The sequence below is a fragment of the Azotobacter chroococcum genome, assembly GCF_004339665.1.
In the GTDB taxonomy this organism is placed as follows: Bacteria; Pseudomonadota; Gammaproteobacteria; order Pseudomonadales; family Pseudomonadaceae; genus Azotobacter; species Azotobacter chroococcum.
The window spans coordinates 229556-272093 of sequence record NZ_SMMU01000001.1 but is presented as its reverse complement, the minus strand read 5'-3'; the positions used below and the strand labels follow the sequence as shown (position 1 = coordinate 272093).

The 42538-nt window shown below is 64.1% G+C and carries 43 protein-coding genes and 2 pseudogenes (1 of these 45 only partly in view); 22 read left to right on the top strand and 23 right to left on the bottom strand.

The genetic code is table 11. The features are described from left to right. A partial coding sequence (locus EV691_RS01235) for a hypothetical protein (RefSeq protein WP_165901247.1) occupies positions 1-1246 on the bottom strand: 1246 nt, incomplete at its 3' end. 298 nt (positions 1247-1544) lie between these two features. Between EV691_RS01235 and EV691_RS01230 the strand changes: the two genes are divergently transcribed. The 5 genes from EV691_RS01230 to EV691_RS01210 all read left to right on the top strand — a co-directional run bounded on the left by EV691_RS01230 (position 1545) and on the right by EV691_RS01210 (position 4324). Then, the gene (locus EV691_RS01230) at positions 1545-1781 is read left to right on the top strand and encodes a hypothetical protein (RefSeq protein ID WP_039803513.1); all 237 of its coding nucleotides are present in this window, start codon (positions 1545-1547) and stop codon (positions 1779-1781) included. 60 nt (positions 1782-1841) lie between these two features. Then, positions 1842-2333 (top strand): hypothetical protein, encoded by a 492-nt coding sequence (locus EV691_RS23690; RefSeq protein WP_131297872.1) that lies wholly within the window; start codon positions 1842-1844, stop codon positions 2331-2333. Continuing rightward, complete coding sequence (locus tag EV691_RS01220) at positions 2330-2770, top strand: holin family protein (RefSeq protein WP_131297873.1); 441 nt, start codon at positions 2330-2332, stop codon at positions 2768-2770. The genes EV691_RS23690 and EV691_RS01220 overlap by 4 nt, the downstream gene beginning before the upstream one ends. 152 nt (positions 2771-2922) lie before the next feature. Beyond that, positions 2923-3690 (top strand): hypothetical protein, encoded by a 768-nt coding sequence (locus EV691_RS01215; RefSeq protein WP_131297874.1) that lies wholly within the window; start codon positions 2923-2925, stop codon positions 3688-3690. Beyond that, positions 3683-4324 carry a hypothetical protein gene (locus EV691_RS01210; RefSeq protein WP_131297875.1) on the top strand — a complete coding sequence of 214 codons (642 nt, stop codon included), beginning with the start codon at positions 3683-3685 and terminating at the stop codon, positions 4322-4324. Before EV691_RS01215 ends, EV691_RS01210 begins: the two co-directional genes overlap by 8 nt. A 98-nt stretch (positions 4325-4422) precedes the next feature. On the opposite strand, the gene EV691_RS23535 is transcribed toward EV691_RS01210, so the two are convergent. Then, the gene (locus EV691_RS23535; protein WP_131297876.1) at positions 4423-5406 is read right to left on the bottom strand and encodes a phage antirepressor N-terminal domain-containing protein; all 984 of its coding nucleotides are present in this window, start codon (positions 5404-5406) and stop codon (positions 4423-4425) included. Positions 5407-5428: 22 nt separating this feature from the next. Between EV691_RS23535 and EV691_RS23530 the strand changes: the two genes are divergently transcribed. After that, positions 5429-5683: a hypothetical protein gene (locus EV691_RS23530; protein WP_207390168.1), complete on the top strand. Its 255-nt coding sequence runs from the start codon at positions 5429-5431 to the stop codon at positions 5681-5683. Positions 5684-6249: 566 nt separating this feature from the next. Here the strand turns inward: EV691_RS23530 and EV691_RS01190 are convergent. Together EV691_RS01190 and EV691_RS01185 are read right to left on the bottom strand one after the other, a co-directional pair. Further along, positions 6250-7521: a cation:proton antiporter gene (locus tag EV691_RS01190; RefSeq protein WP_131297877.1), complete on the bottom strand. Its 1272-nt coding sequence runs from the start codon at positions 7519-7521 to the stop codon at positions 6250-6252. Between the two features lie 37 nt (positions 7522-7558). Further along, the gene (locus tag EV691_RS01185; protein WP_243649656.1) at positions 7559-7957 is read right to left on the bottom strand and encodes a hypothetical protein; all 399 of its coding nucleotides are present in this window, start codon (positions 7955-7957) and stop codon (positions 7559-7561) included. Between the two features lie 363 nt (positions 7958-8320). Here EV691_RS01185 and EV691_RS01180 point away from each other — a divergent pair, with 363 nt between their 5' ends. From EV691_RS01180 to EV691_RS01170, 3 genes are all read left to right on the top strand, one after another. Further along, positions 8321-9097: a polysaccharide lyase family 7 protein gene (locus EV691_RS01180; protein ID WP_131297879.1), complete on the top strand. Its 777-nt coding sequence runs from the start codon at positions 8321-8323 to the stop codon at positions 9095-9097. Positions 9098-9429: 332 nt separating this feature from the next. Continuing rightward, complete coding sequence (locus tag EV691_RS01175; RefSeq protein ID WP_131297880.1) at positions 9430-10044, top strand: alpha/beta fold hydrolase; 615 nt, start codon at positions 9430-9432, stop codon at positions 10042-10044. A gap of 509 nt (positions 10045-10553) precedes the next feature. After that, a complete protein-coding gene (locus EV691_RS01170) occupies positions 10554-10940 on the top strand; it encodes a hypothetical protein (protein ID WP_131297881.1) in 387 nt (128 codons plus the stop codon). Positions 10941-11479: 539 nt separating this feature from the next. On the opposite strand, the gene EV691_RS01165 is transcribed toward EV691_RS01170, so the two are convergent. Together EV691_RS01165 and EV691_RS23525 are read right to left on the bottom strand one after the other, a co-directional pair. After that, on the bottom strand, positions 11480-11668 hold the full coding sequence (locus EV691_RS01165; protein ID WP_131298185.1) for a YgaP family membrane protein: 189 nt from the start codon (positions 11666-11668) through the stop codon (positions 11480-11482). A 322-nt stretch (positions 11669-11990) separates the two neighbouring features. Beyond that, a complete protein-coding gene (locus EV691_RS23525) occupies positions 11991-12623 on the bottom strand; it encodes a hypothetical protein (protein ID WP_207390169.1) in 633 nt (210 codons plus the stop codon). A 349-nt stretch (positions 12624-12972) separates the two neighbouring features. Between EV691_RS23525 and EV691_RS23210 the strand changes: the two genes are divergently transcribed. Beyond that, positions 12973-13149: a hypothetical protein gene (locus EV691_RS23210; protein ID WP_165496529.1), complete on the top strand. Its 177-nt coding sequence runs from the start codon at positions 12973-12975 to the stop codon at positions 13147-13149. Between the two features lie 429 nt (positions 13150-13578). After that, positions 13579-14499 (top strand): bestrophin family protein, encoded by a 921-nt coding sequence (locus EV691_RS01155; protein WP_131297882.1) that lies wholly within the window; start codon positions 13579-13581, stop codon positions 14497-14499. Between the two features lie 125 nt (positions 14500-14624). Here the strand turns inward: EV691_RS01155 and EV691_RS01150 are convergent, their stop codons facing one another. The 5 genes from EV691_RS01150 to oscA form a co-directional block, all read right to left on the bottom strand. Continuing rightward, on the bottom strand, positions 14625-15596 hold the full coding sequence (locus EV691_RS01150) for a sulfate/molybdate ABC transporter ATP-binding protein (RefSeq protein ID WP_039803532.1): 972 nt from the start codon (positions 15594-15596) through the stop codon (positions 14625-14627). 3 nt (positions 15597-15599) lie between these two features. Next, entirely contained in the window at positions 15600-16472 is an 873-nt protein-coding gene (gene cysW, locus EV691_RS01145; RefSeq protein WP_131297883.1) for a sulfate ABC transporter permease subunit CysW, read from the bottom strand. Positions 16473-16482: 10 nt separating this feature from the next. Then, the gene (cysT, locus tag EV691_RS01140; protein ID WP_131297884.1) at positions 16483-17301 is read right to left on the bottom strand and encodes a sulfate ABC transporter permease subunit CysT; all 819 of its coding nucleotides are present in this window, start codon (positions 17299-17301) and stop codon (positions 16483-16485) included. Between the two features lie 91 nt (positions 17302-17392). Then, positions 17393-18391 carry a sulfate ABC transporter substrate-binding protein gene (locus EV691_RS01135; RefSeq protein WP_131297885.1) on the bottom strand — a complete coding sequence of 333 codons (999 nt, stop codon included), beginning with the start codon at positions 18389-18391 and terminating at the stop codon, positions 17393-17395. Between the two features lie 175 nt (positions 18392-18566). Beyond that, positions 18567-18752, bottom strand: a complete 186-nt coding sequence (gene oscA, locus EV691_RS01130; protein ID WP_131297886.1) for a sulfur starvation response protein OscA — start codon at positions 18750-18752, stop codon at positions 18567-18569. Positions 18753-18995: 243 nt separating this feature from the next. Here oscA and EV691_RS01120 point away from each other — a divergent pair, with 243 nt between their 5' ends. Both EV691_RS01120 and EV691_RS01115 read left to right on the top strand, forming a co-directional pair. Next, positions 18996-19577, top strand: a complete 582-nt coding sequence (locus EV691_RS01120) for an RBBP9/YdeN family alpha/beta hydrolase (protein WP_131297888.1) — start codon at positions 18996-18998, stop codon at positions 19575-19577. 114 nt (positions 19578-19691) lie between these two features. Continuing rightward, on the top strand, positions 19692-20621 hold the full coding sequence (locus EV691_RS01115; protein ID WP_131297889.1) for a sigma 54-interacting transcriptional regulator: 930 nt from the start codon (positions 19692-19694) through the stop codon (positions 20619-20621). A gap of 55 nt (positions 20622-20676) precedes the next feature. On the opposite strand, the gene EV691_RS01110 is transcribed toward EV691_RS01115, so the two are convergent. Then, positions 20677-21651 (bottom strand): aliphatic sulfonate ABC transporter substrate-binding protein, encoded by a 975-nt coding sequence (locus tag EV691_RS01110; protein WP_131297890.1) that lies wholly within the window; start codon positions 21649-21651, stop codon positions 20677-20679. A 368-nt stretch (positions 21652-22019) separates the two neighbouring features. On the opposite strand from EV691_RS01110, the gene EV691_RS01105 reads away from it, so the two are divergent. Continuing rightward, entirely contained in the window at positions 22020-23357 is a 1338-nt protein-coding gene (locus EV691_RS01105) for an OprD family porin (protein WP_131297891.1), read from the top strand. A gap of 289 nt (positions 23358-23646) precedes the next feature. Here the strand turns inward: EV691_RS01105 and EV691_RS01100 are convergent, their stop codons facing one another. Continuing rightward, positions 23647-24594 carry a LysR substrate-binding domain-containing protein gene (locus EV691_RS01100; protein ID WP_131297892.1) on the bottom strand — a complete coding sequence of 316 codons (948 nt, stop codon included), beginning with the start codon at positions 24592-24594 and terminating at the stop codon, positions 23647-23649. A 193-nt stretch (positions 24595-24787) separates the two neighbouring features. Here EV691_RS01100 and EV691_RS01095 point away from each other — a divergent pair, with 193 nt between their 5' ends. After that, on the top strand, positions 24788-25336 hold the full coding sequence (locus EV691_RS01095; RefSeq protein ID WP_131297893.1) for an antibiotic biosynthesis monooxygenase: 549 nt from the start codon (positions 24788-24790) through the stop codon (positions 25334-25336). 238 nt (positions 25337-25574) lie between these two features. Here EV691_RS01095 and EV691_RS01090 read toward each other — a convergent pair whose 3' ends face one another. From EV691_RS01090 to EV691_RS01080, 3 genes are all read right to left on the bottom strand, one after another. Next, complete coding sequence (locus EV691_RS01090) at positions 25575-26159, bottom strand: isochorismatase family protein (RefSeq protein WP_131297894.1); 585 nt, start codon at positions 26157-26159, stop codon at positions 25575-25577. A gap of 63 nt (positions 26160-26222) precedes the next feature. After that, positions 26223-27059: a pirin family protein gene (locus EV691_RS01085; RefSeq protein WP_131297895.1), complete on the bottom strand. Its 837-nt coding sequence runs from the start codon at positions 27057-27059 to the stop codon at positions 26223-26225. An 11-nt stretch (positions 27060-27070) separates the two neighbouring features. Then, entirely contained in the window at positions 27071-28141 is a 1071-nt protein-coding gene (locus EV691_RS01080; RefSeq protein ID WP_131297896.1) for an alkene reductase, read from the bottom strand. 102 nt (positions 28142-28243) lie between these two features. On the opposite strand from EV691_RS01080, the pseudogene EV691_RS01075 reads away from it, so the two are divergent. Continuing rightward, positions 28244-29125, top strand: a pseudogene (locus EV691_RS01075) (LysR family transcriptional regulator). Positions 29126-29279: 154 nt separating this feature from the next. Here the strand turns inward: EV691_RS01075 and EV691_RS01070 are convergent. From EV691_RS01070 to EV691_RS01045, 6 genes are read right to left on the bottom strand one after another with little or no spacing between them, the layout of a single operon-like run. After that, positions 29280-29930, bottom strand: coding sequence for a methionine ABC transporter permease (locus EV691_RS01070; protein WP_131297897.1), 651 nt, complete (start codon positions 29928-29930; stop codon positions 29280-29282). Next, the gene (locus tag EV691_RS01065; protein ID WP_207390170.1) at positions 29914-31059 is read right to left on the bottom strand and encodes a methionine ABC transporter ATP-binding protein; all 1146 of its coding nucleotides are present in this window, start codon (positions 31057-31059) and stop codon (positions 29914-29916) included. The genes EV691_RS01070 and EV691_RS01065 overlap by 17 nt, the downstream gene beginning before the upstream one ends. 2 nt (positions 31060-31061) lie before the next feature. After that, positions 31062-31880, bottom strand: a complete 819-nt coding sequence (locus tag EV691_RS01060; RefSeq protein ID WP_131297899.1) for a MetQ/NlpA family ABC transporter substrate-binding protein — start codon at positions 31878-31880, stop codon at positions 31062-31064. Positions 31881-31913: 33 nt separating this feature from the next. Then, positions 31914-33305, bottom strand: a complete 1392-nt coding sequence (locus EV691_RS01055) for an LLM class flavin-dependent oxidoreductase (RefSeq protein WP_131297900.1) — start codon at positions 33303-33305, stop codon at positions 31914-31916. Continuing rightward, positions 33305-34513: an SfnB family sulfur acquisition oxidoreductase gene (locus EV691_RS01050; protein WP_131297901.1), complete on the bottom strand. Its 1209-nt coding sequence runs from the start codon at positions 34511-34513 to the stop codon at positions 33305-33307. Before EV691_RS01050 ends, EV691_RS01055 begins: the two co-directional genes overlap by 1 nt. Positions 34514-34520: 7 nt before the next feature. Beyond that, positions 34521-35795, bottom strand: coding sequence for an SfnB family sulfur acquisition oxidoreductase (locus tag EV691_RS01045; RefSeq protein ID WP_131297902.1), 1275 nt, complete (start codon positions 35793-35795; stop codon positions 34521-34523). A gap of 344 nt (positions 35796-36139) precedes the next feature. On the opposite strand from EV691_RS01045, the gene EV691_RS01040 reads away from it, so the two are divergent. From EV691_RS01040 to EV691_RS01020, 5 genes and pseudogenes are all read left to right on the top strand, one after another. Then, positions 36140-37576 (top strand): purple acid phosphatase family protein, encoded by a 1437-nt coding sequence (locus EV691_RS01040; protein ID WP_242672509.1) that lies wholly within the window; start codon positions 36140-36142, stop codon positions 37574-37576. A 162-nt stretch (positions 37577-37738) separates the two neighbouring features. Further along, a pseudogene (locus EV691_RS01035) lies at positions 37739-38026 on the top strand (hypothetical protein); the annotation flags it as partial. A 320-nt stretch (positions 38027-38346) separates the two neighbouring features. Continuing rightward, positions 38347-38967 carry an isochorismate family cysteine hydrolase YcaC gene (ycaC, locus tag EV691_RS01030; RefSeq protein WP_039803561.1) on the top strand — a complete coding sequence of 207 codons (621 nt, stop codon included), beginning with the start codon at positions 38347-38349 and terminating at the stop codon, positions 38965-38967. 299 nt (positions 38968-39266) lie between these two features. Further along, positions 39267-40160, top strand: a complete 894-nt coding sequence (locus EV691_RS01025; protein WP_131297903.1) for a LysR family transcriptional regulator — start codon at positions 39267-39269, stop codon at positions 40158-40160. Positions 40161-40389: 229 nt separating this feature from the next. Next, the gene (locus EV691_RS01020) at positions 40390-41616 is read left to right on the top strand and encodes an MFS transporter (protein ID WP_242672510.1); all 1227 of its coding nucleotides are present in this window, start codon (positions 40390-40392) and stop codon (positions 41614-41616) included. A gap of 66 nt (positions 41617-41682) precedes the next feature. Here the strand turns inward: EV691_RS01020 and EV691_RS01015 are convergent, their stop codons facing one another. Then, entirely contained in the window at positions 41683-41985 is a 303-nt protein-coding gene (locus EV691_RS01015) for an ArsR/SmtB family transcription factor (RefSeq protein ID WP_090624203.1), read from the bottom strand. A gap of 88 nt (positions 41986-42073) precedes the next feature. On the opposite strand from EV691_RS01015, the gene EV691_RS01010 reads away from it, so the two are divergent. Next, positions 42074-42538, top strand: the 5' end (the start) of a protein-coding gene (locus tag EV691_RS01010; protein WP_131297904.1) for an NADH:flavin oxidoreductase/NADH oxidase. The gene runs 630 nt beyond the window's last position; 465 of the gene's 1095 nt are visible here — the first part of the coding sequence; its start codon is at positions 42074-42076; its stop codon lies beyond the right edge, outside the window.

Sequence of the window (42538 nt, the reverse complement as noted above, 5' to 3'; positions counted from 1 at the left end):
TAGCCGTTTCCTGTTCGGTGGTGTCCGCGCCGTCGGTAACGGATTCCGAGTGATCTGCGTCAGCCGCTTCCTGTCCGGCGGTGTCCGTACCGTCGCCACTGTCAGCGAAGTAGACATCGTCAGCGGCTTTGAATGATTCATCCGAGCGTTCTTCAACAACGCTGGATGGGGGGGATTTTTCGGATGCGGTTACAGTAGGTTGCTCGTAGGAGTTTTTGTGGTGGGCCGCCAGTCTATTTTTTATTTCCTCATGATCGTCGTAGACAAATCCTTTGTAACCAATCGCCATTGGAGTATCGAAAACCTGCCTTACGCCTATGTCTCCCGTTGAAGCGTGGCTTAGGGTTGTTGTTACGCCAAAGCTGTTCTCTTCGATAAGTGCTGCGCTTGATGTGTTCGTACTGTCGTTGGTGTCTGTTGGTGGTGTATATAATACCCTGGGCTCGTTGGGGTTTCTTGTTTGGCTGTATTTTCTATTGGTAAAGAACTCTCCCTTGTAGGTGATGTCAAGCTCTCTTGTGTAATATATTTGATATGGGATGAATATTTTTGTCTTGCACTGGCTGCAGACCATTTCCTTGTAGTCTTTTACTTGTTGCAGTTTTTGACTTTGCTCGGGTGGAAGGTTTTGTAGTGCATCAAGTATTTCAAATGGGTTGACCGAATAGTACCGTGCGGTGGGGATCGCTACGCTATATTCTTTTATGTTGTTTATGCCTATGCCTGCCTTGGGGAGAATTTTGGTCAGGATTGCAGTTGAGGCTTGTGACGAGTTCCCCGTGTGCTTATAGAAGTTAGGGAAGGCTATTTGCTTTAAGTGTTGATATGAGTCTGATGGATCGATAGTGTCTCTTGTGAAGCACTCTTTTGATGGTGAATATTTTTTTGTGTTGTCTTTCTGGTCTGTTTCTTTTATCTCCTTGAGCTGGCATCCATTTTCTTCTGGGGCAAGTGGCTGGGTATTGTCGTGCTGGTTGGGGATCATTTTACTGATGTTGTCGATAGGTATCCTGGCGATTCTTATTGACGTAAAGGTGCATTCATTGTTATCCAGAGTTGCATTGCAGTTTGGAGTGTAAATGTTTGCGTATATATCGCCTATGAAAAGATCCTCGCGTGGCGGGTAGATGGTGTTTATGTCGTAATCACTCATCGCTCTGGCTGGGGGAGGTGATGGCTTTACTTCATTCCCCGAGCAGCCGTGCAGCAATAGTAAGGTGCTGAGTATTATTGCTTGTTTTTTCATTGTGGTTCTCTGTGTGAGGTGGCATGTTCCTTGTTTACTGCATGATTTTCGATTGTTTTACTGCCCAACCTTCCAAGAGAATCATAGTTAATTTTCTATTTTGGGGAGCTTTGAACGGTGCTTTCCTGTTCTGGTAAGCACCGTTGGCGAGAGTCCGCACCGGACGTCTACGACGACCTGTTCAGTAGCACCGATGTGGTCCGCATCACCCAGACCGTGCGCCTCGAGCTCCACCATTGACCGGCGGGTTGCACCCGCCCTGTAGGGCAGGTGCAACCCGCCAATCGCAGGAACTGAAATGGCCACCGTCAACCCTTGGAAGAAATTCATCGGCCTGCTGCCCGGCGGCGTGCGCGCCGTCGGCACCGTGACCGCCGTCGACACCGCCAGCGGCCTCAGCACCGTCGAGCTGCGCACCGGCGTGTCGATCGCCGCCCGCGGCACCGGCGTGGCGGTGGGCAGCAAGGCCTTCGTCGTCGACGGCCAGCTCGCCGGCCCGGCGCCGGAGCTGCCGCAGTACGACATCGAAGTCTGATCGCAACCCCATCCCACCCCGAGCCCGCCGCGTGCGGGCTCTTTCGTTTCTGGAGATTCCATGACGCTATCCGAAATCCGCGCCGCGGCCATCGCCCCGGCGCTCGCGCTGCTGCCTGCGCGCATGAGCAGCCCCCAGGCTGAGGCCATGCTGCTGGCGATCGGGCTGCAGGAGTCCGGCCTTACCCATCGCCGGCAAGTCGGCGGGCCTGCCCGTGGCCTCTGGCAGTTCGAGCAGGGCGGCGGCGTGCGCGGCGTGCTGCTGCACCCGCTGAGTCGGCAGCATGCGTTGGCGGCTTGCGAGGCCCACAACGTCAAGCCATCGGCTGCCGCCGTGTATGCCGCGCTCGAGCACGACGACATCCTCGCCGCCGCCTTCGCCCGCCTGCTGCTGTGGGCCGATCCGGCGCCGCTGCCGGCGGTGGGCGAGGTGGCCAAAAGCTGGGACCTGTATGTCAGGACATGGCGGCCCGGCAAACCACACAGGAACCGCTGGGATGTCTGCTACGCGCAGGCCATGGATGCGCTGGCGGGCGAGGAGGTGCCGGCATGAGCCTGCTCGCTGCTGCCACGGCGCTGCTGCCGACCGTCGCCGGCTTGCTCGACCGGCTGATCCCCGATCCCGAGCAGAAGGCCGCGGCCCAGCTCGAACTGCTCAGGCTCCAGCAGGAGGGCGCTTTCAAGGAGCTGGACGCAGCCCTGCAGATCAACCTGGCTCAGGCGAAGATCAATGAAGTCGAGGCGGCGAGCCAGTCTGGCTTCCAGGCCGGCTGGCGGCCGCTGGCGGGTTACGTCTGCGTGGCGGGCCTGGCCTACGAGTTTCTGGTCAGGCCGCTATTGCCGTGGGTGCTGACCGTGGCCGGCGTCGCCGATGTGCCGCCGCTGCCCTCGCTCGATGCAGTGCTGTTCGAGCTGGTGTTCGGGATGCTCGGCCTCGGCACGCTGCGGACGGCGGATCGGTGGAAGCGGGTGAGTGCTATGACGAAGTGATGGGGAATTAAAGAGACTTGACGTCTGGCACCATAACATCACTATGTGCAGCGCACCGTCTGCGCCGCCTGTTTGGGCTGATAGCGGGCGTTCGTAGAGGAGGGCTGCCTGGCAGTTGCGCCCGGCTTAGTTCAAGGATCAAGGAGCGGGATGTGCTGCACGCGATCACGCACGGAAAGACGCGCCTGTATCGGCGCTACCTGGGGCATCGGGACGGCATCGAAAAGAGAGTCTCGGAAGAGGACGAAATCACTGCCCTGATCATGGGACCACTGGCTTTTCTGCCGGCAAGCGCGATTGGCGCGTTCTGGACGGCTCTTGCAAGGTGGAACAGTCCGGAGATTGAGTTCCCCGGAGGGGCAGTGACTCACGCCGAAATGCGCTTCTGGCCCAGAGCGAACAGAATCGAGCCGGATCTGCGAGTCGAACTCTTCTGGGGGCAGGAGAAGCGGTTACTGTTGGTCGAGTTCAAATGGCAAGCTCCCTTGAGTGGTGAAAACCAGCTTCACAAGCAATGGCAGGATTATCTGTCGCATGAGGAGCGGGAGCATGCGTTGCACCTCTTCATCGCCCCCGACACCAGCGAAGGCAGCAATGCATTGAGCCGGAACGATGTGTGGAAAGGGCGGTTGTTGCTGCGCTCCTGGTTCGACGTGCTCAATGTCCTTCGTCATCTCGCTGGCCCAGAGGTACCTTCCCTGAGGTGCTGGTCTTCGGAAGTGATCCGTTGCCTCGAAAAGCTGGGGATTCGCCCATTCCGAGGTTTCAAACACCTTTCTGCGCCGGAGGTTGTGCCGCAGAAAGCCGAGGTTTTCTGGAGAGGTTTCGACGGCTTTGCTCATCTGGTAGCGCCCGAGCTACCTCCGTTGAACGTCTCGCAACAAGCTTTCTTTTCCATGGCAGGAGGCCATTGTGGCTGATATCGGCAAGTCGATTTCCGAGAGCGTATCCTTCATTTCCACAGTCTGGGCAGAGTGTGACCTTCTCGCGACGTTGGTGAAGCAGGAGCTGGGCAGCTTGTTCGGTGGTGCACCGGTCAGCAAGCATTTCCAGGCTGAGGGTGACTGGATAGAGCGTTTCAAGACAGACGATCACGGCTGGGTCTATGTTGCCAGTGCGCACTCTTTACCACTCATCATCAAACCCAAGCGGAGTGTCGGTGCCTACCTGATGTTCCAGATAAGTCTCGCAGGTGATGGCATAGCTCTAGTAGGCAACGACCAGCCGCTTCTGCATGTTGGCTTCTGGAATGAGGCAGTGGATTTTGAAGAGTTCTGGATGGGCTTCCCCTTGGAGGAGGAGCCCGCCGCGTACCTGGATGAAGGAACTCTGTTCAGGTGGCCAGTTTCCGGCAAGGATTTTACTTGGTGGACTTACAGCCTCCGCCTCGCAGAGATCAACAACGTGCAGGATGTTCGGAAGATGATCGTGGAGCCTGTGAAAGCACTGCTGCTGGGTGAAAGCGTTTCGGATGCTCTCCCGCAGACGCTGCGCGGAGTTGTTCGCTACTGCCCGGTCGAGGACGAGCCCGGCCAGTATCGGGTCGTGCAGTGAGCATGAGAGCGGTGCCCGGCCTCGCTATCCTGTCCACTTGAACTCAAAACCAAGAGCCCCTGCCATCCCGGCGGGGGCTCTTTTTTTGTGCCTGCGATTCAGCGGTGGGAGCTGGAGAGGCGTTCGCCGATGGCCTGCAGCATGGTCGGCAGGAAATCGCGGTGAGCGCCGAAGGGGTTGCGGATCCAGTTCAGCAGCGATTCGGGGGTGAAGACGTCGGCTCCGCTGGGGATGGCCCGGAGCTGCGGCTCGCCCCTGTCGTCGAAGGTCAGCACCCAGCGTTTGTCGCGGATGAGCAGGGCGGCCATGTTGTCGGAGATGCGCTGGTCGGTCTCGCGGTCCCATTCCGGCAGGGTGCCGCCGGCATCGAGCACGGCCTGACGACAGCGGTCCAGGTAGTCGAAGGTGAAGTTGCGCACTTCCTGGCTCAGGCTGGCCACGGGCGGGCGCTCGGGTTCGGGCGCGGCGGTGGTGGTGGGCAGCAGGTTCAGCGCCTCGGCCAGCCAGGCGCGAAAGGGCGCCACCCGCTCGGGGTTGGCGTGCAGCAGGGCGAGTTCCAGCCCGGCCCGGCTGATGACGTTGAGCGTCTGCCGACCGACCGGGAGGGCGGCCTTGTGCTCGGGCCGCAGGTGGCGGGTGGCGACGTGGGAGTCGCGCAGGCCGACGGCGCTGGCCACGTCGGCGGCGACGAACCAGACCTCGGTGCCGACCGGCAGAATGCGGAAGTGGCGGTCGTTGTAGGTCAGGCGCAGGGGCGCGGCAGTGCCGCCGGCCGGCAGGACCGCGCGCGGCCGGACGGCCTCGCCCTGCTGCCAGTAGGCGGCGAGGGCGGCGAAGCATTCGCGCTGGTACTGCACCAGGCGCTCGCGAATCTCGGGTTTGACGCGGGAGGCATCCACGCCGAACAGCCAGCCGTTGAGGTAGTCGAGGGGGAGGCAGACGAGTTCGCGGTGTTGATCGTCGCCGGGCATCTGAATATCCATGACGGACATGCAGATCGACAGAACGGGGTGGCGCTTGATGCGCTTGAGCTGCGCTTCCCACTGGAGACCGATGGCTTCGCAGATAGGCTTCATAGCCACGAGGTGTTCGCCGGTGGTAGAGGTGAGTACGGTCAGGGAGTGGCCGTGGAAATCGACAGCGGCAAATACAGGGCTGGTATTCGGGATACTGCTCGACCAATTTGATGAGAACGGCGGCCTGGGCGTTCGGCTTGGCCTTGGCCTGTTCCCATTTGCGCAGGGCGGCGATCTCGCTCGCCGTTACTTTCGCGCTGACTTAGAAAAGCTTGGTGGTAAAAAAGTGGTAAGCAGTTTGTGCAAACACTCTGAAGCCCTTGAGTATATGGGCTTTCAATAAAAGTACGTCCAGTCCATCATCGGCGCCACGCAGAAGCGGCGGGACGGCTCAGGGCGCTTGGTTGCTGGGTTTGAGATTGATTTCAGTAGCATTTTCGGACGCCTGAGTTGATGCCGTTCTCGCCTGTTTTTGCTTATTTTGGGGATGTCGTTGCTGCAATGTGGCAACCCAAAAACATCATGTGGCCAATTGAAAATGGGCACGGTTACATCGCGGCGCTACAAGGATGGCACCACCGGTTATACGGCGCAGATCAGGATCATGCGCGATGGCGCACGAGTCTACCAAGAAAGCCAGACCTTCGGCCGGAAGCAAGCGGCCCCTGTGGTTCAACCGGCCTTCCGAATCGCTCGGTCGTGTGGCTTGTCGTTCTCCGCTGTTGCCTTCTGGTGCTGCGCATCCAGATAGCGCGCCATATCCGATGCTGGGGCTCGGAGCGCTGCGATCAGCGGATCGATGGAAGCGGATGAGTGCGATCGCGCCGAGCCGATGAGCTTGAAGCGCAATGGAGAGTGCTCAGGTGGGAGATAAATGCCCCATCCATGGGGCGTTTTCGGATACAGCGCTCAGTGGGCTTCTTCAGCCTCGACAGGATTGCTGCCGTACAGCGACCTCACCAGCGGTCCGATGGTCAGCCCCTGTACCAGGATCGAGACCAGCACCACGATATAGGTGAGGGCCAATAGCAGATCGCGCTCCGGGCCCAGGGGCAGTGCCAAGGCCAGGGCCACCGAAACCCCGCCACGCAGGCCCCCCCAGGACAGGATGCGAACGGTTCCAGGGGCCACCTGGAGCTGAGCGGACTTCAGCTGGCGGATCAGCACGATCCCAGGACCGACGGTCAGTACCCGGGCTACCAGGACGGCCCCGCCAAGCAGGATCGCTGCAGCCACATGCGGCCAGGTGAAGGGCAGTACCAGCAGTTCGAGACCGATCAGGGCAAACAGCAGGGCATTGAGAATCTCGTCGATCAGGATCCAGAAGTTATCCACGTAGCGGCGGGTTTCTTCGGACATGGCATGGCGACGACCGTGGTTGCCGATGATCAGACCGGCAACCACCATCACGATCGGTGCCGAAACGTGCAGCTTCGCCGCCAGCGACGCACCGCCGAAGACCAAGGCCAGAGTCAGCATGACCGATGGCTGGAACTCGTTGACCTTGGACAGCAGCAGGTAGACGACATAGCCCAGCAGCAGACCGAAGATAATCCCGCCGACGGCTTCCTTGAGGAATAGCAGGCTCACTTCGCCAATTGTCGGGGTATGGCCGATCATGAGGACGCCCAGCAGAATGCTGAACATCACCACGGCGGTTCCGTCGTTGAACAGCGATTCGCCGACGATGGTGGTCTGCAGCGGCTTGGGAGCGCCACTGCTTTTGAGGATGCCCATTACCGCGATGGGGTCGGTCGGCGAGATGAGCGCGCCGAACAGCAGGCAGTAAATGAAACTGACCTGCCAGCCGAACAGGGCAAAGGTGTAATAGGCCAGGCCGGCAACCACGAAAGTGGCGATCAGCACGCCGCCCGTGGCGAGAAAGGTGATCGGCCACTTGTAACTGCGCAAGTCGTCCAGATTGACATGCAGGGCGCCGGCGAACAGCAGTGCGGGCAGGAACCAGGTCATCAGAACGTCGGAGAAATCGATCCGGCGGATCATCTCCTGGATTTCCAGCTCGAGTACCGGATAGCCCAGCGCCGACAGGCCATAAGCGAGCAGCGAGAGAAGGAGGGCCCCGATCATGACTCCGATGGCCGGAGGAAGGCGGATCAGGCGGTAGTTGAGGTAGGTGAAAAGCGTCGTCAGCGCGATGAACGCCGCGGCAAGATCCAGCATCGAAAAAAACCCCTTCTGTTTGATAGCTTGCTACAGATTACTCCATATGTTCATGGGGTTTTCGACGGCAGATCAGATAAAGAAACGGCCCGGAACGGGCAGGCAGGATGGCCGGGCGCTGGACGCGGGTGACCGCAATTACGCCGAGAGCGTAGTCGGAGAGGGGGAATAGCCAGGCGGACATGGGGATTGGATCTGGAGGTCCGGAAACTGGAGGGGGACGAGGACCGTCGTCCTGTTGCGTGCCGGGTGCGAGCGCGGAAGGGATTTCCTGTATCTGTTCATCTTGTGACGGGACAGGGTGGTGGCTGTTCAAGTCTTCTTTGGGATCGGAAGTGGTCCGGCTTTGCAGAAGCTGGGCTATCAGCTCCATGAGAAGGTCCATCACCATGGCGGCAAGGATCAGATAGACCAGAGCGGCGAGCGTGAGCGTCAAAGCTCCATTCATCAGATGTGTGTCTCCAACCTGGCTTGATGGGGTGGCATGGCGAGCAAGGGAGGCGGCTCACGCTTGGTTTTGTTGCGCTACCACGGACCAGAAAAGGTCAGACACATTCAGGACAAGGCCGCTCAGCCGGCACCTTATGGCACTGGAGCAGCGGAGTTCTTGACGTGCGCCAACATTGATCGATGTCCTCGATGCAATGCGACGGAAGACGGCGTGCGGGAGTCGCCATGTCGGACGATGGTTCCGCATGGACGGCCAGGCGGTTGAAGAATGCGTGCGATAGCACACAGGTAATATCGGAATGGCGGCAAAATGATGCCATCAAAAACCTGTCGTGCTAGGAGCCGTGAAGTGGTTGATCTTTCGCACTGGAATCTGACCATTCCTGTTGGGGCCGCGATCATTCAGACCAGGCAGCTTCAGACGTATGAGTCGAAGTGGTTTGCCCGCAACACCGATGGCTCCATCACCTTCTATGCGCCTTCCTCCGGGGCAGGCATCAGAAGCACGCCGAACAGCATTTACCCGCGCTCCGAACTCCGGGAGACGCTGCCCGACGGTGCCGACAAGGAGGCCAACTGGCGCCTTGGCAGCGCCAGGGTCCACCGTCTGAGCGCAACGCTTACAGTCGACGCCTTGGCTGCCAGCAAAAAAGCGATCATCGGCCAGTTCCACGGTGCAAGCACGAAACCGCCGTTCAAATTGCAGATCACCGGCAGCACCATCTATGTGCAATACCGGCCGCAATACAACGGCGAGGAAAAGAAAGACCCCATCCTCACGGGCTACAAGCTTGGCAACAGACTGGCTTATTCGGCGGCGGTCACCAGCGACGGGGAACTGACCGTCACGGTCAACGGCGAAGTCAGGAAATACCAGTTCGACGTGGCTTCGTACCGGAGCGACAGGTGGTACGCCAAAGCCGGCATGTACAGCCAGCAGGAGATCGGCGGAGCGGGGGCCGGGAAGGCCACCTTCCATTCGCTGAGCATGACGCACAGCGACAGGACGGAAGCGTCCGAAGTAGTGCAGCAAGCGGAAAGCCAGGAGCGTCATCGGCAAAATCCGGGAGCACTTGTCCCTGTTCGAGGATCTGCTGGACGGGCCTCCGGGGAGCTTCAGCTGTGATGTATTCGATAGGCTCCAGGGGTTCTTCGTGAGCCGAATCCTTCTTATGCGAAGGCAAGGAAAGTCATAACCGCGGTCAGCCAGTTTCGCGTCTCTCTCATGCCTGGGAGAGGGGAGAAGTCCGGGCATTCCTTGAGCCCGGGTACAGTGAAACGGCTCTAGCGGCGACTGAAACAGAAAAGCCCGGAGCCCTTGTATTTATTGGGGTTCCGGGCTTTTCTCCGTCTGCATTTTTTGTGCTGCTTGACGGCAAATAGGGTGGACAACGCTTCGCCTGTCCAGCATTACTATGGCGTCGCTCCACTCAAACAACACCTGCAAGGGCTGACCCCGTGTATTCCTCCCCCTCCAAACTCCTGTTCCTTCCCGGTGCCTCCGGCAGCACGCGATTCTGGCGGCCGGCTGCCGATCTGCTCGTTCACCCGGCGCAGAAAGTCCATGTCGGTTGGCCCGGCCTGGGTTCGACACCGGCCGATCCGGACGTGACCCGCTTTGCCGATCTGGTGGCGCGTGTCGTGACCGAGATCGACCAGCCCGCGGCTCTGGTGGCGCAGTCGATGGGTGGGGTTATTGCCATGCTGGCGGCGCTTGAGCGGCCCGAGCTGGTCACCCATCTGGTGCTGACCGCGACCTCGGGCGGGGTGGATATGGAGAGCCTGGGCGCGCACGACTGGCGCCCCATGTTCGCGGAGGCCAACCTGTTCGTGCCGCAGTGGTTCATCGACTATCGCGAAGACCTGACGCCCCGGCTGGCGGAACTGCGGACGCCGACGTTGCTGCTGTGGGGCGACGACGATCCGGTCAGTCCCGTCAGTGTCGGCCAGCGCCTCGCCGCGCTGCTGCCTCGCGCCGAGCTGCACGTCTTCCCCGGCGGCGACCACCGCCTGGCCAAAATCCTCGCCGCCGAGGTGGCGCCGCTGATCGACAGGCATCTGGCCAAGGGCTGATGACCTGATTTACCTCTCCTGGTCGGCGGCGAGCGCGATCTCCACAGCCTCGCCGCCCAGCTACCGGCGCCGAATCGCTCGACCTCAAGCAGGCTCCGGCAGGACGCGTAGCTGACGGCATTTCTTCCCTGAAGTCGGTCGCTGGCGATGCTGCTCACGGCCAGAGGGCGCCGGCATGCCTGCCGCATTCACCATCTCCGGCTCGCTCGGATAAGGGCGACGAACGGTCTACCTTCAGGCTTGGGGGGTGGCTACAACTCCCGCCATGATCATCTTTTCCTTGTAAATCAGTTACTTGGAATTCATCTGTGAAGGGGGCGGCTGGAGTCGCGGCTTGGTCGGCCATCAGGAGCACCCCCTCCTTAAGCATGAGATGGCAATTATTTTATTGATCCATGTCATCCAAATGGTTAGTTTCCTCAGCAAGGGAAGCGAAACGGCGCAGACAGCGCCTCAGTAACAGGAATCGACTGGCCACGACCGCTTATCTCGTCCTCGGGGGAACCGCCATGAAAAAGTTCGGCATTCTGGCTCTGACCATCGGCATGCTCACCGTCAGCAATGTGTACGCCGCTGAAATCGTCAGCGAAGTGGGCGACGAAACTTCCGGTCAGGCCACGGGCGGTATGACTGGCATGATGGCCGGTTCCGTGGGCGGTCCGATCGGTGCCGTGGTCGGTGCAGGACTTGGCGCGGTGTTCGGCGGTTCCGGTCAGAAGGCACTGGGCGGCAGCGACCGCGCCTACATCGTGCGCACCGACAGCGGCGACCTGAAGACGTACCGCTCGCCGAACTATGTCTTCGCCCCCGGCGACAAGGTGGTGATCCACGGCAACCGTCCGCGCCCGCTTGGCTGGACGCCCGAAACTGCCGAATCCTTTCCTTATAACGGCTAACGGCTAACGGCTAACGGCTAACGGCTAACGGCTAACGGCTAACGGCTAATGGCTAATGGCTAATGGCTAATGGCTAATGGCTCAGCTGGCGGGTAGGGGGCGACGCCAGGGTTGCCCACCGTCACTGATCCCCGCGACGGGCTGACAGGTCCCGAGTTGCACATCTTCCCCCGGCGGCAACCGCGTACTCGCTGTGCCGCCACGCCTTCTCCCCCTGACGCCATCCGCTTCACTCCCGGCGGCCAGCTTTTGCCGCTGAGCTGGGGCACCATGCGCCTCGCCAGCGTCCCGATCTCGCCCGACCGGGGCATGCCGGCGGGAGCTGCTGAGCAGTGCTACACGATGCGGGTGGAGCGCTTGTGGCGGATGGGGGAGTTGAGATGGAGGCGGTATGAAGGGGAGAAACAGGAGCCTTTGTTCAACGAGGGTTCCTGCATTGGTCTGTCCATCGAGTATGGACAGACCAAACAGCCGAGACGGCGCGTTGCCGGTGATCAGTGTCTGTCGAGAGGGGCCGAACCGGGCATGAAAAGGTGGCGTTATTTTTCCACTGAACAGCTGCGGCCGCCGAAGAGCATGCGAGCAGGGCACCAACTGAGCAGCCCGGTAGCCAGGAGCATTACTCCAGCCCAAGCCCAGAGCGGACCTCCTGCGATGGCCCAGATGACCAGTGCAATGCCGATCACGATGCGAGCGATTTTTTCGATGCTGCCAATGTTTTTTTGCACGATGGGTTGTCTCTTTACGGGGTAGTAATGTTTTGTAGCAGTGTTATAGCGGTACGTCTTTTTCGGGTTCACCTCCGGGCTAAATAGGCAGCCCGAAGTTCTGCCAGAGTTTGTCTGAAAAATACTTTCCGAGGCAAATCTTGGCGCAGGCCAATGCTTAATAGCTTCGTAAATGGCGGGATGGCTCAGGGCACGTGGTTGCTGGGTTTTGAGCTTGAAGCGCGAGGACGAATCAGCCTATCAGCAAAGCCAGGCCTTCGATCGCAGGCGAGTGCCTTCGGTGCGGACCAGGCGGCGGGAGTCGGATCTGGCGGCTCCGGGGTCAGTTCACTTGCGCGGTTTGGCAGACCAGATCCAGCAGCTTGATGGCGCTGTGCCTTGTTACGGTGCGCTTGCCACGAAACGTTAGTTGGTGCAGGATTTTTCTGCTGTAAGTGCCGAGCAGCCTGTTTCGACAGGCCAACATCACAATCACGGAGACAATATGAATAATAATAGTGCCGATGTTGCTGTATACGTGCAGAAGTACAAGGGGTTCGATATGGCGGTTGAGCCGTACCGCTCCGAGCTGGGAAGGAAGTGGATTATCCGAGCCAGCGTACGTCGCGATAAAGAAGTGTTTACCTCCCGAAAGACCGATGTCGATTATTGCTGCTGTGGCCTCGATGCGGCGCGTGAGGCAGGGTTCCAGCATTGCCGCGCTCTGATCGACAGGCTGGCCAAGCATTAGTAGCAGGCATCCTCTGCTGTCACCTCCCTCTGCTTCGAGCATGAGGCTCTTGAATTTGGTCATGGTCGCGTAGCGGATGACCGGCGAGGCGAGGGCAGCAGTATCCTCCTGCCGTCCGCGGCCTGGCTCGATAGCGGTCGAGGCGAAGCCGCCTGCGAAGTCATCGATGACCAGGTCGCCGATGTTGAGTGCTGTATGTGAATGAGCGTGAAGGAGGCTGGTCATTGACCAGCCTCCTGATGAATGCGTTCCATCCGATCCAGATGCGATGACCTGCCGTGTGCTGGTGCACTGTCATTGCATGGTCGGCAGTTGCGATTGCGAGAGAGGGTTTCCGGCTATTTGCATTTGCAGATCCACCGCTATTCGAACATCCATGTTCAGAGCAGTCATCAACTTTTTAAGGGGAATGGGTCAAGTAATGCAGACTGCTCATCGAGGGCGTCATTTGCATGGCTTGCGTCAGTGCAGATCGACTTGAGCGGAATGGCGCTCCTGTTCTTTGGAGCGGGCGCTGGGTAAAACCTGGAATGGCTGGCTTTGCTCCAGCAGAGGAATGCCGAGGGTTCGCTGAATGGATAAGGAGCAGCAGGCATGGCTGTTCAAGGCGGGGTCAAAAGATTTTCAAAATATGTCTTCCTTATTGGGTGATGTCGAATTGGCATTACTGAGTGCGGGCGCCTGTTACAGTGCGCTGCATGCTGATGGACAGCATGTGGTTTGTCTTTCGTGCCCTGGCCCGCTGCCCTGATTGGGATGTTGCCGGGGTGGGTTTCGCAGATGCGAGATTGTTTGCAGATGTGTCCACCGGAAGTCTGTATCGCCAACTTCTTCGTCGTAGTGTCCGCTATGGACATGCCATGTCAGGTTTCGTCTGCGGGGCATCGATATTCGCTAAGGAAAGCCGGGATACCCTTGGATTTGGCTGGTTGTAGATGGGTTTTTGGAAGATGTTGCTTCAAAGATCGAACCGATCTGGATGAGGTATTCGCTTGCCGATGGGCACGGGTTCGAGCGCGCGAGTCGATGCATAAGTCGCAGATGGCATCCTTGACGCGCTCAGGTGGTTAATCATTAATAGCTCCATCCATCGGATAACCCGAGATTCATGGGGTTGCAGTGATATCGAACTACCGTTCGATGGTCGAATCCCCGTTACTCCCCTAGTCGAGATGCGCCCGTGTCGAACGCCTTTATCCGAAAAAGCCAATACCTGATCAAAACTCTCACCTATGTTGGCTGGTCGCTGTTCTGGCTGTTGCTCTGGGATATCTTCATCACCGTGGATTACATGCTTCTTGTGAGTCCACGCTGGAACCTCCCCTCGATGCCCCTGACGCTGCTCGGTTCGGCGCTGGTGGTGCTGACCAGCTTCCGCAATTCCAGTGCCTACAACCGCTGGTGGGAAGCGCGGACCCTGTGGGGCACCATGACCAACAACTCGCGCAGCTACGCGCGCCAGGTACTCACCCTGATCGATGACGCCTATGGCATGAATCCGGTCAAGGCCATTCTCCTGCGCCGCCATGTGGCCTATGTGAAGGCTCTGTCGGCGCACCTGAAGGGCGCGCCTTGCGGCGATGAGGTCCAGGCGCTGATCCCGGCCGAAGAGTTCGACCGCCGTCATCACACCAACAATTTCCCCAACGACATCCTCAACGGCTCGGCCGCCCTGCTGGCCAAGGAATACAAGGCCGGTCGGCTGGACAGCATGCGCCTGTCGCGACTGGAGTCCACCATGGTGGTGCTGTCCGACTGCCAGGGCGGCATGGAGCGGATCGCCAACACGCCACTGCCGTATCCCTACGTGTACTTCCCGCGCCTGTTCATCACCCTGTTCTGCCTGATCATGCCGATCGGCCTGGTGGAAACCCTGGGCTGGTACACGCCGCTGGTGTCGACGGTGGCGGGCTTCATGCTGCTGGCCATCGAACGGGTCGGCACGGATCTGCAAAGCCCTTTCCGCAACAGCGAGCACCGCATCCAGACCGAAGCCCTGTGCCAGAACATCGAGCGCAATCTGGAGTCGATGCTGCGCGATGCCACCGCGGAGCGCTCGCCCGAGCTGGTTCCGGTGGGCGGCGAGATAAAGCGCCTCTGAGGTCCGCCCGAGAAGGGCGGCTCGCTGCGACATGAAAAGAACGGGCGGGGTTTACCCCGCCCGTCGTGCTTCCAGGAGTTCGAAGAGCCCTGCCCGGCCCGCATGTTCGGGCCGGGCAGAGTGTTTCAGGCGCTCGCCTTCGGCTTGATGAACAGCCGTTCGCCGCGCGCCAGGCCGACCAGACTGTCGTGGTCCTTGACCACTTCCGCCTCGATCAGCTCGTTCTGGCCGTCGACCTTGAGGGTCACCCGGGTGATGGCGCCGAGCGGGCGGATGTCGCGCACTTCGGCGCCGTGGTATTCGGCCACCGCCTCGCGGGACAGCAGGACCTCGTGGGGGCGGAACAGGATATGTTCCTCGCCCAGATGCAGGCGGTTGGAGTCGCCGAGGAAGTGGTAGACGAAGTCGCTGGCCGGCTGCTCGTAGACCTCGCCCGGCGCGCCGATCTGCTCGATCACCCCCTTGTTCATCACCACGATGCGGTCGGCCACTTCCATGGCTTCCTCCTGGTCGTGGGTGACGAACACCGAGGTCAGGTTGATTTCCTCGTGCAGGCGTGCCAGCCAGCGGCGCAGCTCCTTGCGCACCTTGGCATCCAGCGCCCCGAAGGGTTCGTCGAGCAGCAGGATCTTCGGCTCCACCGCCAGCGCACGGGCCAGGGCGATGCGCTGGCGCTGGCCGCCGGAGAGCTGTTCGGGATAGCGGTCGGCGAGCCAGTCGAGCTGCACCATGGTCAGCAGTTCGTGGACCTTCGCGGCGATGACCTGCTCGCTCGGCCGCTCGCGCTTGGGTTTCATGCGCAAGCCGAAGGCGACGTTGTCGAACACCGTCATGTGGCGGAACAGCGCGTAGTGCTGGAACACGAAGCCGACGTTGCGGTCGCGCACGTCATGGCCGGAGACGTCCTCGCCGTGGAAGGCGATGCTGCCGCTGTCCGGGGTCTCCAGGCCGGCGATGATCCGCAGCAGGGTGGTCTTGCCGCAGCCGGAAGGGCCGAGCAGGGCGACCAGCTCGCCGCTGTGGATGTCCAGGTTGATGTCGTTGAGGGCCTGGAAGGCGCCGAAGCGCTTGCTGACGTTGCGGATTTCGATGGACATGGCTTACTCCTCGGCAGCATTGGACTTGAGGCGGGACAGACGGGCTTCGCTCCACTGCTTGAGCAGCAGGATGATCAGTGCCAGGACCAGCAGCAGGCTGGCGACGCTGAAGGCGGCGACGTGGTTGTACTCGTTGTAGAGAATCTCGACGTGCAGCGGCAGGGTGTTGGTGAAGCCGCGGATGTGTCCGGAAACCACCGACACCGCACCGAACTCGCCCATGGCGCGGGCGGTGCAGAGCACCACACCGTAGATCAGGCCCCATTTGATGTTGGGCAGGGTGACGTGCCAGAACATCTGCCAGCCGTTGGCGCCGAGCAGGCGCGCGGCTTCCTCCTCCTGGGTGCCCTGTTCCTGCATCAGCGGGATCAGCTCGCGGGCGACGAAGGGCAGGGTGACGAAGATGGTCGCCAGGACGATGCCGGGCAGGGCGAAGACGATCTGGATGTCGTGCTCCGTCAGCCACTCGCCGAAGACCCCCTGGGCGCCGAACAGCAGCACGTAGATCAGGCCGGCGATCACCGGCGAGACCGAGAACGGCAGGTCGATCAGGGTCACCAGCAGGCTCTTGCCGAGGAACTCGTACTTGCTCACGCACCAGGCGGCAGCCAAGCCGAACACCAGGTTGAGCGGCACCGAGATGCCCACGGCGAGCAGGGTCAGCTTCAGGGCGGAGAGGGCGTCGGGCTCCAGCAGAGCCTCGAAGAAGGTTCCGAAGCCGAGCTTGAGCGCCTCGCTCAGCACCACGTAGAGCGGCAGCAGGAGGAATACGGCGAACGCCAGCCAGGCGGCGGCGATCAGCAGGCGGCGGCCGAGGGCGTTGCCGCGGCGGGCGGCGTTGGCGGAGGCGGCTGCGCTCAGGGTTGTGGACGACATGGCGGCCTCCTTACGGCGTGGCGATGCGCCGCTGCAGCAGGTTGAGCGGCAGCAGCAGGGCGAAGGACACCACCAGCATCAGCACGCCGATGCTGGTGGCGCCGGTGTAGTCGTACTGGTCCAGCTTGACCATGATCAACAGCGGCAGGATCTCGGTCTTGCCCGGCATGTTGCCGGCGATGAAGATCACCGAGCCGTACTCGCCGATGCCGCGGGCGAAGGCCAGGGCGAAGCCGGTCAGCCAGGCCGGCAACAGCGCCGGCAGCAGCACGTGACGGAAGGTCTGCCAGGGGCTGGCGCCGAGGCAGGCGGCGGCCTCCTCGACCTCGCGGGGGATGTCCGCCAGCACCGGCTGCAGGGTGCGCACCACGAAGGGCAGGGTGACGAAGGTCAGCGCCAGGGCGATGCCCAGCGGGGTATAGGCGATCTTCAGGCCGAACTCGCCGGCGAGCTGGCCGACCGGCCCGGCCGGCGCGTAGAGCGCGGTCAGGGCGATGCCGGCCACCGCGGTGGGCAGGGCGAACGGCAGGTCGATCATGGCGTCGATGAGCTTGCGTCCGGGGAAGGTATAACGCACCAGCACCCAGGCCAGCAGGATGCCGATCACCCCGTTGAGCAGGGCGGCGGCCAGCGCGGTGCCGAAGCTGAGCTTGAGCGCGGCCAGCACCCGCGGGGCGGAGATCACAGCCCAGAACTCTGCCCAGCTGAGCTGGGAGGCGTGGACGAACATGGCACCCAGGGGAATCAGCACCAACAGACTGAGATACACCAGGGTGTAGCCCAGCGTCAGCCCGAAGCCGGGTATGACGGGGGATATGCGGCGGGACATGGACATCTCTCTATCGGATTGGCAGAAAGCCGAAAGCCACAAGCGGAGTTCGGCATGTCCGGCTTGTGGCTTGGCTTGTTGGGTCAAGTGCTCATTTCACCTTGTAGATCTGGTCGAACACCCCGCCGTCGTTGAAGAACTTCGGCTGGGCGGCTTTCCAGCCACCGAAATCCTTGTCGATGGTCACCAGCTCGAGGCGGGGGAACTGCTTGGCGAACTCGGCGGCGACCTTCTCGTTGCGCGGCCGGTAGAAGTTCTTCGCGGCGATGCGCTGGCCTTCCTCGCTGTACAGGTAGTTCAGGTAGGCGGTGGCCACCTCGCGGGTACCCTTCTTGTCGACGTTCCGGTCCACCACCGCCACCGGCGGTTCGGCGAGGATCGACAGCGAGGGCACGACGATCTCGAAGTTCTCTCCGCCCTGTTCCTTCAGGGCCAGGAAGGCCTCGTTCTCCCAGGCCAGCAGCACGTCGCCGATGTTGTTGTTGACGAAGGTGATGGTCGAGCCGCGCGCCCCGGTATCCAGCACCGGCACCTGCTTGTAGAGCTGTTCGACGAAGGCCTTGGCCTTGTCCTCGCTGCCGTACTTCTGCTGCGCCCAGGCCCAGGCGGCGAGGAGGTTCCAGCGTGCGCCGCCGGAGGTCTTCGGGTTCGGGGTGATCACTTCCACGCCCGGCTTGACCAGGTCGCCCCAGTCCTTGATGCCTTTCGGGTTGCCCTTGCGCACCAGGAAGACGATGGTCGAGGTGTAGGGCGTGCTGGCCTGCGGCAGGCGGCTCTGCCAGTCCTCGGGAATCAGCTTGCCGAGCCGGTACAGCTCGTCGATGTCGCCGGCCAGGGCCAGGGTCACCACGTCGGCCTTGAGCCCGTCGATCACCGCGCGGGCCTGCTTGCCCGAGCCGCCGTGGGACTGCTGGACGGTCACCGGGTCATTGCCCTCGGCCTGCCAGTGCTTGTTGAAGGCGGCGTTGTACTCCTTGTACAGCTCGCGGGTCGGATCGTAGGACACGTTGAGCAGCAGGGTCTGTGCCTGGGCGGTGGCACTCAGGCTCAGGCCGGCCAGCGCGGCGAGGGCGAAACGACGGATGGACATGGATACGACTCCTGGATGTATCGGGGGATGCGTTCTAGTTGTGTGTAGGGTCGGCGTTGGCGTGCGCTGGTGCAGGTGGCTCGTGCCCTGCCTGCCCAGTGGGGCTGGTTGCCCGGCTTCTTCTTCATTCACACCCTCCGGTCGTCCAGTCGGGTCGTTCGTTCGCCCTGGTAAATCAGGGGGTCTTGTTGGTGTTCTGGGCCTGCAGGCGGAATTTCTCCTTGCGCTCGATCTGCACGATCTGGCCGTTGTGCACGGTGATTTCCACCGCGCCGAAACGCAGGTTCTTCAGGGCGGCGTGGATTTCGCGCAGGATGTTGGCTTCGTCCTGGCCTTCGAAGCTTCTGAGGGGGGCGCTCATGGCTGTGCTCTCCTTGGATGTAATGTGCCGGCGAGCCCGTTGGCCCGGCGGCGTGGGGCGGATATTAGGGGGGAATCGAATATTCTTAAAAATACTATTTAGTGATTTTTATATATTTAATAGTTATTTATTGCTGCTCTGCTGCATAAGACAATTGGAATAAATAAATAATTTTTTATTCTTTTTTAGAATTTAAAGGGTTGCCCTAGACTGGTCTCCGTTGCCCACACGAGGAGGCCCGCAATGCCCAGCCAGACACTTCGCTACCTGATCCTGCCGGGTTGGCACGGCTCGCCCGACGAGCACTGGCAGAGCCACTGGCAGCGCACGCTGCCGAATGCCATGCGGGTCGAGCAGGCCGACTGGAACAATCCCGATCCCTTCAGTTGGGTCGCCGCGCTGGAGCGCGCAATCGCCGCCGAGCGCACCCCGGCGATCCTGATCGCCCACAGCCTCGGCTGCGTCACCGTGGCGCGCTGGGCCGCCCAGGCCCCGGGCGCCTCGCTGCAGCGGGTGCGCGGGGCGCTGCTGGTGGCGCCGGCGGACGTCGAGCGCCCCGGCTGTCACGAGCCGCTGCGCTGTTTCGCGCCGATTTCCCGCGGGCGCCTGCCGTTTCCCAGCCAGCTGGTCGGCTCGGACAACGATCCGACCGCCACGCCGGCTCGCGCCCTGGAGCTGGCCCGCGACTGGGGCTCGCTGCCGACCATCCTGCCCGGCGCCGGCCATATCAACGTGGACTCCGGGCACCACCGCTGGGAGCAGGGTTTCGCCCATCTCTACCGCCTGCAGCGGCAGATCGAGCGACTGGAGCGGCGCTGCGTATGACGCGCCCGTGCGCCAGGGAAAACCGGCGCATGCCGGGGCGCCGCCTTGCTTCACCCGACAACCGCCGATAGTCCCGGGCCTGGCCGGTCCGGAGGCCCGGTCAGGAGAACCCCCATGAATCGCCATCTTCCGCCCGGTCAGCCGCTGCTGACCTTTCCCGACGCCGACAAGAGCCCGCTGAGCATTCGTGCCAAGGCGCTGGTGTTCGTCGATCCCCGCTCGCGCCGACTGCGCGGCGAGGTGGAGCGCCTCGCTGCGACCGACTTGCCGGTGCTGATCCGCGGCGAGAGCGGTACCGGCAAGGAGCTGCTGGCCCGGCAGATCCATCGCGAAAGCGGGCGGGGCGGCCTGTTCGTCGCGGTCAACTGCGGCGCGCTCAGCCCGACCTGGGCCGAGGCCGAGCTGTTCGGCCATGCCGTCGGCGCCTATGCCGGTTCGGCCTGCAGCCGGGCCGGCTGGTTTGGTTCGGCCAACGGTGGCACCCTCTACCTGGACGAGATCGGCGACCTGCCGCTCGGCCTGCAGGGCAAGCTGCTCGCCGCCCTGGAAACCCGGGAGGTGCTGCGCGTCGGCGCGCAGCAGCCGACGCCGGTGGACGTGCGCCTGGTGGCGGCCAGCAGCGTCGACCTGGCCCAGGCGGTGGCCGCCGGCAAGTTCAGCGAACGGCTCTACCGCTATCTCGACGAGGGACGCCTGGAGTTGCCGGCGCTGCGCGAGCGGCCGGGGGATATCCTGCCGCTCGCCGAATACTTTCTCGGGGTTTATGCCCAGCGCCTGGGGCTTGACCTTCCGCAGTTCGGGGCGGAGGTCCAGCTCGCCCTGGAGCGCCATGCCTGGCCGGGCAACACCCGCGAGCTGGAGAGCGTCGTCCACTTCGCCCTGCTGGTCTGCAGCGGCGACGAGATCCTCCCGGCCCACCTCAACCTGCCGGGCGCTGCCGCGCCGTCGTACGCGCCGCTGACCATCATCGAGGAACAGCTGGCCCGGCTCGACGCCCGGGAGCGGGCGCAGCTGCAGGCCCTGCTGGCCCGGACAGGCGCTTGACGGCAAACAGGAAGGGAAATCCCCGGCGCGTCGGGTGCCGCCGGGGAAAAAGGACTCAGCGGGCGGCCGTCTGCGGCTGCCAGATCGACACCTCGCGGGCATCGACCCGCTTCGGCAGCAGGCCCTCGGCGAAGAAGGCATCGGCGATCTTCTGCTGCTCGGCCAGGCTCTCCGCCTGCACCGGGCGCACCCGGTAGCTGCGCCGGGCGTTGGCCTGCTCGACAATTTCCGGAGCCAGGTTGCCCCACAGCGGCGCGAGAATCCGCGCGGCCTCCCGGGGATTGGCGCGCAGCCAGTCGCCGGCCTTGACCAGCTCGGCGAACACCACTTCCAGCACCTGCGGATGCTCCTTGGCGAAGCGCTCGCTGGTCAGGTAGTAGCGCTGGTAGGCGGCCAGCTTGTCGCCGTCGGCCAGGGTGCGGGTCGACAGCTGGCGCTGGGCGCCGCTGAGGAACGGCTCCCAGGTCACCCAGGCGTCCACCTTGCCGTTCTCGAAGGCGGCGCGGCCGTCGGCCGGGGTCAGGTAGGCCGGCTGGATGTCGGAGAACTTCAGGCCGGCGCTGGCCAGCGCGGCGAGCAGCAGGTAGTGGCTGCCGGCGGCCTTGGTCACCGCGACCTTTTTGCCCTTGAGATCGGTCAGTCCGCGCAGCGGCGCGTCGGCGCGCACCAGGATCGCCTGGGCGGCCGGCGACGGCGCCTCCTGGGCGAAATAGGCGAGATGGGCGCCGGCGGCCTGGGCGAATACCGGCACGGTGTCGGCGACGTCGGCGGACAGGTCGAGGTTGCCGACGTTGAGCGCCTCCAGCAGCGGCTGGCCGCTGGCGAACTCGTGCCAGCTGAGACGGATGTCCTGGGCGGCCAGGGCCTTCTCCAGGGTGCCGCGGGCCTTCAGCAGGGCGATCAGGGTGGAGGACTTCTGGTAGCCGATGCGCAGCTCGGTTTCTGCCTGGGCGGGCAGGGCGGCGCACAGCCCCAGGGCGAGGCCGAGACCGAGCAGGGCGCGGCGACTGAGGGGGATGAACGGGGGCATGACAGACCTCGTGGATGCGCTTCCGGTCACCGTGAGGAACCGGAACGACTGAACTTCGAAAGGGAAATGCGGGAAGTCCGGTGGTCCGGTCGTTGAAAACTAGATGATTTAAAAAGCTGTCTGCAAATACCTTTATGGAATTGAATTATGCCGGCACTGCTCGATAGTTTGGTTATAACAAAGTGAAAAATAATTCTTTTTAGGGATAAAAGATTTCCCTTAGATTGCACGTCCAGCCGACAGCGGATCACCGCACCGAGCCCGATCGTGGGGCTCCCTTCTCACCAGCAACCTCCTCGCAGCGTTCGCCGGCCCGAGCCCCAGCCATGCATTCCAAGAATTTCGAACAGGCATCTGGAGCATCGAGCATGAACAAGTCTTACCTGGCCCTGGCGGTCGTCCTCGGCGGGGCTGCGCAGCAAGCGGGCGCTGCCGGGTTCTTCGAGGACAGCAAGGCCACCCTGGGGCTGCGCAATTTCTACTTCAACCAGGACAACCGCGATGGCGCAGCCCCTCCGTCCAAGCAGGAGGAGTGGGGCCAGGGCTTCATCCTCGACTACAAGTCCGGCTACACCCAGGGTCCGGTCGGCTTCGGCGTCGATGCCCTCGGCCTGGTCGGCGTCCGCCTCGACTCCGGCAAGGGCACTCACTACAACCCGACCAGCGCCAACAACAGCGGCCAGCTGTTCCCCACCGAAAGCGACGGCCGCGCCGTGCACGAATACGGCAGCCTGGGACTGACCGCCAAGGTGCGCTTCTCCAAGACCGAGGCGCGCCTGGGCACCTTCCTGCCCAAGCTGCCGGCGGTGACCCACAACGACGGCCGTCTGCTGCCGCAGACCTTCGAGGGCGCACAGGTGACCAGCAACGAGATTTCCAACCTGACCCTGACCGGCGGCAAGTTCGAGCGCGCCAAGGGCCGCAGCTCGACCAACAGCGACAGCCTGTCCATCGCCGGCGCCAACAATGCCAAGACCGGCCAGTTCAGCAACCAGTTCTACTTCGCCGGCGCCGACTACAAGCTCGGCAAGAACCTCCTGCTGCAGTACTACTACGGCAACCTGGAGGACTTCTACGTGCAGCACTTCGTCGGCCTGCAGCACGACTGGAAGCTGCCGGTGGGCCTGCTGAAGACCGATCTGCGCTACTTCAACAGCGACTCCGACGGCAAGAACGCCAGTGCCTCCGGACGTGCCGAGGGCTATCGCAGCAGCGGCTACTGGTCGGCCGGCGACCGCGACCGGGGCGAAGTCGACAACCGTGCCTGGAGCGCCAAGTTCACCTACCTGCTGGACGCCCACGAACTGAGCTTCGGTGTGCAGCGGCTGTCCGGCAACAGCGACTTCCCGGTGCTCAACCAGGGCGACGGCTACACCGCCTACCTGATCACCGACAGCCAGATCAACAAGTTCCTGCGCGCCGGCGAGCGCACCTGGCGGGCCAGCTACGCCTACGACTTCGCCAAGCTCGGCGTGCCGGGCCTGAAGGCCTCGGCGGTCTACCTGTCGGGCGACAACATCGACACCAATGGCAGCGACGCCAGCGAATGGGAGCGCAACCTGCGCCTGGACTACGTCGTGCAGGGCGGCCTGTTCAAGGGCGTCGGCTTCTCCTACCGGCACGCCACACTGCGCAGCGACGTGGCCACGCAGCGCAGCCTCGACGAAAACCGCTTCTACGTCACCTACAGCCTGCCGCTGCTCTGACGGTGGTCCGAGCCACGCCGCAGGCGTAACCCGCATAACCAAAAGGCTGGGTCATTTCGACCTCTTGGCCGGCTCCGCAAGGGCCGGCCTTTTTTATTCATCGAGTTTCGGCCGGCGGGGGTTCCTGTATTTGTCCAAGCTGTTGGGGAAATAGCGGGAGACTACCAGCGTGACCAAGGGGGCGCTGTTCTTCATCTCCTCAAGGAAGGACTGGTGACGTTTTGAAGTGCGCTGCGTTGCTGCGCCAAACGGGCCTCCGTCGCAGCCCACGCCAAAACGTCAACAGACCCTAATATGGAGTGCGAAAGGTATCTGCAATAACACTTCTCTCTTGGATACCTATCGGTAGATGGGTCATAAAATAATCAATAACACTTCTGACCGATGGCAGCATTCCTCTAGGGCTAGGGTAAAGCAGATAAATTATATTTGCCGTTGCCGACCAATCGGGAAGGACGCGCTCAAGCAACTTGGCACGAATGGTGGCGGCAACGATAGGCTCTGGAAGCAAGGCAATGCCGATACCGCCAACAGCGGTTTCCAACTGGAGTCGCAGGTCGTTAGAAACAAGTTTTGGAGAGTGACTTACCTCGAGCCGAGCTCCGCTCTTGTCAATTAACTCCCAGCGGGTGCTTCCATCATATATATCGGATAATCGCCCTAGTGTGTCAAAATTCGGCAGCTCTGTTGGTGCAATGGGTGCTCCCTTGCGGCGCACGTAGTCAGGGCTGGCGACAAGAATTCGTTGAGCAATACTCAGATTCTTGGCCACAAGACCTGCCGCATTTCCAATTTGAGGGCGAGCGCACAGCGCCAGATCGAAACGCTCATCGATCAAATTTACTTCACGATCCGTCGCTTCTATTATCAAGTTTACCTTTGGGTGGGAGGCCATGTAAGCAGGTAATATTGGGGCAAGGTAGGTTTGCGCTAATATCAGTGGACAGCTCACCCGGACTGTTCCAGCAGGCTCCTTGCGTAAGTTAGCAACGCTATCATAAGCAGCCTCGGCTTCTTCGACGGTAGCAACGCACCGCTCATAGAACTGCTCTCCGGCCTCCGTCAAAGAAATACTTCTAGTCGATCGTTGCAACAGCCTGACCCCAAGCCGCTTCTCTAGATCGGCGACCCGGCGACTGAGGCGACTCTTTTCGATGCGGGTGGCGCGCGCTGCAGCGGTGAATCCGTTGTGCCGGACAACGAAGACAAAATAGAGAAGGTCGTTTAGATCATTCATGGCTTCATTGGTGCAGATATGCAACGGAAATTAGTATTTTTGCATACTACCATTGGACTATATATTTGGTATGGTTGCCTAAGTGGTGTTGATTGGCTGGTCAGTGAGCATGCGATGAGGCTGGAATCGTATCTCCGGGCCCGTCATCATTTAAATGATCTCCGTGCATAAGCCGGATGGCGGTGGGGAATAGATGAAGGATACTGAAAAAACGGTTTACCGTGTCGTTCGTCGACGAGCAAAGCCTGGTTGCGAGAAAGCATACGAGGATTTGGTTCGCGGCATGCTTGATGAGTCCAGTCACTTCCCTGGATATCTATCGGCAACGATAATTCCGCCGGACTCGCCTCAGGGCGAATATCAAATAATCCAGCGATTTTCCACTCAAAAAGATCTCGATCACTGGGACGCATCTAAAGAGCGTGCCATCTGGCATGAACGTTTGCACTCATTGGCCGAAAGCGATCCTGATTATCGTCTTCTGACGGGGCTGGAGGTCTGGTTTTCCCCTAAGCCGGTTCCGTCCTCATCACCACCGCCGCGTTGGCGCATGACGGTGGTCAGTTGGCTTGGAATCTTTCCGGTTGTTACATTTTGCCTCTGGTTTATAATGCCGTTACTTGCCGGCTTCCCATTTCTTGTCAAAACGGCAATCATAACAATGATAGTGGTTGCCCTGATGTCGTACGTTGTTATGCCCAGACTCTCGCGCTGGATGGGATGGTGGCTCATAAAAAAATGAGTACATCGGTGTGATGCAAGGCTCAGGCCCTACCTTCTGCTTTTGTCATTCACAGCCACACCCTGACCGCCAACGCAAAAATCGACCCAAAGCGGGCGGTGAGAGGTCGAGTCAAACGTGCACTCGCACCAGCAAGTGCCGGAGGTAGCCTCGAACAGCGGGTAGGCGCGAGCCTTCTTGCCACCTGAAGATTTGCAGAGCCACCCATCAGGGTTCTGCAAACCGCTCACCGGTGTATTCAGCCCTGAAGTGCCGTCATCAGGACCTGTATCAACTGGCCACCTTCCGGCGTAGCCCAGCTTCCTGCGAGTTCCGCGATCAACTGATTGGTGGTCGTCAGCGTCACACCAGCCTTTTCCATCCGGCGCAGGGCGATATCGTCTGCCATTGCGCTTGGCGAACCACCGCCATCGGCGACGACCTGTACTTCATAACCATCGCGTACCAGGCTCAGCGCCGGATAGACCGTGCAGACGTCATTGGTGACCCCGGCGATGATCAGTTTCTTGCGCCCTGTCGCCTTGACTGCTGCGGCGAAGTTCTCATCGTCCATGGCGTTGACGATCCCCAGACGCTTGACGCGATTGGCGAACTCGGCAGGCAGGATCGTTTCCAGTTCGCTCAGCAGCGGACCCTGGGCGTGCTCTTCCATGCTGGAGGTCAGTACGACGGGAAGCTTCAGGATGCTCGCTGCCTGGGCGAGCATGAGCGCGTTGCGCTTCAGTTCATCGAACGGAATGGACTTCACCCAGCCCATGGTGCCGAGCTGGTGGTCAATCAGCAGCAGGGCCGCATTGTCGGCACTGAATTTCTCGTAAGTCATGGTACTTCTCCTGGCCGTTGGGTTGGGGCGCTGGCGCCCCGGATTACTGACCGTCCAGATAGCTCAATCGGGTTGTAGCTTCCCGAACGCCCCACGCTGGTAGGCTTCAATGGCCTCGGCCAGCGCCTCTGCAGAAGCAAGGGCCAACGGCCCCTGCCAATACACCGGTTGACGAAGCGGCACGCCAGAAAACAGCACGGCCCTGGCATTGCCTTGTTTGGCGCACAACGTAACGAGCCGATCTTCGCCCTGCGGCAGCTTCACCGGCAGCTTTTGCTCATCGAGACTGAAGGGCTGACCGTCGATCCCTACCGCGCCATCGATCGGCATGACGAACGCGGTATGGCCATCGACCACCGGCACTCTGACTTCAGCGCCTTCTTCGATGGAGATGTCCAGCATGCTCACGTCGGTGGGCGGGACTAACGGGGAACGTGCGCCTGCGAAACTGCCCAGCGGGACTCGCACCTTGGCACCCGGTAGCTGCACGACGGGTATGTCCTCTGGCGCGATGCTGAGCACGAATGGCGGGGCCTCTTGCCGGTCACGCGGGAGGTTGATGAAAATCTGCAGCATATGCACGGTCTTGCCGGGCTCGGCGGGGACTTCCTCATGCATCACACCGCGACCGGCGGCAGTCCAGTGCAGGCCGCCAGGCTGAATCAGGTTGCGGTTGCCCAAGGAATCGCGATTGTCGATCCCGGTCTTCGAGTCCGGAAACAGATACGACACGGCCGAAAAGCCCGCATGAGGGTGCGGTGGAAAGGTCGGCCCGCTGATCCAGGCATGATCGACGGCGAGGAACGGGTCGATTGGCTCGGCGGCCTCACCTCCGCGCAGGGTGAACGCGCGGAAGTGGCTGCCGTGATGCATGCGCTGAAGCTGTGCAATGGCGTTCATGGCAGTTTTCCTCAGGCGCTTGCGGCCGGGCCCATGGCCGGGTAATCGATATACCCCTCTGCACCCGGTGCGTAGAACGTCGCCTTGTTCGGAACGTTAAGGGCGGCGCCTTGGCGAAAGCGCTCTGGCAGGTCCGGATTGGCGAGGAAGGCGCTGCCAAACACCGCCGCATCCGCCTGGCCATCGGCCAGCAGGGATTCGGCGGAGTGTTGATCGAGTCCGCCACCGATCAGGTAGCTGCCGTCGAACAGTGGGTGCAACAACGCGTGGTAATCGGTGCTGGCGCCGAACAGCGCAACGTGCAGATAGGCGAGATCGAGCCCGCGCAGTTGCTCGACCAGATAGGTGTAGGTTTCCTGCGGATTGGCATCGACGATGTCGTTGAAGTTCATTTCCGGCGAGATCTTGATGCCAACGCGGTCGCCGCCAATCTCGCTTGCCATCGCGGACAGCACCTCCAGTACAAAGCGCGCACGGTTTGCAAGCGAACCACCGTACTCATCATTGCGCCGGTTACTGCCCGAGGAGAGGAACTGTTCAGGCAGATACCCCGAAGCGGCATGCAACTCGACGCCATCGAACCCGGCTTCCACAGCCCGGCGTGCCGCCTGACGGTAGCCCTCGATGACCGAGGCGATCTCGCCCACGCTCAGCGCATGCGGGGTGACGAAGTCCGCAAGGCCCGTTGCTGTCCAGGTCTGCCCCGCGGGTTTGATCGCCGAGGGTGCCTGGGGCAGAGCGCCGTCAGGCAGCAGCGAGGGGTGGGAGATGCGTCCGCAGTGCATCAGTTGCATGAAGATTCGGCCGCCGCGGGCGTGCACCGCTTCGCTGACCTGCTTCCAGGCCGCCACCTGCTCCGCTGTCTCGATGCCCGGGGTGCGTACGTAACCCTTGCCAAGCGCAACAGGGAATACACCTTCGGTAATGATCAGCCCGGCACCGGCCCGCTGCGCGTAGTAGGTCGGCACCAGCGCGCTCGGCACGCCGGCATCATCGGCACGGGAGCGAGTCATCGGGGCCATGACCATACGGTTGGACAAGGTATGGCGACCCACACGGACTGGAGAAAAAAGCGGATTCATTGCGGTGCTCCTCGGTAAGCGATGTGATCATCATTGACCAATCCGAATACGGGATAAACCGGGTTAAATTGAAATGACTGATCCACTGATGGAGCAATTGAATTGGAATTGCTGAACGACATGGCGCTGTTCGTCGAGGTCGTGAAAGCGCGTAGCTTCCGCCGAGCGGCGGAGGCGATGGGGATGCCGAACTCGACGCTGTCGCGTCGAATAAGTGGGCTGGAAAAGGCCATTGGATTACGGCTTCTGCACCGCACGACGCGCAAGATCGAACTGACCGAGGCGGGGCAGCTGTACTTCGAGCGCTGCAAGCGCATCGTCGAGGAAGCCAGGCTCGCTCACGAGCAGTTGGGCGAAATGCTCGCGCAGCCCAGCGGTACGCTGCGCGCCTCGCTGCCCGTGGATTTCGCCACTATCTATCTGGCACCACTGATCGCCGAGTTCGCCCGGCGTTACCCCGGCATCAGCTTTGAATTCGACCTCACACCGCGCCAGGTCGATCTGGTAAGCGAACCTGTCGATGTGGTCATTCGCATGGGAGAGCCTGCGAGCTCGAACCTGATCGCCCGCAAGCTCACCAGCCTGCGCCGCTATCTGTACGCCTCGCCCGGTTATCTCGAGCTTTTTGGCGAGCCAAGCCATCCGACTGACTTGGTACGGCACGAATGTTTGCGTCTGCGCACTGCCAAAGCTGACAGCTGGACGCTGTCCCGTGGGAGCGAGAGGGTCGAGGTCGAAGTTGGCGGTCGCTTCCAACTCAACAGTGTCGGCATGCTACGGCGCCTGGCGACTCTTGATCTGGGCATCGCCGTATTGGCGTAGGGCATCGCGGCCGACGACCTCGCCAGCGGAAGCCTGCGTCGAGTGTTGCCACAGTGGTCCGCCCAACCCATCCCGGTCTATGCCCTCACCGAGACACGGCTACTGCCGGCTAAGACCCAACGTTTCATCGAGTTCCTGCGCGAGCAACTCGGAGATGCCTGACGCCGCCCCTCGAAAAATGGGCAGGCTATCAGCTCAGGGGCGGTTCAGCTCAATACTGCGGCGATCTTTGGGCGTGATGGCCTTCAGCGCCCTCTCCCCTTGGGGAGAGGGAAGAAGTCCGCGCATCCTTGAGCCCGAGTACGACGAAACGGCTCTAGCGCCGGCTCAGGCCCCTGGCCAGGCGATCGCCGCCGTACTGCAGCAGGCAGACCAGGGCGACCAGCACGACGATCACGGTGAGCATGGTCTGGCTGTCGAAGCGCTGGTAGCCGTAGCGGTAGGCCAGGTCGCCGAGGCCGCCGGCGCCGATGGCGCCGGCCATCGCCGAGGCGTTGATCAGCGTCACCAGGGTGATGGTGAAGCCGCCGACCAGTCCCGGACGGGCCTCCGCCAGCAGCACGTGCCAGACGATGTGCCGGCGCCGGCAGCCCATCGCCTGGGCGGCCTCGATCAGCCCGGGGTCGACCTCGCGCAGGCTGACCTCGGCGATCCGCGCGAAGAACGGCGTGGCGGCGATGGTCAAGGGCACCACCGCGGCCCAGACGCCGTAGCTGGTGCCGACCAAGAGGCGGGTGAAGGGGATCAGCGCGACCATCAGGATCAGGAAGGGCACCGAGCGGAACAGGTTGACCAGCCAGCCGACTACCCGGTTCAGCTGCGACGCCTCGAACAGGCCGCCACGCGAGGTGGTGACCAGCAGCACCGCCAGCGGGATACCCAGCAGCAGGGCGAGCAGGGCGGAGACCCCCACCATCAGCAGGGTGTCGAGCAGGGCCTGCCAGAGACGCTCAAGCAGCGGCGACATAACCTAGCACCTCCACGCCATCGGCCACTTCCAGCGCCTGCCGGCGCAGCGCCTCCGCGGCCAGGGGCGAATCCGCCACGGCCAGCAGCAGCTGTCCCAGGGTGCGGCCCTGGATGCGTTCGACGCCGCCCTGCAGCAGGCTCACCCGGCCGCCGAAGCGCATGCCGAAACCGGCCAGGTCCGGCTCGCGCTCGCTCGCCCCGGTGTAGCGCAGCTCCAGCAGCAGGCGGTCGTTGGGTTGCCGGCGGCCGTCCTGCAGTTGCCCCAGCAGGTCCTCGGGAAGCTTCTGCTGCAGCGGCGCCAGCAGCGTGCGGGTGGCCGGATGGCGGGGCGCGCCGAACACCTGCCAGACCGGCCCCTGTTCCACCAGCTCGCCGCGCTCCAGCACCGCCACGCGGTCGCAGATCTCGCGGATCACCTCCATCTCGTGGGTGATCAGCACGACGGTCAGTTTCAGCCGCCGGTTGATTTCGCGCAGCAGGGCGAGGATCGACTGGGTGGTTTCCGGGTCGAGCGCCGAGGTGGCCTCGTCGCAGAGCAGGATCTCCGGATCGTGGACCAGCGCGCGGGCGATGCCCACGCGCTGCTTCTGGCCGCCGGAGAGCTGCGCCGGGTAGGCGTCGCGCTTGCCCTCCAGGCCGACCAGGCGCAGCACCTCCTCGACCTTGCGCTGGCGCCGCTCGCGCGGCACCCCGGCGACCCGCAGGGGCAGCTCGACGTTCTCGCCGACGGTCTTCGCGGCGAGCAGGTTGAAGTGCTGGAAGATCATCCCGATGCGCCGGCGCAGGGCGACCAGGCGGTCCGTGCCGTAGCCGGCGATGTCCTCGCCGTCGATCAGCACGCGGCCCTCGCTGGGCCGCTCCAGACGGTTGATGGTGCGCAGCAGGGACGACTTGCCGGCGCCGCTGCGGCCGATGATGCCGAAGATCTCGCCGCGGCGGACCGTCAGGTCGATGCCCTGCAGAGCGCGCACCGGGCCCTGGGCGCCGTCGTAGCGCTTGCCGAGGCCGGAAAAGCGCAGGTGGCCGTGCAGCGCATCGCCGCCGCGTGCGGCGGGGGCGGCGGCTTCGGCGTCCCGATCGGGCGAGCCGTCGTCGAAGTAGCGGTATTCCGAGGTCAGGCTGCTCATGTTCATTTCTCCCAGCCGGGCACGTAGAGGCCGCCGAGGGTCTTGTCGAGGGCGGCGCGCACCGCGGGCGAATGCTGGTAGATGTCGATGAAGCGGCGCAGGCGCGGGTCGTCCTTGCCCTGCGGACGGGTGACGAACTGGATCACGTATTCCGGATGGTCCAGGCCGTCGAACAGCAGCGCCGAGTGCGGATCGACGGTGTTGGACAGGCGGATGTAGAGGGGATAGCCCTGGGCCAGGTCGACGTCGTCCAGAGCGCGCACCAGCTGCACCGCCTCCAGTTCGATGATCTTCAGATGCTTCGGGTTGGCGGTGATGTCGGCCAGGGTGGCCTTGTAGCCGACGCCCGGCTTGAGGGTGATCAGCTTGGCCTTCTCCAGCAGTTGCAGGCCGCGTCCGCCGTTGACCGGGTCGTTGGCGATGGCGACCTTGGCGCCCTCGGGCAGCTCGGCGAAGCTCTGGTACTTCTTCGAATAGAGGCCGACGTTGTTCAGCACGCCGGGGGCCACGGGCACCAGGTCGTAGCCGCCTTCCTGCTTGGCGTTCTCCAGGAAGGGGATGTGCTGGAAGTAGTTGGCGTCGATGTCGCCGTGGGCCAGGGTGGTGTTGGGGGTGATCCAGTCGCTGAATTCGACCAGATCGACCTTGAGGCCTTCCTTGGCGGCTTCGGCGGCGGCCACTTCCAGCGGCGGGGCGAAGGCCGCGGTGGTGCCGATCTTCAGGGCGTCGCTGGCGGCCAGGGTCAGGCCGGAGAAGCCGAGCAGGGCGGCGCCGGCGAAGGTCTTGAGCCAGCGGCGGCGGGAGAGGGACGGGAACGGCATGAACGATTTCCTTGTGCGGGATGGGCTGTGGATTCAGGCGCGCAGGGCGCGTTCGGCGGCGCGGGACAGGTCGCGCCAGGCCGCGCCGGGGTGGCTGGCGGGCAGGCGCGGACCGGCGGCGAAGAGTTTTTCCCGCAGGCTGCCGGCGGCGTAGGCGGTCTTGTACAGGCCGCGGTTCTGCAGCTCGGGCACCACCAGGTCGATGAAGTCGGCGTAGCTTTCCGGGGTCACCGTGCGGGTCAGGTTGAAGCCGTCCAGGTCGGTCTGCTCGATCCAGTTGGCCAGGGCGTCGGCGACCTGCTGCGGCGAGCCGACGATGGTCGGATAGCGACCGCCCAGAGCGTGCTGCTCCAGCAGCTTGCGCCGGGTCCAGCCGCTGCCGGCGGCGGTGAAGGTCCTGGCCACCGACTCGATGGCGTTGGTCTTCTGGTAGCGGATCGGCTCGTCGAGGCCGTAGGCGGCCAGGTCGATGCCGATCGAGCTGGAGAGGTGCGCCAGGCCGGCCTCGGGGCTGGCATGGCGCAGGTATTCGGCGTGCTTGTCGCGGGCCTCGGCCTCGCTCGGCGCGACGATCACGGTGAGGCCCATGAACAGCTTGACGGCATCCGCCGGGCGGCCGGCGGCGACGGCCTCGGCGCGCACCTGGCGCACCTGTTCGGCGACGCCCTGCGGGTTCTGCCCGGTGATGAACACGCCCTCGGCGTGGCGCCCGGCGAAGCGCCGGCCGCGCTCCGAGGTGCCGGCCTGGAACAGCAGCGGGGTGCGCTGCGGCGAGGGCGAGCACAGGTGGTAGCCCTCGACCCGGTAGAACTCGCCGTGGTGCTCGACCTTGTGCACCCGCGCCGGGTCGGCGTAGCGGCGGCCGGCGCGGTCCTCGAGCACGGCGCCGTCCTCCCAGCTGCCCTCGAAGAGCTTGTAGAGCACTTCCAGGTACTCGTCGGCCTGGTCGTAGCGGCGGTCGTGCTCCACCTGATGTTCCAGGCCCAGGGCGCGCGCGGCGCTTTCCAGGTAGCCGGTGACGATGTTCCAGCCGACCCGCCCGCGGCTCAGGTGGTCGAGGGTCGACAGGCGCCGGGCGAGCAGGTAGGGCGGCTCGTAGCTCAGGCTGGCGGTGACCCCGAAGCCCAGATGGCGGGTCGCCCCGGCCATCGCCGAGACCAGCATCAGCGGGTCGTGGACCGGCAGCTGGATGGCCTCGCGCAGGGTCAGGTCGAGCGACTGGCGGTAGACGTCGTAGACCCCGGCGATGTCGGCGATGAACAGCCCGTCGAACAGCCCGCGCTCGAGCAGCCGGGCCAGCTCGGTCCAGTACTCCAGGGTGTTGAACTCGGTCGAGCGGTCGCGCGGGTGGGTCCACAGGCCGTGGTTGATGTGGCCCACGCAGTTCATGTTGAAGGCGTTGAGCAGGATCTGCTTGCGGCTCATCAGATGGTCCCCCGGCGCGGCGGCAGGGTGTCGTTCAGGTAGTAGTTGCCCACCGCGTGGTACTTCCAGCGCACCGGATCGTGCAGGGTGTGGGTGCGCGCGTTGCGCCAGTGGCGGTCGAGGTTGTGCTCGGCCAGGGTGGCGCGGCTGCCGCCCAGTTCGAGCAGGCGGTTGGCGGCGTCCAGGGCGACCTCGGTGGTCGCCGCGCGGGCCTCGGCGACGGCGATCGAGGCCGCCGCCACGCTTTCCGTGTCCGGCGCGGCCTGGGCGCGGTCGACGAATTCGCCGGCGCGCTCGAGCAGCGCTTCGGCGCCGAGCAGGCGGCTGGTCAGGCGGCCGATGCTCTGCAGGGTCAGCGGATCGTCGGCGGCGCGGTTCACGCCGGCGTCGATCCAGGGACGGGTGCGGCGGGCGACGAAGGCCAGGGTGTCCTCCCAGGCGGCGCGGGCGATGCCGGCGTCGATGGCGGCGTGCAGCAGCTGGGCCAGCGGGCCGACGGTGGTCGGCCGGGCGAAGGCGCTCTGGAAGGGCACCACGTCCTCGGCGGCGACCGGCACGCCGTCGAAGTTCACCGTGCCGCTGGCCGAGGTGCGCTGGCCGAAGCCGTCCCAGTCGTCGACGATCTCCAGCCCCGGCGCGCGGCGGTCGACGAAGGCCAGCTGCTGGACGCCGTCGTCGTCGATCGCCAGGGTCGGCACGCGCTGGGCGTAGAGCGCGCCGGTGGCGTAGAACTTGCGCCCGTGGATGCGGTAGCCATCGCCTTCGCGGCGCAGCCGCGTGCTGCGCTCCTGGGCGGTGCGCGTGCCGATCTCGGCCAGCGCGTTGCCGAAGCGCGCGCCGGCCAGCACTTCGCCATAGAGGCGGCGGCGCTGCTCGGGGCTGCCGTTCACCCGCAGCACCTCCAGGGCGTAGAAATGGTTCTGCGGGATATGCCCGAGGGAGGCGTCGGCGCGGGCGATGCGCGCGATCACCTGGGCCAGGGTGACGCTGGACACCCCGGCGCCGCCATAGGCGCGCGGCACGGTGATGGCGCCGAGGCCGGCGTGGGAGAACAGCTCCAGCTCGGCATGCGGCAGGCGCCGCTCGCGGTCGCGCAGGGAGGACTCGCGGACGAACTGGGCGGCCAGCTCGTCGGCGACCTGCAGGGCCTGGGCGTCGTTTTCGATCAGCGCGGCGTGGTTGCGCGGGAAACCTTGGTGGACGGACATGGCGACCTCAGATCCAGGAGTGGCGCGCCGGCTTGGCGCCGTTCAGGTGGTAGTTGCCGATCGCGTGGTACTTCCAGCGCACCGGGTCGTGCAGGGTGTGGGTGCGGGCGTTGCGCCAGTGGCGGTCGAGGTTGAACTCGGCCAGGGTGGCGCGGCTGCCGGCCAGCTCCAGCAGCTTCTCGCCGGCCAGCACGGAGATTTCGGTGGTCAGCACCTTGGCTTCGGCCACGGCGATCGAGGCGCGGGCGGCGGAGTCGGCATCGATCGGCGCGGCGTTGACCTGGTCGAGCACCCGGCCGGCGCGGCGCAGCAGCGCTTCGGCGGCGTGCAGGTCGATCTGCAGGCGGCCGATCTCGGCGATCACGTAGGGGTCGTCGGCTGCGCGTTCGACGTTGGCGTCGATCCACGGCCGGGCGCGCTGGCGCACGAAGGCGATGGCGTCGTCCAGCGCGGCGCGGGCGATGCCGGCGTCGATGGCGGCCTGGATCAGTTGCGAGGCGGCGCCCTGGATATTGGGCTTTTCCGCCAGGCGCCAGACGTCCACCAGGTTCTCGGCGGCCACCGGCACCCGGTCGAGCAGTACCGTGCCGCTGGCGGTGGTGCGCTGGCCGAAGCCCGACCAGTCGTTGAGGATGCGCAGCCCCGGCGCGCCGCGGGGGATCAGCGCCATCACCAGGCGGCCCTTGTCGTCGATGGCCTTGGCGGTGATCCAGTGGGCGAACAGCGCGCCGGTGGAATAGAACTTCTCGCCGCTCAGCCGGTAGCCGTCGCCGTCGCGCACCAGGCGCGCCCGGACGTCGAGGGTATGCCGGGTGTCGCGCTCGGGGCCGGCGTTGGCGATGCGCTCGCCGCGCAGCACGGCCTTGTAGAAGCGTTCCTTCTGCTCGCGGGTGGCGCTGCCTTCGAGCAGGCCGAGGATGCCGAACTGGTTCTGCGGGATCTGCCCGACCGAAGGATCGGCGGCGGAAACCAGGCGGAACACCTCGGCGACGGTGCCGAAGGACAGGCCCGGTCCGCCGTAGGCGCGGGGAATGCCGATGCCGCCCAGGCCGCTGGCGCTGAACAGGTCGACCTCGTCCCAGGGCAACTGGCGCAGGCGGTCGCGCTGGGCGGCGCCGGCCAGCGCCTGGCGCGCCAGGACGCGGGCCGCTTCGAGGGCTTCGCCGTCGCTCTGCAGCAGGCGGGCGGGGGTGAGCGGGGGGCGGCTGTCCAGATCGCTGGACGTGGCCTCGAATTCCGGCTGGTCGGGATGCCGGGATTGGGAAAGTAACGGACTGGTCATTGCCTCACCTCGTCTTCAGGGGGCGCCGCACGGGGCCCCGGAAGAGGAGGCACTGGAGATCGGCGCTGGAAAGCGATGCTCCGGTGGTCCGGTTTATATATCTTGATTGAAGAAATTAAAAAAAATAAATAGCTTTTTGGAATATATAAATAGACATCCGGCAGGACGCGGGGCGCGTCGGGCAGGGGGATCGAGGCGGCCGTGTCGCCGTAGACATATTTTTCACGAGGTTTTGACCGAAGGCTCACGCGGCCCCGAGCAGACTGAGGCTGGCGCGCGTGGCTGGCTACTGGGCTGGGCGCGCACTTCCCCTCCCACAATCCCGTTAAGGAAAAAGACCGCTCATGCTCGGCCGATCTCGTCTGACTTTGTGCTGTGCGGCCCTGGCCGTCTGCCTGTTCGGTGCTGGCGTTCTCGTCAGTGCTCGCGAAAGGCCGCACCATTCGCCTGGCTCGGACTATGCCGCCACGGGCCTGCCGGACCGCATCGTGCTCACGCCGGGCGCCGATCCGGCCCGCGAACTGGCGGTGGCCTACCGCACGGATAGCCGCCAGACCAGCGCCGAGGTGCAACTGGCCCCAGCGCTGGACGGCCCCAGCCTGGAGGAGCGCGCCCGTCTGCTGGGTGGCAGCAGCCGGCTCCTCTCCACGGAGAACGGCGACGCCTACTACCATCAGGCGCGTTTCACCGGCCTGCAGCCGGATACCGCCTATCTCTACCGGGTCAAGGGCGCGGACGGCTGGAGCGAATGGCTGCAGTTCCATACCGCGGCCGCGGCTTTCAAACCCTTTCGCTTCATCTATCTGGGCGATGTCCAGGACGACATCCTCACCCTGAGCGCGCGCACCATCCGCCAGGCTTTCCTCTCCACTGCCAGCCCCTCCCTGGTGGTTCACGCGGGCGATATGGTCGAGCAGGGCGAGGCGCTGATCCACGACGACGAATGGGGCGAATGGAACCAGGCGGGCGGCTTCTACTATGCGGAGGTGCCGCAGTTGCCCGCCATCGGCAATCATGAATACCTCAAGACGTGGAACCCCATCGCGGGCAAGGGGCGCCACTCGAGTCCGTACTGGTCGCTGCAGTTCGCCCTGCCGGACAATGGCGCGCGGGGCGTCGAAGGCACCACTTATTACGTGGATTTCCAGGGGGTGCGCTTCATCGTGCTGGATGGCACGGCCGCATTGCACCTGAATGCCCTGGAGAGCCAGAAGCAGTGGCTCGAGGAGACGTTGCGGAGCAGTGCGGCGCGCTGGCACGTCGTGATCGAGCATCAGCCGATCTTCACCTGCGCCCGGGCGAAGGACACCGAAGTCCTCAAGGCGGCATGGAAACCGATCTTCGAAAGATACAACGTCGATCTCGTGCTGCAGGGCCACGACCATTGCTACAGCCGCCTCACCGCCGAGGCGGGGCACGAGGCGGCGATCGCCGCACAGGCGGCCGGCTCCACGCAGGGGCCGGTCTACATGGTGTCCGTAGCCGGCTCGAAGATGTACCGGCTGAACGGCAGGGCTCACCGCCAGCCCGACCGGGCCGCCGAAGACACCCAGCTCTACGAGACCGTCGAGGTCGAGTCGCAGCGTCTCGCCGTTCGCACCTATACGGCCAGTGGCCGGCTCTACGATGCCTTCGACCTGCTGCGCGACGAGACGGGTGGCAAGCACCTGATCGAGCCCGTCTCGGAATTACCGGCCGAGCGCGCCTGTAGCGCTGAACGGGGGCCCGATGGCCTGCCCTGCACGGCAGTGAGCAACCTGCATTCCTCCAGCGCGCCGTGAGAGACAGCGACGGGATTCGCAGCCGATGCAGGTACTGGATCGGCGTTTTCCGTCACTCATGGCAAGAGCCGCAGTTTCTGCGCCGATTGCCTCGGCGGAGCCTGTTGAATCAAGGGGGTGTCCGCTGTCTGCCGGGCAGGCGCCCGAAACGGTGCCTGGTGGGCAGCCATGATGATCGGCGCCGTCGGCGGCCCGGTCGGCGCCCTGATCGGTGCCGGCATCGGCGCCCTGTTCGGCGCCCTGTTCGGCGGCGAGGCCCAGGACGCCGCCGGCCTCAGCGACCGCGCCTACAAGGTCCGTACCGCCGAGGGCGACGTGAAGGAGCTGCGCTCGCCGAACCGCGAGTTCGCCGTCGGCGACAAGGTCGAGACCCGCGGCAACCGCGTCTACGACGCCGCCGCCCTGGCCGACGACCGCACCTACGGCGGCGCCTACAGCTACCGCGACTGATCCGCGTAGAGCACAGCGTCCCCAGGCCCGGCCCTTGCGCCGGGCCTTTCGTTTCCGGGCCCCGCCCGCGGCGCTTCCGCCGTTCCCGTCTCGTACCGTCCATACCCCTGATCGCCTGCGCGAAGGCCACGGCTTCCTGGCGGGCTATGCTCGATGAGCGTGCCACGGATCGGCGCAAGGGGCCCTTTTCCCTTATTCCGGTTCAGGACAGCGAGAGCCCGCGCCGCGCGGCGTATCGAGGCGGCAGCACTCTTCCGTTCGCCTGGACACCTGCCGGGACCGTAGCCGCACCGCTACCCACCCACCCGAGAGGAACTGCCATGGCCCGCCCATACAACCGACTGGACAAGGACAACGCCGTAGTGCTGCTCGTGGATCATCAGGCCGGCCTTCTGTCGCTGGTACGCGACTTCACGCCTGACGAGTTCAAGAACAACGTGCTGGCGCTCGCCGATATCGCCAGGTTCTTCCAGCTGCCGACCATCCTCACCACCAGCTTCGAGAAGGGCCCCAACGGCCCCCTGGTGCCCGAACTCAAGGCCATGTTCCCGGATGCGCCGTACATTCCGCGGCCGGGCCAGATCAACGCCTGGGACAACGCCGACTTCGTAAGCGCGATCAAGGCCACCGGGCGCCGGCAGCTGATCATCGCCGGGGTGGTGACCGACGTGTGCGTGGCCTTTCCGACCCTGTCCGCGCTGGCGGAGGGCTTCGAGGTGTTCGTCGTGACCGACGCGTCCGGCACCTTCAACCCGGTGGTGCGCGAGGCCGCGCTGAACCGCATGAGCCAGGCCGGCGCGCAACTGATGAACTGGTTCGCCGTGGGCTGCGAGCTGCACCGCGACTGGCGCAACGACGTCGAGGGGTTCGGCGGGCTGCTCGGCAGTCACCTGCCGGCCTACGCCAACCTGATGCAGAGCTACGCCGCCAGCCAGGGCTGATCCCGGCGCCGGCCTGCGCGGGGCGAAGTGAAGTCGTTGATGGCTCCCACGCTCCTGCGTGGGAGCCCAGGGCGGGGCGCTTCTGCGCCGAAGCGTCCCCTGCGGCGTGCCCACGCAGGAGCGTGGGCACGATCATGAGTCTTGCCAGTCCGCTATCCGGCGGGCATTTCATGCGATTGCCCCGTGTCTCGCCAATATCCCTGATCCCGGCCGCATCCTTGCCGGGCGAGATTCGGGGCGAAGTCGTGAGACCATAGGGCCCGCCCGGCCTGTTGGCTGCATGGAGCGCGGGAGGTCGCGTGGACAAGTTGCTCGCTCTGAAGATGTTCGTCGCCACGGTGGACGCCAGGGGATTTTCCGCGGCCGCCCGCCAGCTGGAGGTCGCGACCTCCACGGTCACGCGGATGGTCGATGCGCTGGAGCAGGAGCTCGGCAGCGTCCTGCTCAACCGCTCGACCCGCCAGGTCACGGTCTCCGAGGCCGGAGCCGCCTACTACCTGAGCGCACGGCGCATCCTGGAGGAACTGGAGGAAGCCGATGCGTCGATCCGGGACCGCGGCGACGAGCCGGCCGGTCCCCTGCGCGTCTCGCTGCCGATGGCCTTCGGGCGTGCGCGCATCTGCCCGCACCTGGGGGATCTGCTGCGCCGGTATCCCCGGCTGGAACTGGACGTCTCCCTGAGCGACGAAATCGTCGATCTGCTGGCCGAGCGGGTGGATCTGTCGATCCGGCTCGGCGCGGCGGCGCCCATGGACGGCGTGATCAGTCGCCCGCTCGGCCGGTTCCGGCGGCGCGTGGTGGCCAGTCCGGATTATCTGAGGGAAAGGGGCGTGCCGGAGCAGCCGATGGATCTGCTCGCGCACGATTGCCTGCGTTTCAATTACGGCAGCGCCCGGCAGGTGTGGACTTTCCAGGCGCAGGGCGAAGTCATCCGCGTGCCGGTCCATGGGCGGTTCAGGAGTGACAATGTCGAAGCCCTGCACGCGGTGGCGCGCGCCGGCCTCGGCGTGGCGCTCCTGCCGGACTGGATCGTCGACGAGGACCTGGCGGGCGGCCGGCTGACCAGCCTGTTCGACGCCTTCGCGGTCGATCCCGACAACACCCGGCCGCTCATCAGCGCGCGGTATCTGCCCAACCATCGCGGCTCGACGCGGATCGACGCCTTCCTGGCGTTCATGGCGCGGATTCTCTGAGGTGCGCATCGCAAGATCGTGCGCCATTGCGCCGGGCGCAAAGCCGCGTTGCGCCGCCGGCGGATTCTCCCGGTTGCCGGCAGCGCCTAAGGTTGCGGCCAGACAACCTGCCGTGGAGAATCGCCATGCCCCAGCCACTCTTTCTCGCCATCCCGCCTGTCCCTTTCCCCCCCGAGCTACGCCTCGCCAGGGCGCCGCTCGCCCGGACCCTTGCAGAGGAGTCACGCCCATGAGCCGCCCGGCAACGCTCGCCCCTGCGCAGGGCGCCGGGGTCATGGGCAGGGGACTGGTCCTGCTGTTCGCCTTCTGCTGCGGCGTCATCGTGGCGAACATCTACTACGCCCAGCCGATCATCGAGCTGATCGCCCCGGACATCGGCCTTTCCGCCGGCGGCGCGAGCCTCATCGTCTCGCTGACCCAGGTCGGCTACGCGCTGGGGCTGTTCTTCCTGGTGCCGCTCGCCGACCTGCTCGAGAACCGCCGGCTGATGCTGGCCACCCTCGCGGTCACCGTCGTCGGCCTGATCGGCGCGGGGCTGAGCGAAGGGCCGGGCGTCCTGCTGGTGACTTCGCTGCTGATCGGTTTCGGCTCGGTGTCGGTACAGATGCTGATTCCCCTGGCCGCGCACCTGGCGCCCGAGGAAACCCGGGGCCGGGTGGTCGGCGCGATCATGGGCGGCTTGCTGCTGGGCATCCTGCTGGCCCGCCCGGTCTCCAGCCTGATCGCCGACCACTTCCAGTGGCGGGCGGTGTTCTTCGGCGCGGCGGCGGCGATGCTGCTCATCGCTCTGGTCGTCGCCACCACGCTGCCCAGCCGCCGGCCCGACCATCGGGCGAGCTACGCCCAATTGCTCTTCTCGCTCGGGCAACTGTTCCGGCGCGAGCCGGTGCTGCGCCAGCGCGCCCTGTACCAGGGGCTGATGTTCGCCGCGTTCAGCCTGTTCTGGACGGCGGCTCCGCTGGCGCTGTCGCGCGAGTACGGCCTGTCCCAGTCGCAGATCGCGCTCTTCGCCCTGGCCGGCGCGATCGGCGCGGTCGCCGCGCCCATCGCCGGGCGGCTGGCGGACGCCGGCCATACCCGCTCCATGTCCGCGCTGGCCATGGCGCTCGGTGTCCTCGGCTTCCTGCCGGGCGTCGTCCCGCTGCCGCTCGGGGTCGTCGGGCTGGCGATCACCGGGATCGTCCTCGACTTCGCCGTGCAGATGAACATGGTGCTCGGCCAGCGCGCGGTCTACAGCCTCGACCCGGCCAGCCGCGGGCGTCTCAACGCGTTGTACATGACCAGCATCTTCGTCGGCGGCGCCACGGGCTCCTCGGTGGCCAGCATGCTCTATGAACACGCCGGCTGGCTGGGCATCGCCGCGCTCGGCAGCGCCCTTTCGCTGGTCGCGCTGCTCGCCTTCGCCCGGGCCGAGATCGCGCCGGGCGCGAAGCGCGGGCTGTGCCGGGCCGATTAGCCGGGAGGCGTGTGTCCTGAGCGGGCGGCTTTCATGGGACCTGCCCTGCCTTGCGCAGGGCACGGTTCACTCGCGCTGCGACAGGATTGCCTCGAGCAAGCCCGGGAAGCGCGCGTTCATCTCCTCGCTGCGCAGCGAGTTGATGTGGGTGGTCCCGGCGCTGCGGGTGCAGACCAGGCCCGCATCGCGCAGCACCCGGAAATGGTGGGAGACGCTCGACTTCGGCCGGCCGCCGTCGAGTTCGCTGCAACTGGCCTCGCCCAGCGCGGCGAGGCGCCGGACGATCTCCAGGCGCACCGGATCGCTCAGGGCGTAGAGAACGCGCTCGAGGACGAATTCGCTGGCGGCGGGGTGCTTGAAGGGTCGCATGGCGGAATCATACCGGAGGGATTGTCCGTCATCCATTGTTCGAATATTATCGAACTACAGAATTCAACTCACCGCACGAGGAAGCTCCATGTCCGCTCTGTTCCAGCCGTACACGCTGAAGGATGTCACCCTGCGCAACCGCATCGCCGTTCCGCCCATGTGCGTGTACATGGCCAACGACGGCCTGATCAACGATTGGCACAAGGTGCATCTGGCCTCGATCGCCCGCGGCGGGGCGGGGCTGGTGATCGTCGAGGCCACCGCCGTCTCGCCGGAGGGCCGCATCACCCCCGGCTGCCCCGGGATCTGGAACGACCAGTTGGCTCAGGCCTTCGTGCCGGTGGTCCAGGCCATCAAGGCCGAGGGGGCCGTGCCCGGCATCCAGATCGCCCACGCCGGCCGCAAGGCCAGCGCCAACCGCCCCTGGGAGGGCGACGACCACATCGCCGAGGGCGATCCGCGCGGCTGGCAGACCATCGCCCCCTCGGCCATCCCCTTCGGCCACCACTTGCCGAACGTGCCCAAGGCCATGACCCTGGAGGACATCGCCCGG

Coding starts and splice junctions, on each gene's coding strand:
- EV691_RS01230 (WP_039803513.1), top strand. CDS start 1,545: ATGGCCACCGTCAACCCTTGGAAGAAATTCATCGGCCTGCTGCCCGGC.
- EV691_RS23690 (WP_131297872.1), top strand. CDS start 1,842: ATGACGCTATCCGAAATCCGCGCCGCGGCCATCGCCCCGGCGCTCGCG.
- EV691_RS01220 (WP_131297873.1), top strand. CDS start 2,330: ATGAGCCTGCTCGCTGCTGCCACGGCGCTGCTGCCGACCGTCGCCGGC.
- EV691_RS01190 (WP_131297877.1), bottom strand. CDS start 7,521: ATGCTGGATCTTGCCGCGGCGTTCATCGCGCTGACGACGCTTTTCACC.
- EV691_RS01170 (WP_131297881.1), top strand. CDS start 10,554: ATGAAAAAGTTCGGCATTCTGGCTCTGACCATCGGCATGCTCACCGTC.
- EV691_RS23525 (WP_207390169.1), bottom strand. CDS start 12,623: ATGACCAGCCTCCTTCACGCTCATTCACATACAGCACTCAACATCGGC.
- EV691_RS23210 (WP_165496529.1), top strand. CDS start 12,973: ATGGATAAGGAGCAGCAGGCATGGCTGTTCAAGGCGGGGTCAAAAGAT.
- EV691_RS01150 (WP_039803532.1), bottom strand. CDS start 15,596: ATGTCCATCGAAATCCGCAACGTCAGCAAGCGCTTCGGCGCCTTCCAG.
- cysW (WP_131297883.1), bottom strand. CDS start 16,472: ATGTCGTCCACAACCCTGAGCGCAGCCGCCTCCGCCAACGCCGCCCGC.
- cysT (WP_131297884.1), bottom strand. CDS start 17,301: ATGTCCCGCCGCATATCCCCCGTCATACCCGGCTTCGGGCTGACGCTG.
- EV691_RS01135 (WP_131297885.1), bottom strand. CDS start 18,391: ATGTCCATCCGTCGTTTCGCCCTCGCCGCGCTGGCCGGCCTGAGCCTG.
- oscA (WP_131297886.1), bottom strand. CDS start 18,752: ATGAGCGCCCCCCTCAGAAGCTTCGAAGGCCAGGACGAAGCCAACATC.
- EV691_RS01120 (WP_131297888.1), top strand. CDS start 18,996: ATGCCCAGCCAGACACTTCGCTACCTGATCCTGCCGGGTTGGCACGGC.
- EV691_RS01115 (WP_131297889.1), top strand. CDS start 19,692: ATGAATCGCCATCTTCCGCCCGGTCAGCCGCTGCTGACCTTTCCCGAC.
- EV691_RS01110 (WP_131297890.1), bottom strand. CDS start 21,651: ATGCCCCCGTTCATCCCCCTCAGTCGCCGCGCCCTGCTCGGTCTCGGC.
- EV691_RS01105 (WP_131297891.1), top strand. CDS start 22,020: ATGAACAAGTCTTACCTGGCCCTGGCGGTCGTCCTCGGCGGGGCTGCG.
- EV691_RS01100 (WP_131297892.1), bottom strand. CDS start 24,594: ATGAATGATCTAAACGACCTTCTCTATTTTGTCTTCGTTGTCCGGCAC.
- EV691_RS01095 (WP_131297893.1), top strand. CDS start 24,788: ATGAAGGATACTGAAAAAACGGTTTACCGTGTCGTTCGTCGACGAGCA.
- EV691_RS01090 (WP_131297894.1), bottom strand. CDS start 26,159: ATGACTTACGAGAAATTCAGTGCCGACAATGCGGCCCTGCTGCTGATT.
- EV691_RS01085 (WP_131297895.1), bottom strand. CDS start 27,059: ATGAACGCCATTGCACAGCTTCAGCGCATGCATCACGGCAGCCACTTC.
- EV691_RS01080 (WP_131297896.1), bottom strand. CDS start 28,141: ATGAATCCGCTTTTTTCTCCAGTCCGTGTGGGTCGCCATACCTTGTCC.
- EV691_RS01070 (WP_131297897.1), bottom strand. CDS start 29,930: ATGTCGCCGCTGCTTGAGCGTCTCTGGCAGGCCCTGCTCGACACCCTG.
- EV691_RS01065 (WP_207390170.1), bottom strand. CDS start 31,059: ATGAGCAGCCTGACCTCGGAATACCGCTACTTCGACGACGGCTCGCCC.
- EV691_RS01060 (WP_131297899.1), bottom strand. CDS start 31,880: ATGCCGTTCCCGTCCCTCTCCCGCCGCCGCTGGCTCAAGACCTTCGCC.
- EV691_RS01055 (WP_131297900.1), bottom strand. CDS start 33,305: ATGAGCCGCAAGCAGATCCTGCTCAACGCCTTCAACATGAACTGCGTG.
- EV691_RS01050 (WP_131297901.1), bottom strand. CDS start 34,513: ATGTCCGTCCACCAAGGTTTCCCGCGCAACCACGCCGCGCTGATCGAA.
- EV691_RS01045 (WP_131297902.1), bottom strand. CDS start 35,795: ATGACCAGTCCGTTACTTTCCCAATCCCGGCATCCCGACCAGCCGGAA.
- EV691_RS01040 (WP_242672509.1), top strand. CDS start 36,140: ATGCTCGGCCGATCTCGTCTGACTTTGTGCTGTGCGGCCCTGGCCGTC.
- ycaC (WP_039803561.1), top strand. CDS start 38,347: ATGGCCCGCCCATACAACCGACTGGACAAGGACAACGCCGTAGTGCTG.
- EV691_RS01020 (WP_242672510.1), top strand. CDS start 40,390: ATGAGCCGCCCGGCAACGCTCGCCCCTGCGCAGGGCGCCGGGGTCATG.
- EV691_RS01015 (WP_090624203.1), bottom strand. CDS start 41,985: ATGCGACCCTTCAAGCACCCCGCCGCCAGCGAATTCGTCCTCGAGCGC.